General features: G+C 33.4%; 55 protein-coding genes and 3 tRNA genes (2 of these 58 only partly in view). 46 read left to right on the top strand and 12 right to left on the bottom strand.

What is annotated here, in order from left to right:
* The 6 genes from ABZC13_RS03190 to ABZC13_RS03165 all read left to right on the top strand — a co-directional run.
* A protein-coding gene (locus ABZC13_RS03190) for a DNA recombination protein RmuC (RefSeq protein ID WP_372999964.1) crosses the window boundary here: on the top strand, positions 1-259 show its final stretch. Its footprint begins 932 nt before the window's first position; 259 of the gene's 1191 nt are visible here — the last part of the coding sequence; its start codon lies beyond the left edge, outside the window; its stop codon occupies positions 257-259.
* On the top strand, positions 256-2115 hold the full coding sequence (locus ABZC13_RS03185) for a cache domain-containing protein (RefSeq protein ID WP_372999961.1): 1860 nt from the start codon (positions 256-258) through the stop codon (positions 2113-2115). Before ABZC13_RS03190 ends, ABZC13_RS03185 begins: the two co-directional genes overlap by 4 nt.
* 109 nt (positions 2116-2224) lie before the next feature.
* Positions 2225-2473, top strand: coding sequence for a hypothetical protein (locus ABZC13_RS03180; RefSeq protein ID WP_372999958.1), 249 nt, complete (start codon positions 2225-2227; stop codon positions 2471-2473).
* A gap of 41 nt (positions 2474-2514) precedes the next feature.
* On the top strand, positions 2515-3702 hold the full coding sequence (locus ABZC13_RS03175) for a TolC family protein (protein WP_372999955.1): 1188 nt from the start codon (positions 2515-2517) through the stop codon (positions 3700-3702).
* Positions 3699-4763 (top strand): efflux RND transporter periplasmic adaptor subunit, encoded by a 1065-nt coding sequence (locus ABZC13_RS03170; protein WP_372999951.1) that lies wholly within the window; start codon positions 3699-3701, stop codon positions 4761-4763. Before ABZC13_RS03175 ends, ABZC13_RS03170 begins: the two co-directional genes overlap by 4 nt.
* A complete protein-coding gene (locus ABZC13_RS03165) occupies positions 4756-7824 on the top strand; it encodes an efflux RND transporter permease subunit (RefSeq protein WP_372999948.1) in 3069 nt (1022 codons plus the stop codon). The genes ABZC13_RS03170 and ABZC13_RS03165 overlap by 8 nt, the downstream gene beginning before the upstream one ends.
* 54 nt (positions 7825-7878) lie before the next feature.
* Here ABZC13_RS03165 and ABZC13_RS03160 read toward each other — a convergent pair whose 3' ends face one another.
* Positions 7879-8265: a hypothetical protein gene (locus ABZC13_RS03160; protein ID WP_372999945.1), complete on the bottom strand. Its 387-nt coding sequence runs from the start codon at positions 8263-8265 to the stop codon at positions 7879-7881.
* 57 nt (positions 8266-8322) lie between these two features.
* A complete protein-coding gene (locus tag ABZC13_RS03155; RefSeq protein ID WP_372999942.1) occupies positions 8323-9009 on the bottom strand; it encodes a response regulator transcription factor in 687 nt (228 codons plus the stop codon).
* A gap of 32 nt (positions 9010-9041) precedes the next feature.
* Between ABZC13_RS03155 and ABZC13_RS03150 the strand changes: the two genes are divergently transcribed.
* The 7 genes from ABZC13_RS03150 to ABZC13_RS03120 all read left to right on the top strand — a co-directional run bounded on the left by ABZC13_RS03150 (position 9042) and on the right by ABZC13_RS03120 (position 18637).
* Positions 9042-9236 (top strand): hypothetical protein, encoded by a 195-nt coding sequence (locus tag ABZC13_RS03150; protein WP_372999939.1) that lies wholly within the window; start codon positions 9042-9044, stop codon positions 9234-9236.
* 3 nt (positions 9237-9239) lie between these two features.
* Entirely contained in the window at positions 9240-10076 is an 837-nt protein-coding gene (locus ABZC13_RS03145) for a mechanosensitive ion channel family protein (RefSeq protein WP_372999937.1), read from the top strand.
* A complete protein-coding gene (locus ABZC13_RS03140; protein ID WP_372999934.1) occupies positions 10063-10452 on the top strand; it encodes a DoxX family protein in 390 nt (129 codons plus the stop codon). The genes ABZC13_RS03145 and ABZC13_RS03140 overlap by 14 nt, the downstream gene beginning before the upstream one ends.
* Before the next feature lie 62 nt (positions 10453-10514).
* Complete coding sequence (locus ABZC13_RS03135) at positions 10515-14291, top strand: response regulator (protein WP_372999931.1); 3777 nt, start codon at positions 10515-10517, stop codon at positions 14289-14291.
* Entirely contained in the window at positions 14288-15457 is a 1170-nt protein-coding gene (locus ABZC13_RS03130; protein ID WP_372999928.1) for an ABC transporter substrate-binding protein, read from the top strand. The genes ABZC13_RS03135 and ABZC13_RS03130 overlap by 4 nt, the downstream gene beginning before the upstream one ends.
* Positions 15458-17662 carry a response regulator gene (locus ABZC13_RS03125; protein WP_372999925.1) on the top strand — a complete coding sequence of 735 codons (2205 nt, stop codon included), beginning with the start codon at positions 15458-15460 and terminating at the stop codon, positions 17660-17662.
* 96 nt (positions 17663-17758) lie between these two features.
* Positions 17759-18637 carry a diguanylate cyclase gene (locus ABZC13_RS03120; protein WP_372999922.1) on the top strand — a complete coding sequence of 293 codons (879 nt, stop codon included), beginning with the start codon at positions 17759-17761 and terminating at the stop codon, positions 18635-18637.
* A gap of 7 nt (positions 18638-18644) precedes the next feature.
* Here ABZC13_RS03120 and ABZC13_RS03115 read toward each other — a convergent pair whose 3' ends face one another.
* Positions 18645-19202, bottom strand: coding sequence for a phosphatidylcholine/phosphatidylserine synthase (locus ABZC13_RS03115; protein WP_372999919.1), 558 nt, complete (start codon positions 19200-19202; stop codon positions 18645-18647).
* A gap of 193 nt (positions 19203-19395) precedes the next feature.
* Between ABZC13_RS03115 and ABZC13_RS03110 the strand changes: the two genes are divergently transcribed.
* The 7 genes from ABZC13_RS03110 to ABZC13_RS03080 all read left to right on the top strand — a co-directional run bounded on the left by ABZC13_RS03110 (position 19396) and on the right by ABZC13_RS03080 (position 28129).
* A complete protein-coding gene (locus ABZC13_RS03110) occupies positions 19396-20736 on the top strand; it encodes an OprD family outer membrane porin (protein WP_372999916.1) in 1341 nt (446 codons plus the stop codon).
* 55 nt (positions 20737-20791) lie between these two features.
* Complete coding sequence (locus ABZC13_RS03105; RefSeq protein ID WP_372999913.1) at positions 20792-21019, top strand: ferrous iron transport protein A; 228 nt, start codon at positions 20792-20794, stop codon at positions 21017-21019.
* A complete protein-coding gene (gene feoB / locus ABZC13_RS03100; protein ID WP_372999910.1) occupies positions 21016-23154 on the top strand; it encodes a ferrous iron transport protein B in 2139 nt (712 codons plus the stop codon). Before ABZC13_RS03105 ends, feoB begins: the two co-directional genes overlap by 4 nt.
* A 34-nt stretch (positions 23155-23188) precedes the next feature.
* Positions 23189-23851 carry a response regulator transcription factor gene (locus ABZC13_RS03095; RefSeq protein WP_372999907.1) on the top strand — a complete coding sequence of 221 codons (663 nt, stop codon included), beginning with the start codon at positions 23189-23191 and terminating at the stop codon, positions 23849-23851.
* A gap of 2 nt (positions 23852-23853) precedes the next feature.
* Positions 23854-25128 (top strand): ArsS family sensor histidine kinase, encoded by a 1275-nt coding sequence (locus ABZC13_RS03090; protein WP_372999904.1) that lies wholly within the window; start codon positions 23854-23856, stop codon positions 25126-25128.
* Between the two features lie 23 nt (positions 25129-25151).
* On the top strand, positions 25152-26606 hold the full coding sequence (mltF, locus tag ABZC13_RS03085) for a membrane-bound lytic murein transglycosylase MltF (protein ID WP_372999901.1): 1455 nt from the start codon (positions 25152-25154) through the stop codon (positions 26604-26606).
* A 68-nt stretch (positions 26607-26674) separates the two neighbouring features.
* Entirely contained in the window at positions 26675-28129 is a 1455-nt protein-coding gene (locus ABZC13_RS03080) for an OprD family outer membrane porin (RefSeq protein ID WP_372999898.1), read from the top strand.
* Positions 28130-28172: 43 nt separating this feature from the next.
* Here ABZC13_RS03080 and rsfS read toward each other — a convergent pair whose 3' ends face one another.
* Together rsfS and nadD are read right to left on the bottom strand one after the other, a co-directional pair.
* A complete protein-coding gene (gene rsfS / locus ABZC13_RS03075; RefSeq protein WP_372999895.1) occupies positions 28173-28508 on the bottom strand; it encodes a ribosome silencing factor in 336 nt (111 codons plus the stop codon).
* Entirely contained in the window at positions 28489-29040 is a 552-nt protein-coding gene (nadD, locus tag ABZC13_RS03070; protein ID WP_372999892.1) for a nicotinate (nicotinamide) nucleotide adenylyltransferase, read from the bottom strand. Before nadD ends, rsfS begins: the two co-directional genes overlap by 20 nt.
* Before the next feature lie 76 nt (positions 29041-29116).
* Here nadD and gap point away from each other — a divergent pair, with 76 nt between their 5' ends.
* The 6 genes from gap (at position 29117) to ABZC13_RS03040 (ending at position 34726) form a co-directional block, all read left to right on the top strand.
* A complete protein-coding gene (gene gap, locus ABZC13_RS03065) occupies positions 29117-30118 on the top strand; it encodes a type I glyceraldehyde-3-phosphate dehydrogenase (protein ID WP_372999888.1) in 1002 nt (333 codons plus the stop codon).
* Positions 30119-30127: 9 nt separating this feature from the next.
* Positions 30128-31330: a phosphoglycerate kinase gene (pgk, locus tag ABZC13_RS03060; RefSeq protein WP_372999885.1), complete on the top strand. Its 1203-nt coding sequence runs from the start codon at positions 30128-30130 to the stop codon at positions 31328-31330.
* A gap of 3 nt (positions 31331-31333) precedes the next feature.
* Positions 31334-32047 (top strand): triose-phosphate isomerase, encoded by a 714-nt coding sequence (locus tag ABZC13_RS03055; RefSeq protein WP_372999882.1) that lies wholly within the window; start codon positions 31334-31336, stop codon positions 32045-32047.
* An 11-nt stretch (positions 32048-32058) separates the two neighbouring features.
* Complete coding sequence (gene fabI / locus ABZC13_RS03050; protein ID WP_372999879.1) at positions 32059-32877, top strand: enoyl-ACP reductase FabI; 819 nt, start codon at positions 32059-32061, stop codon at positions 32875-32877.
* A gap of 158 nt (positions 32878-33035) precedes the next feature.
* Positions 33036-33701, top strand: coding sequence for a TorF family putative porin (locus tag ABZC13_RS03045; protein WP_372999876.1), 666 nt, complete (start codon positions 33036-33038; stop codon positions 33699-33701).
* Between the two features lie 65 nt (positions 33702-33766).
* Positions 33767-34726, top strand: a complete 960-nt coding sequence (locus ABZC13_RS03040) for an ABC transporter permease (RefSeq protein WP_372999874.1) — start codon at positions 33767-33769, stop codon at positions 34724-34726.
* Between the two features lie 211 nt (positions 34727-34937).
* Here the strand turns inward: ABZC13_RS03040 and nusA are convergent, their stop codons facing one another.
* On the bottom strand, positions 34938-36071 hold the full coding sequence (gene nusA / locus ABZC13_RS03035) for a transcription termination factor NusA (RefSeq protein WP_372999871.1): 1134 nt from the start codon (positions 36069-36071) through the stop codon (positions 34938-34940).
* A 159-nt stretch (positions 36072-36230) separates the two neighbouring features.
* On the opposite strand from nusA, the gene ABZC13_RS03030 reads away from it, so the two are divergent.
* Genes ABZC13_RS03030 through ABZC13_RS02995 form a run of 8 tightly spaced genes read left to right on the top strand, consistent with a single transcriptional unit; the run spans position 36231 to position 41764 of the window.
* Positions 36231-36476 (top strand): HP0268 family nuclease, encoded by a 246-nt coding sequence (locus ABZC13_RS03030; RefSeq protein ID WP_372999868.1) that lies wholly within the window; start codon positions 36231-36233, stop codon positions 36474-36476.
* Positions 36477-36485: 9 nt separating this feature from the next.
* Positions 36486-37787: a tRNA (N6-isopentenyl adenosine(37)-C2)-methylthiotransferase MiaB gene (gene miaB, locus ABZC13_RS03025; RefSeq protein ID WP_372999865.1), complete on the top strand. Its 1302-nt coding sequence runs from the start codon at positions 36486-36488 to the stop codon at positions 37785-37787.
* Positions 37780-38403, top strand: coding sequence for a lysophospholipid acyltransferase family protein (locus ABZC13_RS03020; protein WP_372999862.1), 624 nt, complete (start codon positions 37780-37782; stop codon positions 38401-38403). Before miaB ends, ABZC13_RS03020 begins: the two co-directional genes overlap by 8 nt.
* Positions 38393-38848: a hypothetical protein gene (locus ABZC13_RS03015; protein WP_372999859.1), complete on the top strand. Its 456-nt coding sequence runs from the start codon at positions 38393-38395 to the stop codon at positions 38846-38848. Before ABZC13_RS03020 ends, ABZC13_RS03015 begins: the two co-directional genes overlap by 11 nt.
* Positions 38829-39668: a tyrosine-type recombinase/integrase gene (locus ABZC13_RS03010; protein WP_372999856.1), complete on the top strand. Its 840-nt coding sequence runs from the start codon at positions 38829-38831 to the stop codon at positions 39666-39668. The genes ABZC13_RS03015 and ABZC13_RS03010 overlap by 20 nt, the downstream gene beginning before the upstream one ends.
* Positions 39662-40678 (top strand): hypothetical protein, encoded by a 1017-nt coding sequence (locus ABZC13_RS03005; protein WP_372999853.1) that lies wholly within the window; start codon positions 39662-39664, stop codon positions 40676-40678. Before ABZC13_RS03010 ends, ABZC13_RS03005 begins: the two co-directional genes overlap by 7 nt.
* A complete protein-coding gene (locus ABZC13_RS03000; RefSeq protein ID WP_372999850.1) occupies positions 40675-41241 on the top strand; it encodes a hypothetical protein in 567 nt (188 codons plus the stop codon). Before ABZC13_RS03005 ends, ABZC13_RS03000 begins: the two co-directional genes overlap by 4 nt.
* Positions 41231-41764 carry a hypothetical protein gene (locus tag ABZC13_RS02995; protein WP_372999847.1) on the top strand — a complete coding sequence of 178 codons (534 nt, stop codon included), beginning with the start codon at positions 41231-41233 and terminating at the stop codon, positions 41762-41764. Before ABZC13_RS03000 ends, ABZC13_RS02995 begins: the two co-directional genes overlap by 11 nt.
* Here ABZC13_RS02995 and tilS read toward each other — a convergent pair.
* The gene (tilS, locus tag ABZC13_RS02990; RefSeq protein WP_372999843.1) at positions 41753-42754 is read right to left on the bottom strand and encodes a tRNA lysidine(34) synthetase TilS; all 1002 of its coding nucleotides are present in this window, start codon (positions 42752-42754) and stop codon (positions 41753-41755) included. The two genes, ABZC13_RS02995 and tilS, sit on opposite strands and share 12 nt — an antisense overlap.
* Entirely contained in the window at positions 42747-44060 is a 1314-nt protein-coding gene (rimO, locus tag ABZC13_RS02985) for a 30S ribosomal protein S12 methylthiotransferase RimO (protein WP_372999840.1), read from the bottom strand. The genes tilS and rimO overlap by 8 nt, the downstream gene beginning before the upstream one ends.
* A gap of 51 nt (positions 44061-44111) precedes the next feature.
* Here rimO and ABZC13_RS02980 point away from each other — a divergent pair, with 51 nt between their 5' ends.
* From ABZC13_RS02980 to ABZC13_RS02965, 4 genes are all read left to right on the top strand, one after another.
* Entirely contained in the window at positions 44112-45263 is a 1152-nt protein-coding gene (locus ABZC13_RS02980; RefSeq protein WP_372999838.1) for an NAD(P)/FAD-dependent oxidoreductase, read from the top strand.
* A gap of 54 nt (positions 45264-45317) precedes the next feature.
* A complete protein-coding gene (locus tag ABZC13_RS02975; protein WP_372999835.1) occupies positions 45318-45914 on the top strand; it encodes a hypothetical protein in 597 nt (198 codons plus the stop codon).
* A gap of 3 nt (positions 45915-45917) precedes the next feature.
* Positions 45918-46250, top strand: coding sequence for a hypothetical protein (locus ABZC13_RS02970; RefSeq protein ID WP_372999832.1), 333 nt, complete (start codon positions 45918-45920; stop codon positions 46248-46250).
* A 181-nt stretch (positions 46251-46431) separates the two neighbouring features.
* On the top strand, positions 46432-48339 hold the full coding sequence (locus ABZC13_RS02965) for a diguanylate cyclase (protein ID WP_372999830.1): 1908 nt from the start codon (positions 46432-46434) through the stop codon (positions 48337-48339).
* A 16-nt stretch (positions 48340-48355) separates the two neighbouring features.
* Here ABZC13_RS02965 and ABZC13_RS02960 read toward each other — a convergent pair.
* Positions 48356-48430 (bottom strand) — tRNA-Val (locus tag ABZC13_RS02960).
* A gap of 168 nt (positions 48431-48598) precedes the next feature.
* On the opposite strand from ABZC13_RS02960, the gene pckA reads away from it, so the two are divergent.
* Positions 48599-50182, top strand: a complete 1584-nt coding sequence (gene pckA, locus ABZC13_RS02955) for a phosphoenolpyruvate carboxykinase (ATP) (RefSeq protein ID WP_372999827.1) — start codon at positions 48599-48601, stop codon at positions 50180-50182.
* A gap of 97 nt (positions 50183-50279) precedes the next feature.
* On the opposite strand, the gene ABZC13_RS02950 is transcribed toward pckA, so the two are convergent.
* Together ABZC13_RS02950 and uvrB are read right to left on the bottom strand one after the other, a co-directional pair.
* Positions 50280-50843: a DedA family protein gene (locus ABZC13_RS02950; RefSeq protein ID WP_372999824.1), complete on the bottom strand. Its 564-nt coding sequence runs from the start codon at positions 50841-50843 to the stop codon at positions 50280-50282.
* A 153-nt stretch (positions 50844-50996) separates the two neighbouring features.
* Complete coding sequence (gene uvrB / locus ABZC13_RS02945) at positions 50997-52979, bottom strand: excinuclease ABC subunit UvrB (RefSeq protein WP_372999821.1); 1983 nt, start codon at positions 52977-52979, stop codon at positions 50997-50999.
* 303 nt (positions 52980-53282) lie between these two features.
* Between uvrB and ABZC13_RS02940 the strand changes: the two genes are divergently transcribed.
* The gene (locus tag ABZC13_RS02940; protein ID WP_372999818.1) at positions 53283-54092 is read left to right on the top strand and encodes a TerB family tellurite resistance protein; all 810 of its coding nucleotides are present in this window, start codon (positions 53283-53285) and stop codon (positions 54090-54092) included.
* Positions 54093-54242: 150 nt separating this feature from the next.
* Positions 54243-54746, top strand: coding sequence for a hypothetical protein (locus ABZC13_RS02935; protein ID WP_372999816.1), 504 nt, complete (start codon positions 54243-54245; stop codon positions 54744-54746).
* Here the strand turns inward: ABZC13_RS02935 and ABZC13_RS02930 are convergent.
* Positions 54739-56604: a putative bifunctional diguanylate cyclase/phosphodiesterase gene (locus ABZC13_RS02930; protein WP_372999813.1), complete on the bottom strand. Its 1866-nt coding sequence runs from the start codon at positions 56602-56604 to the stop codon at positions 54739-54741. The genes ABZC13_RS02935 and ABZC13_RS02930 overlap by 8 nt on opposite strands.
* A 172-nt stretch (positions 56605-56776) precedes the next feature.
* Here ABZC13_RS02930 and ABZC13_RS02925 point away from each other — a divergent pair, with 172 nt between their 5' ends.
* From ABZC13_RS02925 to ABZC13_RS02905, 5 genes are all read left to right on the top strand, one after another.
* Positions 56777-57004 (top strand): hypothetical protein, encoded by a 228-nt coding sequence (locus tag ABZC13_RS02925; RefSeq protein ID WP_372999810.1) that lies wholly within the window; start codon positions 56777-56779, stop codon positions 57002-57004.
* Positions 57005-57010: 6 nt separating this feature from the next.
* Complete coding sequence (locus ABZC13_RS02920; RefSeq protein ID WP_372999807.1) at positions 57011-57229, top strand: hypothetical protein; 219 nt, start codon at positions 57011-57013, stop codon at positions 57227-57229.
* Between the two features lie 66 nt (positions 57230-57295).
* Positions 57296-57372: transfer RNA gene (locus ABZC13_RS02915), tRNA-Arg, on the top strand.
* Positions 57373-57424: 52 nt separating this feature from the next.
* Positions 57425-57501, top strand: a tRNA-Met gene (locus ABZC13_RS02910).
* Positions 57502-57669: 168 nt separating this feature from the next.
* Positions 57670-57671, top strand: a 2-nt sliver of a protein-coding gene (locus ABZC13_RS02905; protein ID WP_372999804.1) for a hypothetical protein. 136 nt of this gene lie beyond the right edge of the window; a 2-nt sliver of its 138-nt coding sequence is all that appears in the window; the start codon is cut by the window's right edge — 2 of its three bases fall inside, at positions 57670-57671; its stop codon lies off the right edge, out of view.

Raw genomic sequence — 57671 nt, 5'->3', positions numbered from 1 at the left:
TTGGCGTACACAAAGACAAGAAGAACATGCTAAAAAAATTGCTAGTGAGGCAGAGGCTATGTACGAAAAACTTGTTTTATTTGTTGATGAGATGCATAAAGTCGGCGCTCACTTACAAAAAGCTCAAGATGCTTACGATACTTCGATAAAGAGACTTAAATCTGGAAAAGGTAATATTATAAAGCGTGCTGAGAATATGGTGGAACTTGGTATTAAACCAAGAAAAGTATTAAATATTTCAAGTGAAGATGAATCATGAAAATTAATGAAAAAAGAATCATACCCTATCTGATAGTTGTTGTTCCTTTGGCTCTTGTATTAACCGCAAGTTTTTTTATCACTACTTTTTATATTGAAAAAGTAAATGCATACTTTTATCATGTAAAAGAGCGTGCTATAAAAGAGCATGTTGAGTCTAAAAAAGCAAAGAGTGAGATATGGGTTCAGCAGCTGAACCTTCTTTTTGATTATAGAAGTAACAGGGTAGAAGAAGATATAAAAGAAGAGTTGCAGACAAGGGTAGATATGGCATATAAAAGTGCCAGATTTATTTATGAGAAGTACGAAGGAAAAAAAGGCAATCTGGAGATTAAAGAACGCATCATTGATGCTCTAAATCAAATGACATACAGTACAAAAAAAGACTACATCTTTATAGCTGATTTTACAGGAAACAGTATACTATCAAGAAGCTCTTTACTAAATCAAAAAAATATTAGTGCATATGAAGATGTCGATGGAAGGTCTATCATCCTAGAAGAGATACAAAAAGTGAGAAAAGAGGGTGAAGGTTTTTTAGAGAGTAATTTCTATACCGGTTCCGGAAAGCAAATAATCTTGGTAAAAAACTTGGATATGTATGACTGGTATATAGGATCATCTACAAATGTATTGCAAAAGTTAGATGCTTTAAAAGCATCACTTTTAGGTATGCTTCAAAGTATACCTATGGATAGTGCTGACTTTATGGGGCTTTATGATAATAAAAAAGCTATTTTTCTATCTAAAAAAATGAGAGAGTTTCTAGGAGACGAGTCTCTTGAAGTTATAAGTGAAAATCTCTCTAAAGAGCCAACTTGGTATAAAGATAAGGTAGATGGTATTTACTATTACAGTAGATATTATGAACCGCTTGATTGGTACTTGGTCTATGGGTTTGAAATATCTAAAATGAGTAAAAAAGAGTTGAAAAAACAGACTGAGCTAGAAGAGATGCTCGACAATGAGTTAGAGTTTATAATAAAAGCTTCAGCATCTATTGTTGTGTTTGTTGTTATCTTGTCTCTTTTATTATCCAGAAAAATAAACCAGATATTTTCTCAGTACCAGATTGAGGTTCAAAAAAGAACTGATGAGCTAGAGAAGTTAAATGAGTCTTTAGAACAAAGAGTTTCAGACGGCTTAAAAGCTCATAGACAAAAAGATAAGATGCTTATTCAACAGTCAAAAATGGCTGAGATGGGGGATATGCTTAGTATGATCGCTCATCAGTGGAGACAACCGCTAAATCAAATGTCATATCTCTTTATGAACATCGACTCCGCTTATGAGTATAAAGAGTTAACAAAAGAGTATCTTGACGATAAGCTAAAAGAGGGGAATACTCTTTTAGAATTTATGTCAGTAACTATAGATGATTTTAGGAACTACTTTAGACCGGATAAAGATAAAGAGTTTGTTTTAGTAAGCGATGTTGTGACTACAAGTGTTTCACTTATGCAAAAGTCACTCGAAGTCAGTGGTGTCGAAGTGGAATTGGAATCATATGGACGGGACTTGACTCATATATATAAAAATGAGTTCATCCAAGTTATGCTGAACCTGATTAAAAATGCAAAAGATATCTTAGTCGATAAAAAGATAAAAAATCCAAAAATAGTAATTAGATCCAGATGCGAAAGAGAAAAGCTTATTGTTGAGGTATGTGATAACGGTGGTGGAGTAGATGAAAAAATAATAGATAAAATTTTTGACCCATACTTCTCTACAAAAGATAATCAAAGTGGAACAGGATTAGGACTTTATATGTCTAAGATGATTATAGAAGAGCATCTAGGTGGAAAACTGAGTGTTAGTAATTCTGAAGATGGTGCTTGTTTTAAAATTGAGATTTAATTTTACTTTTTAATTATTTATTGTTTATCTTAGTATAGAATACGCGCATATGAAATCAATTAAAAATAAAATACTATCGGTTTTGCTTTTCACATTCTCTTTTTTTGTGATGCATGATTATATAGTTGTAGTAGATCATCATTCAGACTTTAAATCTGAAGTCTATCATATGGAACAATATGATACTTCTAAAGATGTACAGGCTCATATTCATGAAGCTATTCATACTATTTTGGCTTTTAATTGTGAGTCAGAATTGTCAGTACAAGAAAAACTTCTAGATGCTAAACCATTTGTTTCTCCTTTTATTTTAATCTCCCATGTAAATCTCGTTCCACAAAGACCTCCTTTAGCTTAATCTTTTTTTCAATCTATATATTATTTTAAAAAAGGTCAACAATGAAACTAAAACTATTTTTAGTGTTTTTCATTGCTCTTAATGCTTATGCTCAAAATTTATCAGAGATTTTAGAAGCACTGCAAAAAAGTAATAAAACACTCTCTATTACACAAAGAACTTATTCAGAAATAGCTCAAAACGAGTTAGCTGATACACAGGAAGCACCAGAACTTGGACTTAGCTTATCGCATGCCGATGAGAGTACTCAAGATGGTTTAGAATATGCGGTAGGTATATCTCAAAACTTGGCTCATCCATTTTCACTTTCAAGTAAAACGGATGCAACAGACGCCTTAACAAAAGCAATAAGACAAAAGGCAAAGCATGAACTTCACATTCTTAATTTAGAAGTATCATCAAGATATCACTCAGCATGTATTTCAAAAGAGATGCGTGATGGAGCAGATCTTCTTTATAAAGAACAAAGCAGTAGATTTAATCAACTAAAACGTGCTTATGATCTAGGGGAGATCTCTAAAAAGAGTCTTCTTTTTAATAAGCTTGATTTGGCAAAGCTACAGCAAAAAGTAGCTTCTTATAAAAGAAGTTACTTAACAGAGTTATCATATCTTCAAGAATCTATAGATAATTTGACTATAGATGAACTTGTCTGTACTGATTTAGTAGAAATATCTAGAGATATTAAACTAAACTCCATCGAAGAACATGGTGAGATAAAAGAGATAACATATCAGCAAAATTCAGCTAAATCTTTTTATGATGTTTATAATTCATCATTCAAATCACTTGGGTATGAACTCTTGTATGAAAAAGAGCTGGATAAAACGCGTTATACCTTTGGACTGAGCATCCCGCTTGGCGGAGCAACTACTCAAACTCAAAAACAACAGGCTGAGTATTTGCATAAAAACTCATCACTGCTCGCTTCCAAAGAAGCTCTCAGTTGTGAAATAAAAAACGCTTCAAAATCTCTTCAACTAAAGGTAGAGACTCTCTATGATGAATACATTCTGCTCAACCAAGAGATTCTGCCTATGAGTTTAGAACTCAGACAGCTTTCAAAATCTGCTCTTAGTGAGGGTGAAGGTACTGTTATGGAGTACCTGGATGCTACAAGGTCGTATTCAGAAAACCTACTAGAGATGCTACGAATCAAAAAAAATTACTACTATGAGCTTTTTGAGCTATATAAAAAAGCTGACTTAGATTTAGGAAAAGAATCATGAAAAAAATATTTACTTTATTAGTTGTTAGTCTGAGTCTATTTGCATCTCAAACTATAGAGATATCAAAAAAACAACAAGATGACTTGGGTGTGAAAACTCAAGAAGTTACAATCATTGACTCTATTTCTGTTGGACCATATAATGGAATTGTTACGCTAGATAAGAGAGATATTATCTCTATAGGCTCAACTGTAGATGCTGTTGTTAAGAATATATATGTTAGAAAATTAGAACATGTAAAAAAGGGAGAAAAACTTATTTCTCTTAGAAGTAATGAACTTTTAAATCTGCAAGAAAAATATATTAAGGCTCTTATAGAGAGTGAAAATATAGATAAAAACTATGAGAGAAATAAAAAACTTCAAAATGAAGGCATCGTCTCACACAAAAAACTTTTAGAATCACTGCAAGAAAAGCAAAGCAGTGACTTAAGAGTTAAACTGAGTGCAAATGAACTTCTTGCGAGTGGTTTTAGTAGTGAGATGTTAGTCAGAGTTCAAAACAACCATCAACCGATCATGCAGATAAATATCCTTGCTCCAAGAGATGGAATAATCAATAAAATAGATGTAAATATAGGGGAAAAAGTAGAGTCAAACCGTGGTATGATGAGCATATATGCTGATGGAAAAAGATTTCTAGAACTCAGTGTTCCTGTTAAAGCAATAGCAAATATATCTATTGGTGATGAGTGTGTTTTTGAAGCATATAGTGCAAAGATTACGGCTATAGGAAATGTAGTAAACAGCGAGTCACAATCAGTTCAAGTACTAGCCAAAATCGATAATGCCAAAAATATTATGATAAATAGAATCTACTCAGTTCTTATCACTAAAAAGATAAGCGGTGCTGTAAAAATCAAAAAGAGTGCCTTAGTTTTTGATGGAAACAACTCTTATGTTTTTAAAAGAGTAGCTAATGGTTTTGAGGTTGTAAGTGTCACTATTATTAAAGAGGGTTCAGTTTGTTATGTCGTAAATGCTGATTTAAAAGCTGGAGATACTTTAGCTGTGAGCTCTACATCAGCACTATTGGGTGCGATGGAAACTCCAGATGAGTGAAAAGTTAATTAGTTTTGCGCTTGGGCAAAAGGTATTAGTTCTTGTAATCGCGACTGTAGTTCTTTTTTTTGGAGCATATTCAATGCTTAAGTTACCTGTAGATGCTTACCCTGATGTAGCGCCTACTCAAGTGAAAATAATTCTAAAGTCTTCAGGTATGACTCCGGCTGAGATGGAAGCTCGTGTAATGATTCCGGTCGAGCAAAACATGCAAAGTATACCAGATCAGAAAATCGTAAGATCACTGGCTAAGTATGGGCTTTGTGATATTACTATTGATTTTGCTGATGGAGTTGATATTTACTGGGCAAGACAACAGGTTGCTCAAAGATTGAGTGAGGTTCAAGATTTATTGCCTGCAAATGTTACAGGCGGGTTAGCTCCTATTACTACACCTCTTGGTGAAGTTTTGATGTTTACAATAGAGTCAGACACACTTGATCTGATGCAAAAAAGAACTCTTCTTGACTGGGTCATAAATAAAAAAATCCGTTCTATTGATGGTGTAGCAGATACAAATGCACTCGGAGGATATGTAAAGACATATGAGATAGTCCCAGATTTTGCAAAGATGAAACTCTATAAAATAAATATGAAATCACTACAGGAAGTCTTGAGTGAAAATAATAAAAATGATGGAGTTGGTAGACTTTCCATCGGTGAGCAAAGTCTTTTTATACGTTCAGAGGGAAGGCTGAAAGATATACCGGATATTTCAAACCTCATTGTAAAGTATGAAAACGGCAGAAATATCAGGATATCGGATATTGCAGAGGTCAGAATTGGTTCGCTGACAAGAGGCGGTTTTGTAACAAAAGATGGTAAAAAAGAGGCTGTTCAGGGTTTGATTCTCTCAAGAAAAGGTGTTGATACATCAGGAGTTTTAAAAAGAGTAAAAGCAGAACTTCAGATGATAGAAAAAGATCTGCCAAAAGGGACAACTATAAATATTTTTTATGATCGTTCAGACTTAGTTTCAAAAGCGATAGAGACTGTTTCAATGGCACTCTTAGAAGCACTTGTTTTGATAGTGATAGTTCTATTTTTATTTTTGGGTAACTTTGCATCCGCATTTAGTGTAGCCATCATCTTGCCTTTTGCAGGGATGATGACTTTTGTCGCTATGGGTTATTTTGGTATCACTGCAAACTTAATGAGCCTTGGTGGTTTAGCTATTGCCATTGGTATGCTTGTAGATGCTGGTGTTGTTATGGTTGAAAATATAAGTGAGCATCTATATGATGAGAAGTATAAAGATGAGCCTAAATTAAGACTGGTTATGAAGTCGGCAAAAGAAGTTGCTACACCTGTTTTTACAGGTATTTTAATCATTATTATAGTTTTCTTACCACTATTGACGCTCGAAGGCTTAGAAGGAAAACTTTTTGTCCCCGTCGCTCTTAGTATTGTTTTTGCACTTACTTCATCGCTTATACTTGCACTTACTTTTATCCCGGTAGTCAGTTATTATGTTTTAAAACAGGTTCCGCATAAAAAAGTTCCTATGATGGTCTTTTTGGAAAACAGATATGAAAAAATCCTAAAATGGTCTTTAGCGCATCAAAAAATAGTTTTCTTGGTTGCGGCAATTTTATGGATAGTCGCGGTTGGTGCTTACACTCAGGTTGGTAAGACTTTCATGCCGACTCTTGATGAGGGTAATGTAATCATCGGGATAGAGAAAAATCCATCTATCTCGCTTGAAGCCAGTAAAGAGATAGATCTGAAGATTCAACAATCTCTTATGAGAGAGGTTCCTGAGATTATATCCATAGTTGCCCGTGGCGGCAGCGATGAGATTGGTCTTGATCCAATGGGTCTTAACGATACAGATACATTTTTAGTTCTTAAACCAAAAGATGAATGGAGAGTTCCTTCAAATGAGTGGTTACTTGATGAGTTTAGAAAAGTTCTAGATGAGTTTGTCGGTATTGAGTATGGATTCACACAACCTATTGCTATGAGAATATCTGAGATGCTAAGTGGTTCACGTGGTGATATTGTTGTAAATATTTATGGTGGAGATACTGCCAAGTTAGAAAGCATAGCAAAGGATATTGCAAAAATCACAGAGTCTATAAAGGGCAGTAGTGATGTCTATAAAAAGGCAAATGAGGGTGTTGCATACTGGGAAGTAGAGTTTAAAAATGAAGCAATGGCTAGGTATGGGGTTAGTAGAGATGAACTTTCATCATACCTTCAAGCAAGTGTAAACGGTGTAGAAGTAGGTATCATCCAAGAAGACCTTAGAAGAATACCACTAATGATAAAAGGCTCAGAGAACCTGCAAACAAGTATGAGCACAAATGTTGATTTACAGTATGTTTTAAAAGATGGAAACAGTGTTGAGATAAATGAGTTAGTAAACTTTAAGATGACACAAGGACCTGTTCAGATAGACCATGAAAACGGGATGAGAAAAAGTCTTGTTCAGACAAATGTTGTCGGTCGTGATTTAGTTGGTTTTGTTGATGAGTTAAGTGGTAAGATAGAAACCTCTATAGAGTTGCCACAAGGATATTTTGTTGAATATGCCGGAGAGTATAAAAATCAGCAAAGAGCTGCTGCGAGACTCTCTTTTATAGTTCCTCTAAGTATAGGGCTTGTTTTTATTTTGCTGCTTATGACATTCAAGTCTAGTCTGCAGGCATTTTTAGTTCTGCTGAATATTCCTTTTGCTCTAATTGGTGGTGTATTCGGACTTTATTTCACAGGTGAGTACATGAGTGTACCCGCAACAGTAGGATTTATTGCTCTTATGGGTATAGCCGTGCTAAACGGAGTAGTAATGCTTAACTATTTTAATTATTTAAAGTATAGTGTAAAAGATTCTTTAGAGCTTGTTACAATAGGCTCCATTAGAAGATTAAGACCGGTTCTAATGACTGCATCTATCGCGGCTCTTGGTCTTATTCCTATGCTTTTTGCAACAGGGCCAGGTTCAGAGATACAGAAGCCTTTAGCTATTGTTATTATAAACGGTTTAGTATCATCTACATTTTTAACTTTGGTATTGTTACCTATTTTATATCATAGGTTTGTTTTGAAGAAAGAAGATTAAATATGGGATATTCGCTTGTCAGATTTACTGATAAGCGAATAAAAAAGTTTGTTATTAAATTAGTTCTAATGCTCTTGTACTAACATATCTTTTAGCTATCTCATCGATTCTGCTAGTCGCTAACATCGCAACAATAAATGTAAATACAAAGGCGTAACTATAAGCATAGTCTAGAATATATGTAAGTGCTAAAAATCCAAAAAGCGGGATAGCTACAAAAAATATACCAAGCATTAACTTTACTTGAATTTTGATATTTGTCTCAAACTTTGTATCGCATCCAACTACACAAGTAAGAGGATTCGCTTCGAAGTTTTTTAGCTCTTGAGATATATTTACAGAAATTCTTTTAGCTCTATGTTTACCTTCGACTTTTTCAAATATTTCTCTCACACTGTCGCATAAAAATCTATCAGTTCTATTTAGAAATTTTTTAATCATAGAACCTCCCCGTATTATTTATAAGTGTATTATAACATACCTCTATGTTCATAATAATTAGTCACTATATGTATGGAGCTTGTATCCGCTTCCAGATACATTTTCAATACAATTCTCAGGAACTTTTTTTCTTATTCCGCGAACTAGAGAACGAATGGCATCTTGACTCATACCGTCATACGCCCAGATAGCACTTTCAATCTCCTCATACTTGACTACTCTAGTATGATGATGAGCTAAAAGATCAAGAAAAAGAGTCTCGTTTTTTGTAAGTTTTATCTCTTTACCGTTATCATAGATGACCTTTTCATAAGCGTTATATTGTGCTGTTGGAGATAGTGAAAGATTGAATTTGCTCTTATCTTCAATAAGCTCCATAGATTTTTCTAAAGCACCGATCAGTTTTTCTTTTGTTATAGGCTTTATAATGTACTTAACAAGTTGCAGCTCAACTGCTTTTAGAAGATACTCAGTATCTGAGTGAGCTGTCGCTATGATGATTTGAACATCTTTGTCATGAGCTCTTATGTAACTCGCCATGTCGATGCCATTAAGGCGAGGCATACTTATATCTGTGATGATTATATCGGGCTTATGTTCCCTCCAGACTTTAATGGCTTCTTTTCCATCTTTTGCTTGGAGAACTTCTTTAGCAACACGTTCTAAGTACTCGACAGCACTTTTTCGCACCATCTCCTCGTCTTCGACATAAAGAATAGTGAAATTTTTTAGCATATTTTTCATAATTTATTCCTCATTTTAGGTATTATACTCTTATGAAAATACAAACACAATATAACTACGAAAAAACATGGACAACAACAAGTGAGACTGATCTTCTTAGGATGATAGAAGAAGAGATCGGAGATGCAGATCCAAAGGGAACTCTGGCTTATGTAAAAGAAGCCATAAAGGGTGGTAAGGTCATTACGGTTGGAAGTTGCAGGTTTAGACTCGAAAAACAGGAGTAAATTATGGATAAAGAACTAGAAGAAGTCAATAAGTTTTACAATATAGTAGTAGAATTTATAGCTAACTACTCTTTTCAAATTCTTGGTGCCTTAATAATAATTATTATAGGTGTTTTTGTCTCTAGATATGTTCAAAAACTTGTTTTAAGGGTTATGATAAACAATAAAATAGATGAGACTCTAAGTGCATTTGTTGCTAATTTTGTAAGATTTTTAGTTGTTGCAATTATGGTGATACTCGCACTTGGAAAACTTGGCATCTCTATAGCCCCTTTTATAGCTGCTCTTGGTGCAATTTCTCTTACAGCTGGACTAGCTCTTCAAGGAAGTGTTTCAAACTTTGCTGCGGGTATTGTGCTTGTTCTTACTAAACCATTTAAGATAGGTGATACAATAACTGTAAATGATGTTTATGGAGAAGTGGAAGATATAAAACTTTCTTACACTATCTTGAGAAATGAAGATGGTGAGCAGATAACTATACCAAACAAGTATATGATAGGTGATGTTTTAGTAAACTCATTTTCTTATCGTGTTGTTGAAGGGAGTGTTGGTGTAGCTTATGACAGTGATGTTGAAAAAGCAATAAGTACGATAAAAGATGTTGTACTCTCTCAAAAAGATGTAAATAGTGAAAATGAACCGATTGTCGGAGTTGAGAAATTTAATGAGAGCTCAGTTGATATCGCTTACAGATACTGGGTTCCTACAAAGAGTTTTTTTAAAACACAATACGATGTCAATATAAAAGTTCTAAAAGCATTAAACAGTGCAGATATAACAATACCATTCCCTCAAAGAGAGATTAGAGTTTTAGGAGAAGATAGTGTTTCAAAATAGCGATATAGCAAAGTTAATTATTAGACTTAGTCTTGGTATCATGATGTTGTTTCATGGTATTGACAAAATCATAAATGGCATAGGTGGAGTAAAGTATCTTACAACTAATTCAGGACTTCCCGAGTTCTTAGCTTATGGAGTTTATGTAGGTGAAGTAGTAGTACCTATCTTTATAATCCTTGGACTATATGCTAGAGTTGCTTCAGTAGTCTTAGCTCTAAATATGCTTATGGCTATCTTTTTAGCTCACGGAGGGTCACTATTTGAATTAGGCAAACATGGGGCACCTGTTATTGAACTTCCACTGTTTTATTTGATACTCTCAATATCTCTATTTTTACTTGGTTCAGGAAGGTATAGCGTTAACTCCAAGTAATAATTTATGCTTTTTACTGTAGGGTTAATATAGAATTTATTTATATAAGGGCTAAAAAATAAATGTTAAGTACATCAAAAGAAAGCGGAGTTGTCTGGTATAAATCACTCGGCTTTTCAATCCTTTTTTGGTTTTTACTTTTATCATTGGTTCCTCTACTTATTATCTCATATGAGAGTAATGCGATAAGTGTAAAAGGCTTCAAAGAAGCTGCTTTTGAAGATTTGAAATATTCAGCAGAATTAGAAAAGAAGTTTATAGATAATTGGTTCTACTATAGAAAAATTGATGTATCTAGCTGGTCGCAAACAAAAGCAAATATAGAGTTTTTGAATCTTATTACAGCTAAATATAAAAACAGCTCTAAAAGTTTGAAAGAGTTTATAAATAGTTCCCAATACGCGGAGACAAGAAGTAACCACGAAGCTGATTTACGTAATCTAGTAAAAGAGTATGATTATATTTATGATCTGTTTTTGATTGATAGTAATGGAAATATCTTATACACGATAACTCAAGAGGATGATTTAGGTACAAATCTACTTAATGGTGATTATTCTTCAACAAAATTTGCTTCTTCTTTTACAACAACACTTAAAGATGGAAAGATTCATTTCTCTGATTTAGAACTTTACAAACCCTCAAATAATGTAGTAACCGGTTTTTTAACTGCGCCTATGCTTGATAATAGCGGTAAACAAATTGGTGTATTAGCGGTTCAGATAAAAGCAGAACGTATTTCTTCATTATTTAATGATGGAAGAGATAAAACAATAAATTATCTACTTAGTAAAGATGGTCTTTTAATAAGTGACACGTTTACTAAAACCTTTAAGTCTCAAGTAGAACGTTCCGTATTGAGTAAATGGTATGAGACACATGAAAACTATAAACATAAAACAAATCAAGAAGAACTTGTTAGTTATAAAAATCCATTCTCTAACACTGTTATCGGGATTCCTAATGATATAGATGTCTTAGGAGTCAAATGGATACTTTTTAGTGAAATAAGTGAAGATAGTGTCTATACAATTGCAAAAAAAGTTTCATATAAAGCTTTCATTCTTTTCCTTATCACTACACTCGTTGTTGTGATAGTTTCATTTCTTATATCTCGACGTATAGTAAAGCCTATTAAGTCTCTCTCAGATGCCAGCATTAAGCTTTCTAGAGGTGAGAGGAATGTAAATCTAAATATAAATTCTAGTAGTGAAATCGGACAGTTGAAGTCCGCATTTCATATAATGATAGATTCGCTTAAAAAAAATGAAGAGCAACTAACTAAGCAGACATTAGAAGCTAAAAAAGCATTGCAAGAGCTTGATGAACAGAAGTTTGCACTAGATGCGCACTCTATTGTTGCTATTACAGATGTAAAAGGCACCATAACATTTGTAAATGAAAAGTTTATAGAAATCAGCGGGTATCCCAGAGAAGAATTAATAGGAAAAAATCACCGTCTACTTAACTCAGGACTTCATGGTATGGAGTTTTGGAATAATATGTATAAAACAGTTTCAAGCGGTAAAATTTGGCATGATGAAGTTTGCAATATTGCAAAAGATGGACATTTTTACTGGGTTGATACGACTATAGTTCCATTTATGAATGAAAATAATAAACCAAAAAGTTATATAGCAATACGAACTGATATAACAGATAAAAAATCAGCAGAGTTAGAACTTATAGAAGCAAATGAGATTGCAGAGGAAAGCGTAAAAGCAAAATCAGAGTTTTTAGCAACAATGTCTCATGAAATCAGAACTCCAATGAACGGTGTTATCGGTATGCTTGGTTTACTTATGAATACAAAACTTGATGATATTCAAAAGCATCAAGCTTCTTTAGCTCAAAAAAGCGCAAAATCACTTTTATCTTTGATTAATGATATCTTGGATTTTTCTAAAGCTGAAGCCGGAAAGATGGAGTTAGAGTATATTGATTTTAATCTTCGTGAGGAACTTGGAGATTTTTCAGAGTATATCGCTGTAAGAGCGCAGGAAAAAGGGGTTGAATTAATCTTAGACACTACAAATATTGAAGTAGACATCATTAATTCTGATCCTGGGCGTATACATCAAATATTATCCAATATTGTAGGAAATTCAATCAAGTTCACCTCTGATGGCTACATCCTGATAAAAGCTAGTTTAAACACAGAAAATGATGAAAATATCAGACTCGTTTTAGAAATGTCTGATAGCGGTATCGGGATACCAGAAGATAAGTTAGATAACTTATTTGACTCTTTTTCACAAGTAGATGCATCTACTACAAGAAAGTATGGTGGAACGGGTCTTGGTCTTGCTATAGTTAAAAAACTGTGTGATCTGATGGATGGATCTGTGCATGTAAAAAGTAAATATGGGCATGGCAGTACATTTACTGTCGATATTTCTGTAAAACTTAGTGAACATACAAGTTCTGTTAAACCTCCTCAATACGCAGAAGCTAAAAAAGTTTTGATTGTAGATCTTTGTAAATTAAATATTGATGTACTTGAGAATCAATTGCATCACTGGGGCATGGAAGTATTTAGAGCAAGAGATGAAAAGGAAGCACTTGAAATAGTTGAAAATGAAAGTTTAGACATTGTATTTATAGATATGAGCATGGATAAACTTGGTGAGTTGATACGTAATAACCCTGAAAATAAAAATGTGAAGTTGATTATGATGACACTCTTTGAGCATAGAGAGGATATTCAAAAGCCTACTCACGCTTGTTTTGATGCATTTTTTCCAAAACCTATGACTACCAAAAATATGTTTGAAGCACTCAGTCTATTATCTGGAAACAAACTTATACATAGTTCTAAAAGTGAAAATGTAGAAAAAGAGGTTTCCTTTTTTGATAAAAATACAAACCTTTTACTCGTAGAAGACAATCAGACAAATCAAATAGTGGCAAAAGGTATTTTGAATATTCTTGGACTTAAAGCAGATGTGGCTAATAATGGTCTAGAAGCTCTGGAAATTTTAAATAATGCTAGCAAAAAATATGAGATTATCTTGATGGACTGCCAGATGCCAGAGTTGGATGGTTATGATACAACAAGGGCTATAAGGGAATCAAAAGCTGGGGAAGAATATCTTGATATACCAATCATAGCAATGACAGCAAATGCAATGCATGGTGATAGAGAGAAGTGTGAAATCGCAGGAATGGATGATTATATCACTAAACCTTTAGACCCTGAGTTATTGAGCAGTATACTTCAAAAGTGGCTGATAAAAGTGGAAAAAAATACTGAGTCAGAAGTAATAATATGGGACGAAAATAGTGCTTTAAAACGTTTGGGAGGCTCAAGTGAGCTTCTAAAAAAAGTTTTAACAATATTTGTGCAAGACATACAAAACTCTATTACTTCTCTAAAAGAAGCAATAGATGCTAAAGATGCGGATAAGATAAAACTTCATGCTCATTCCATAAAAGGTTCAAGTGGAAATATTAATGCAAAAAGTTTAGAAGAAAAAGCTAGAGAATTAGAGGATGGTTCATCTACATTAAAAAATCAAGAGCTAAGAGATAAGTTTGAAGATATGAATGATATAGTAACTGAGTTACTTGTTATCTTAGATAAATATATCAAAGATAATAATTCAGAAGTAATTGAATATAAAGTCAGTAAACTAGAAATAATAGATATTATGAAAAATCTTAAAGAGGAGTTAGAAAAAGGTTCATACATAGAGACTACTGACATGAATATTTTTAACGCTGCTATAGATGAATCCATAGACTTTAAGTTAAAAAAGTTAAAAAAAGAGATAGATAGTTTTTTAATGCACGAGGCTTTGATAACCATAGAGGATATTTGCAAGGAGTATAGCTTATGAAGTTAATATTTAAAAGTACTGTTTTTTTACTCTTTGCTATATTGATAATTTTGCTATACAACACATATTTTAAGTCTGATAATGGTGTCACAAAAACCAAAATAATACTTGGGCAATCTACTGCCATGACAGGGGGAGCTTCAAGTTTAGGTAAGCCTTTTCATGATGCTGCACAATCTTACTTTGACCATGTTAACTCACAAGGCGGGGTTCATGGAAGAAAAATAGAATTAGTTACTTATGATGATAAGTATGAGCCATCGATAGCCGTGGATAACAGTCTTAGACTTATAAAAGAAGATAAAGTATTTGCTCTCTTTGGAGAGATGGGTACACCTACATCAAAAGCTGTCTTAGAAGTGGTCAATAAATACAAAGTGCCTTATTTGACTCCATATACGGGAGCAGAACTTTTAAGAGAGCCTTTTAATCCTCTAGTTATAAATTTTAGAGAGAGTTATTATGCAGAGACAGAAGCACTTGTTAAGTATGTAGTAGATGATCTTAAAATGGAAAATATTGCTATTTTTTACCAAAATGACAGTTATGGAAAAGCTGGGCTCAAAGGTGTTGAGATTGCACTAAAAAAGAGAAAGATGACTCTTAGTGCAAAAGGAACTTATGTAAGAAATACTCTATCTATCACAACAGCTCTGAACTTTATAAAAAAAGCAAAACCGCAGGCTGTGATTATGATAGGAGTGAACAAACCTAGTGTAGAATTTATAAAGCGCCTTAAAAAGGATGGTTTTAAAGATACAGTTCTTGCATCTATATCTGCTATTTGGAGTGAGTCTTTGCTTAAAAACTTAGGAGAAGATGCTGAAGGATTAATAATATCACAGATAGTTCCACTTCCTTGTTGTGATTCGAATTTAGCTGTAGCAGAGTATAAAAAAATATTTCTAAAGAGTGATGTTGAAAATGTTTGCGGATTTGTGTCTTTAGAAGGATTTTTAAGTGCAAAACTTGTAGTAGAAGCTCTGAAGTTAAGTGGAGAGTCTCTTAATAGGAAAAGCTTTATCAAAAGTTTTGAAGAACTACCTAGCAACTCATTAGATGGACTTGAAATAAGCTTGTCTGAAAATGATCATCAAGCTATGGGTAGTGTATATCTTACTACTTTTAAAAATGGTGAACTAATAGATATAAAGGAAAACAGATAGATGAGTTTCCTAGACAGATTAACACTGAATGCAAAACTAAACTTACTTATTCTAATGACTACATTATCTATATTAATCATCACAGCAGTCTCTTTTTATATCCGTTTGGAAGATAGAGATACAGTAGACCATATATATAAAAATCATGTTACACCTTTAGTAACTCTAGAAGAGATAAAAGATATATATAACATTAACATACTTGATACTATCAATGAAGAGAGGCTTGGTAATATATCTAAAGAAGACGCATTTGAAGTACTAAAACTAGCTAAAGAGATATTAGGGAAAAAATGGAATCAATTTGGACTTAAAGAGATGGATGATGATGAGAAAGAACTTTTTGCATATTCAAAAAGAGAGTATGTAAAAATCATCAACATATTAAGAGCTGATGAACATGCTTCAGAGAAGAAATATGCTCAAAATATTTTGGAGCTTAAAGATATAATTAGCCATGCAAATATTGAACTAAATGAGTATATCAAGTTCCAGCTAGAGCTTGCATATAAGGAAAAATTGCGATCTGATCATAAATATATGAAGTTTATAGTTTACGCATCATTTTTTATACTTTTAATGGCTGCGCTTTTTTACCTTTTTTCATTAAAAATTAAAAACAATATAAAGACATTGAGTAATGAGTTGATAGAGGCTAAAGAGATAGCAGAAGATAGTGTAAAGTCTAAATCAAAATTTTTAGCAAGCATGTCTCATGATATTCGAACACCTATGAATGGTGTCATCGGGATGCTAGGTCTTTTAATGAATTCTAAACTTGATGATACTCAAAGGCATCAGGCGACTTTAGCCCAAAGTAGTGCAAAAGCACTTTTAAGTCTGATAAATGATATTTTAGATTTTTCTAAAGTTGAAGCCGGAAAGATGGACTTGGAATATATAGATTTTAATATTCGCGATGAACTTGGTGACTTTGCTGAGAGTATTGCTTTTAGAGCACAAGAAAAGGGTGTGGAGCTCGTCTTGGATGTAACTGATATAGATCGAAGTATAATCAATGCAGACCCAGGGCGAATACGTCAAATACTATCTAATATAGTCGGTAACTCTATAAAGTTTACTTCCCAAGGGTTTATATCAATAAAAGCAACTCTTAATCCAATTAACTATACAGATGCAAGGTTGATTATTGAGATGTCTGATAGTGGAATTGGAATTCCTGAAGATAAAATAGCTACACTATTTGACTCTTTTTCACAAGTTGATGCATCAACAACAAGAAAATATGGTGGAACTGGTCTTGGACTTGCGATAGTACAAAAGCTTATCGATCTTATGGATGGTAAGATAGACGTGAAAAGTGATTTTGGAAAAGGAAGCATCTTTAGTATAGATATAGCTGTTAATCTTAGTCAAAACACATCGTTAGCTGTGCCTAAAACTTTTGTAAAAGATAAAAAAGTTTTAATTATAGACTCTAGTAAGTTGAGTATTGGTGTTATACAAAAACAATTAGAACACTGGGGTATGAAAATTGATAGTGCTACAAATTCTAAAGAAGCACTTTTAAAATTGGAAGAGGGTAATTTTGACATAACGTTTATAGATATGGTCATGCCAACTATGAAGGGTGAAGAGCTGGCAGAAATCATTCGCAATAATCCTAAATATGACAAAATAAAAATAATAATTATGACCTCTCTTATAGATAGAGGAGACGCCCCTCACTATGCTGATATCGGGATTGATAGATTCTTTCCAAAACCTGCTACGACAAAAGATCTTTTTTCCGCTCTTGCTACTCTGTCTGCTACTCAAGAAACTATAGATGTTGCCTCGGCTGAAAAAGACGAGAATGAACCAACTTTTGAAAAGAATATACTTCTTGTTGAAGATAATCTTACAAATCAATTAGTGGCAAACGGGATGTTAGAAGATTTTGGACTTGAGGCAGATATCGCAAATAATGGGATTGAAGCTTTAGATATTTTAAATAAATCTAACAAAAAGTATGATCTCATCTTTATGGATTGTCAGATGCCGGAACTTGACGGCTATGATACGACAAAAGCCATAAGAGCTGAAGAAGCAGGAGATATCTATACTAAAATACCGATAGTAGCGATGACGGCAAATGCAATGCATGGTGATCAAGAAAAGTGTAAATCAGCAGGAATGAGTGATTACCTTGCTAAACCAATTGATCGTGAATTATTGAAAAATATACTTATTAAATGGCTTTAAATAGAGTTTGACTATTAGTTTTTAAAATATATGATTAAGATACTATTAAGAGTTAGACTTGTAAGCTTGACGTAATAAAAATTAAAAAGGGTAGTGATGGAAGAAAAAGCTGTTATATTAATTGTAGATGATGTAGCTTCAAATGTACAAGCACTTGCAGGAGTATTAAAAGATGACTACAATATAAAAGTAGCAGTAAACGGTACTCGCGCGCTTGAACTCATAAAACAAAAGCCTCATCCTGATTTGATTTTGCTTGATGTTAATATGCCTGAAATGGATGGTTATGAAGTTTTAAGAGAGATTAAGAGATGTGTTGGTTGTGAAAGTCTTCCTGTTATGTTTGTAACCGGTAAAGATACAGAAGAAGATGAAGAAAAAGGTCTTTTATTAGGGGCTGTAGATTATATTAAAAAACCAATACACCCAGCCATAGTAAAAGCAAGGGTTAATACACAGATAACACTAAAAAGACAAAGAGATGAATTAGTCTATAACGCTTTACATGATCAACTGACAGGTCTTTACAATCGTAATCATTTGGTGGCTGAGGGAAATAGAAAATTCTCAAGAGCTCTTAGACAAAACGATAAACTTAGTATTATGATGATAGATATAGATCATTTTAAAGCTGTAAATGATACACATGGACATTTAACAGGAGACTTAGTTTTAAAAGAAGTAGCATCTGTTCTTGTTCAAGATAAAAGAACAGAAGATTTTAGTGCAAGATTTGGTGGTGAAGAGTTTATAATAGTACTCGAAGGGTGTTCCAAAGAAGATGCACAAGAAAAAGCAGAAGCTTTAAGAAAAAAGATAGAAAATTTAAATCCTGCAGATATCGAAGTGACTGCGAGTTTTGGAGTAAGTGAATTAAGTAAAGAGCACAGTAGTTTTGAGTCTCTACTCAGAGCTGCAGATTCTGCACTTTATGCTGCAAAAAATAGTGGACGCAACTGCGTGGTAGTTGCGTAAATAACTGCTATGGATGTCGAACTTTTATTGTAGAGTTTAGACTCCACCCAATAATAGTCATAAGGGCTATAACGGCTATTGCCGGTAAGATTTCATAGGCATGAGTAAGATAGACTAACCATAGTAAAATAGCTCCCAGTGGAGTCGGTACACCGGTAAAGTACTTATCAACTTCTCCTGCATCTGTATTAATATTAAAATGAATAAGCCTTCTTAGCCCTGAAATAACGTAGTAGATGCTTACAACTGCCGCAACTAGCATTAAGATGCCAGATAGTGATGTAGAGTAAACGGCTTGAAAGATTAAAAATACCGGTACAAGTACAAAACTTAAAAAGTCTGCAAAACTGTCAAGCTGAACACCAAACTCATTTGATAAATTATATTTTCTAGCAATCTTACCGTCAAATATATCAAAAGCACCACCTATCCATGCAAGAATAATCGCTAAAACAAAGTTGTTTTGAGTGATGAAATAAGTAGCAAGAAGACCGGCTGTAATATTTACAAAAGTAAAAAGGTTTGCCAGATTAAAGTGAGAAGTGGCTTGGTATAAAAATTTCATAAATTACCTTAATTGAAGTTTTGGCGTAATTATATCTCTTATCATGCTATTAATCAATTTTTTATATCTTTATTTGTAGTAGAATATTAGATATATGTTAATTATTAATAATGATAACTTTTATCATTATTAAGATGCTTCTAAGTTGATATCTATTATCATTTGAATAAGACAATATAAAGACGGACTGAAAATGATAGATATGATTTATTTGCCACATGCTGATGAAACTGCTGCTAAAGCAAAAACTCCTGTAGTTACAGAGAAAATGACTACGGCTATAGAGCAAAGCGGTATGATTCACTCTAAAGTAGCTGGAAGATATGATGTTGTAAAAATACTTCCAAAAGAAGCAGATAGTTTTGACACTATGTTTGACTATGCTGATGCTTTTGGTAAGTTTAGACTCTCTTATATAGATAGTGCGCACAAAATCAGTGCTTTACCTAATAAAACAGAAAAACATGCTACTGCTATTGGTGGTGAGTTTGGATTTAACACCGCAGAACTTAATGGATTTCAAGCTCATATTGCGGCTTATGTATCTCAAAGTGTAGACTTTATTAATCCAGAGAAAAAAAATCTAAATGAAGACTTCTTCGCTAAAGATTTAAACTCTTTCGCATATATTGCAGAAGCTAGCATCAACTACTTCAATGATTTTTTTCAAACAAAAATCGGACGTGTAAGAGTTGAGACACCTTTTGCAAACAGCGATGACATTAGAATGGCTCCAAATACCTTTGAAGGGGCATGGGCAAATATTGATTACAGTGACAAGCTAAAGACTCAACTACTATACTTTAATAGATGGGCCGGTTATGATTCTCAAGATGAGTCAGCAGAAGCGTTTCAAAATGAGTTTAAAGATTTAGTATCTTCAGAGAGTTTTGGTATGGTTGGAGCTTCTATAACATATGAGTATGCTAAAAACAGTGAAGCCTCTTTTTGGTATAACTATATAGACAAGCAGAGTGCAATTGCTTATGCTGAGGTTATAGGTATATACTTTATTGATGGGGAAGATGTTCACTTAGATTATGGTCTTCAAGCTACCAATATACAAGAGTTAGAAAACTCGAATGTAGATGGGAATGTTTTTGGTGCTATGTCTATCCTTCACTATAATGGTGCATTTATCGGAGGTGCATACAATATTGCTTTCTCAGACAACGGAAACTATGTGACAAATGGTTTTGGTGGTGGACCTTACTATACTTCACTTGATGAAGCTTCAATCTCATCAATATCAGAAGCAGGTTCTGCATATACTGGTGGTTCAAATAACAATGCAGAATCATTTAGAATCGGGGCAGGGTATGAATTTGATGGAATCTCTATAGATGGCTTGGTCCTAGAGCTTGTTTATGGTGAGCTTTACAGTGATAATGGTAGAATCACAGAAAAAGATGCAATACTTACTTATGACATAACAGATCGATGGTATTTAGAAGGAATATTTACAAACTATAAATCAACAAGTAACAAAAATACTTTTGATAGAGCACTTATGAGACTTGAGTATAAGTTTTAATCAGTAATTAACATGATATTTATTATCATTATAAAAATCTAATAAGAATTAAAATATGAAAACATTAAAAGACTGCAACAAAGCTTGCAAAGTAAAAGTTATAAAGTTACATGCACCAACTGATTTAAAACAGAGATTGATCTCTTTTGGAATTATGAAAGAAGCACTTATAGAAGTACTTGAACATTCTCCAGCAAAGAGTACTGTAGAAGTAAAAGTTGGTAAAATGCGTATAGCACTTAGAGCACAAGAAGCAGAACTTATAGAGGTTGAAAAGATATGAAGCAGATGCAAGAAAAAGCTTGTCCAATAATAGCTAACCATATAAAAATAGCTCTTGTTGGACAACCGAATGTTGGTAAGAGTATGCTTATCAATTCTGTGTCAAACGCGCATCTGCATGTTGGAAACTTTTCAGGTGTGACAGTTGATAAAACAGAAGTACTTTTTGATTATAAAGATTACCATTTTACAGTTGTAGATCTTCCTGGAACTTACGCTTTTACAGATTATACTATTGAAGAGAGAGTTACACATGATTACTTGTGTGCTGAGAGCTATGATATGATAATCAATGTAGTAGACTCTACAAATTTGGAAAAAAATCTCCAACTTACATCTGAACTTATGAGCATGAGTAAGAGTATAGTAATTGCCCTAAATATGAGTGATGAGGCTGATAAAGAGGGCATAGAGATTAATGCTTCTTATATGTCAGAACTTCTTGGAATCCCTTGTGTAAAAGTATCGGCAGTTACAAAAGTAGGAATAGAAGAACTTTTAGATGCAGTTATATCCGTAAGAGAAAAAGAGTCACAAGAATCAAAACTGATCTTTAGTGAACCGGTTGAAGAAGAGATAGCTCAAATAGTTTGGTATCTGGATAAACACAGATATGAAGCAGTAAATTCATATAGAAATATTGCGATTAATCTTCTAAAGAACAATAAAAAAACTTATGCAAAACTTCACGATGACCCTGTATGGACAGAACTTCAGCCAATTTTGATAGAGGCTGCAAAACACGTAGAACTGCATCATGACAGTGATGATATAAAAGAGTCATTTGCTGAGGAATATGCATCTTTTAACAGAGGTATAGTTGCTGAGGTTTTAAAACAAGAAACTGTTGACGAAGAAAAAACTCTAACTGAGAAAATAGATAATATTTTGATTCATCCATTTTTTGGTATTCCAATATTTTTATTTTTTATGTGGTCTTTGTTTCAACTGACTTTTGAAATCGGCTCAATTCCAATGGATTGGATAGATGCGTTCTTCGGCTGGTTTGGTGATACTATCGGAGCAACGATACCAAACGATGATGTCCGCTCACTTGTAGTAGACGGTATTATCGCCGGTGTTGGTGCAGTTATTCTTTTCGTTCCAAATATTATTATACTCTTTATAGGTATTGCACTTTTAGAGAGTACCGGATATATGTCTAGAGTTGCATTTTTACTTGATGGTTTTTTCCATAAGTTTGGAATGCACGGACAATCTTTTATTCCTCTAGTTACTGGTTTTGGGTGTTCTATTCCTGCTTATATGAGTGCTAGAATACTAAAAAATGATCGTGATAGATTACTGACTCTTTTTATCATAGGTTTTATGAGTTGTGGGGCTAGGCTTCCTGTTTATGTACTTTTTGCAGGTGCTTTTTTCTCTCCTGAGATGGCCGGAAATATCCTTTTTATTATCTATATAAGTGGGGCAATGATCGGTCTTATTGCTGCAAAGATTTTAAAACTTACAGCATTTAAAGGCGCTGATGAGCCATTCGTTATGGAGATGCCAAAGTACAGATTGCCATCTGCTAAACTTATCTGGCATACAGTTTTAACTAAGACAATGATGTACTTGAAAAAAGCAGGTACTTTTATCGCAGCTGCGTCTATGCTGATCTGGTTTTTAAGTAACTATCCGCATAATTTACTGATAGAAGAAGAATATGCAGCTAAGATTGAAATGGCTATAAGCCAAGAAGCAAAAACTACTTTAGCAAATGAGCAGGCTGTTGCTCATTTGGAACAGAGTTATTTGGGAAAAATCGGAAAATTTTCTGAGCCTATTTTTGAGCCATTAGGCTTTGACTGGAAGATGAGTGTTGCTCTTCAAACAGGTCTTGCTGCAAAAGAGGTTGTTGTATCAACTCTTGGTGTTCTTTACGCTTTGGGTGATGATGTAGATGAAGAAAATAGTTCTCTAGTAAATGCTATAAGTAAGAACATTCCTTTTGCATCTGCAATAGCATTTATAGTGGTTATCATGATTTATCTTCCTTGTTTAGCAGCATCTATAGTTTTTACTCGTGAAGCGGGCGGAATAAAATATTTCTTTTACCTATTCGCCTTTACATCAATTGTCGCATATTCTCTTGCTTTTATTGCATATAATATTGCTTTGGTTCTAACTTAACCGACTATTAGTTTATCTCTGTTAAAATTCGACTATGAAAAAAATATTAATGATTGAAGATGACTTAGAATTAGCCGAGATATTAACAGAGTATCTTGAGCAGTTTGAGTTTGAGGTTATTACAGAAGATGACCCTTTTAAAGCAGTAAGTATATTAAAATTGGAACCGTTTGATTTAGTAATATTGGATTTGACTCTTCCAGGAATGGATGGATTAGAAGTATGTGAAGCCATACGTGAACGCCAAGATATCCCTATTATAATCTCTTCAGCAAGAAGTGATGTTACTGACAAAGTAAGAGCGCTTGAACTTGGTGCTGATGACTACTTGCCAAAGCCATACGATCCAAGAGAACTAGAAGCTAGAATTCACTCAGTTCTAAGACGATATGCTGCAAAATCAGAAGCAAAAGAAGAGTCTAAAAGTGATTTTAAATGCGATACTTCATCTATGATTATTACATATAAAAGTAGAAATATCGACTTGACAAATGCAGAATTTGGCATACTTGCTTACATGATTGCAAAACAGGGACTTGTTGTATCAAGAGAAGACCTGATTCATAATGTAAATGCTATAAATGAAGACTCATCCAACAAAAGTATCGATGTTATGGTTGGAAGAATTAGAAATAAACTAGGTGATAAAACTCTCATAGAGTCAGTTCGCGGTGTTGGCTATAAGTTACTTAAGTAATAATGAAAAAACACGCTGTTTTAATAACTGTACTATTTGCACTAGCTGTTACTTTAGTTAGTGTTAGTGCAGTTTTCTGGGAGTTTTATAAATTAAATAAACATCAATATATAGACCATATCTTCTCAAAACACGAGACTATTACTCAAATATACCGCGAACACCTTCAGAAAAAAACTTCACAAATCATGCTTGAAGCAAACTTGGCTGTATATAAGTTTGTCATAGAAAAAGATGAACATGAAAAAAAAATAATTTTGGAAAAATCAAAACTCTTAAAACAAAAGAATTTTAAAAGAGTCGATGAATCTATTATGTTAAATAATCAGGGTCTTTATACTCAAAAAGTTGTCCGTGATCTTAGAATATCAATGGTGGAATTAAGAAAAGTTATATATTTTTATATTGAATCACCAATTGGCTCAGTTTTAATTCAAGATGAAGAGTTGAAACCATACACATATTATTCTATCGCATACTCTTATTTAACAATTATACTTATTATATCTATATCATTTGTACTTATTTTACAGAGACTTAGACCTCTTATTCGTTTAAGAAGGAAGATCGCTCTTTTTGGAAATGGAGATATGGGCATATCATTTAAAACTTCAGGTAGTGATGAAATAGCGCTTGTGTCAAATGAGCTTGAATCTACAAGAGAGAAGATTAACTCACTGCTGGATTCAAGAACACTGTTTTTAAGAAATATAATGCATGAGCTAAAGACACCTATTGCAAAAGGGACTATAGCTACTCAGATGCTTCCTACTGCTAAGCAAAGAGATAGATTTAGTTCTATATTCGGCCGCTTGGAATCACTTATAGAAGAGTTCGCTCTTATTGAAGAAGTTACAAGCATAAACGATAAAAGTGATTTTAAAGAGTATAGACTCATTGACATAATTGATGGAGCTATTGATATGGCCATGGTTGAGCGCAATAGTGTGACTATAGATGTGGATGCGGCAGTAAAATTAATGGCTAACTATAGACTCTATACTACTGCTATTAAAAATATGATTGATAATGGGATTAAATATTCTCCAGATTCTCATGTGAAAATTTTGATTATGAATGATGAATTGTGTTTTGAGAGTAAGGGTGAATGTATAGCACATCCCCTGCAATACTATATAGAGCCATTTACAAAAGAGAATCCTTCAAAAAACAGTTTTGGTTTAGGTCTCTATCTTGTTGATTCTATCCTTAAGGTGCATGAGCAAGTTTTAGCACATGAGTATGATAATGGTGTAAATCGTTTTATTTTTGCATAAGTTTTTGTCAGTAAACTAGTGTAATGAATACGATAGATAAAAATATTAAAGTTTTACTTGTTGTTTTTTTTGCATTCTCATTTTTTGCTTTTGGCTGGCTGAGTCATTCTGCCTATAAGCCTGGAAAAAGAATAGAAAAGCCATCTGTTTTAGATGAGATTAAAAAGACAAAAATTCTTAATGTTGTTTTACTAAATGCACCTTCTACTTATTATATAGGTACAGACGGAGCTCAGGGCTTTGAGTATGATCTGCTTCATGCTTATGCCGAGCATCTTGGTGTTACTCTAAATATTACTACCGCAAACACAATCAAAGAAGCTATAAAGTTTTCAAAACTGCCACATATTCACATTACATCTGCATCTCTTGCTAAGACAAAAGCTCGAGAAGAAACCTTTAACTTTGGACCGTCATATTTTGAAGTTCAAGAGCAGGTTATCTGTTATCGCGGGATGCTTGGAAGCGGTAAGTTTCCACGAGATATAGAAAATCTTGCTGGACTTAGTATTACGGTAGGAGAGGGGACAAGCTACAGTGAGACAATCAAATCTCTTCAAGAAGATGGTTATGATATAAATGCAACGTTTGATTCAGAACTATCAACTGAAGAATTACTCGAACAGGTTGCATCTCACAAAATAGACTGTACCATTGCAGACTCAAATATATATGCACTTAATCAAAGATATTTCCCTAGTATAGCACTAGCTTTTGTTATAAGTGGGAGAGAACAGTTAGCCTGGGTTTTAGCCAAAGATTCAAAAAAATTAGAAGCTGATATGTACTCATGGTTTAACAGCTTTAACCAGAGCGGAAAACTGGCACAGCTAAAAGATCACTACTATAGTTATGTCCTCTTTTTTGATTATTACAATAACAAGATGTTTTATAAACGTGTAAAATCAAGACTTCCAAAATACAAAGAATATTTTGAAAAGTACGGTACGCAGTATGGTATTCCTTGGACTCTTTTAGCCGCTCAGTCATATCAGGAGTCACACTGGAATCCAAAAGCAAAAAGTTTTACAGGAGTTAGAGGTCTTATGATGTTAACTCGCAGAACAGCAAAACTTCTGGGTGTTAAAAACCGTCTAAATCCAGACCAGAGTATAAAAGGTGGAACAAGGCATCTAAATCAGATGCTAAAAAATGTACCCCAAGGTGTAGAAGGTGAAAACCGTCTTAAATTTGCACTGGCAGCTTATAATATTGGAATGGGGCATATTCAAGATGCACAAACTCTCGCGGATAAAATGGGGCTTGATCAAAACATATGGAGTGATTTGAAAAAAGCTCTTCCTCTACTTTCTCAAAAAAGATATTACCAATCACTTAAACATGGTTATGCTAGAGGAAGCGAGCCGGTTAGGTATGTTGACTCCATATATGACTATAGAGATATCTTACAAAATATAAATGAAGTAGATAAAGAAGAAAAAGGTAAACAAAAGGAAGAAAAGCAAAAGAAAAAATAGTTTTTTCACTGACCATTAAGAGACATAAGGATAACATATACAAACTATAATTTATTCAAAGGTTTAGTATGAAAAAAGCTATATCAAGTTTAGCAGCTATCAGTACTTTGTTACTCTCTACATCAGCATATGCTACATTAAAAACAGACAAAGTAACTTTAAAACCAAATATGGTTCTACAATATAACAAACTTCCATCTTCAGCAGAGAATATTTCGGAAGCTTTCTCAGAAGGAGTATTTTACGGTCGTCTTAGGTTAAACACATTTTACTTGGACTGGCAAAATGAAGATAAAGCAGGTGCTGTAAAAGACAATAGAGCTATGGGGCTTGGTGGTAGTATTATATATAAATCTGCACCACTTAAAGGTATAAGCGGTACAGTCGGATTGTATACATCACAAAACCCTTCTTTTTATCGGATGCAAGCGAGTGATATAAGTTATTTAAAAGCCGGTAAAGATACTTTTAGTCGTTATGATACAGATAAAACTGGCAACTTTGGAATGACAGTTCTGGCACAGGCCTATCTTCAATATGATATAGCTAATACATCACTATATGCTGGTCGCCAAATGTTTGAGTCTGTCTTTACAAAGTCAAATGATACAAAAATGATTCCAAATACATTTGATGGTATAACTGCGACTATTAATGATGTTCCAAAAACAAAGATTAAGCTGGCATATTTGGCTTCGCAGAAGCTTCGCGATCATACTGTTTCTCACGATGTTATCGCATATAATGGCTGGGAAGAGAATGATGACTCTGGTGTAAATAAAAATTTAACTGTAGCTAGAATCGGAAATGATAACTCTTTATCAATAGTTTCTGTTACTAATAAATCTATCAAAAATTTAAAAGTTGATGTAAGTTATGCAATTGTTCCTGATGTAGTTAGTAATCTAGCTTTTGAAGCTCACTATACTATCCCTGTTGGCGCTGATTGGAAGGTTTTACCGGGAGTTAGATATATGCAACAGTTTGATAATCTTGGAGCTTCTTATGATGTTGCCAACTTATCAGGTAATCATATTGGTTATGATAATGCAAAGAGTCTTGACTCAAATCTTTTAGCTCTAAGATTAGATATTAAAAACCAAGCATTTTTAGCTCGTATTGGTTATTCTCAGATTGCTGATGAAGCAGATATCATAGCTCCATGGAGAGGATTTCCTACTGGTGGATTCACTCGTGCGATGGCTCAGTTAAACTGGTGTGCAAACACGAAAACGTATATGATAAGAGCAGGATATGATTTTTCAAAAGCTAAGTTGATTCCTGGTTTTAGTATTATGGCTCGTTATGCTATACAAGATTTTGATGATAAAAAAGATGGAGTGCAGGCTGATAGCAATATTATTCATATAGATGCTCGTCAAAACATCGGTAAAAATTTAGAAGCTAAATTAAGACTTGGTTTTGTAAATGTGGAGGGTGATATTTTAAAATCAAATGGAATAAATTATAAAAGTGACAGTTCGTATAATGAGTATCGTTTTGAGTTAAACTACTTCTTTTAAAAGAAATAGTTTAGAATAGTCTGAGCTTTTAAGGCTCAGCAAATTATAGTGCCTCACCCTCTTTACCGCTAGCAAGACCAGCTAAAAAAGTTTCCATGTCATATTTTACTCTATATTCAGGTGTCATAATATGTATAAGGATATCACCTAAATCAACTACGATCCAATCTCCACTCTCATCAATATTGTTAAATGTCTCACCTGGTTTTAGGTCATCTTTAAGATGGTTAAGCAAAGCACCTGTATGTTTAATACCCAGTGATGAAGCTATTATCGCGTACTCTACGAAGTAGTTTTTATTTCTTAAGTCAAAAACCTCGATACCTTCAGCTTTGTTTTTGTCTAAAGAATTCGTGATATTATCTATTCTGTTTTGCATTTTGTTCCTTGTAATATTTTTCTATTTCAACTGCACACTTTTGCGGCAGTTTAGTTTTATCTATAGTATGTCTCAAAGTAGTTGATGATATATCTACATCTATACTTAGTTTCACAAAGTTTTCTGGTATCTCTACTGACTCTCTAGTTGCAACTACAAAAGTTACTAATTCCTGCAGTTCTTGATAGTTCTTCCACTTATGAAGAGTCTCAAGATTGTCAGCCCCTATAGTTAGATATATCTTTTTATATTTTTTCAAAAGATACTTCACACTTTCTATTGTAGGTACTTTTTTAGCCTGTGATACTTCAAAGTCTGATATTTCAACATTTTTATAATCATAGAAAATCTCTTTTAACCACTTAAGTCTTAACTCAGAGGGGGCAAAAAATTGTGATTTAAAAGGATTTAAAAATGTTGGCATGACGATGACTTTGTCAATCTCTTCTATATTTAGTAAAGCCTTGACAATTGCCTCATGAGCGATGTGAGGTGGATCAAAAGATCCGCCAAATAGTGCAATAGTTTCCATAGGGTTCCCAAATTTAAAGCGAATTATAGCTAGTTTTAGATAAAATAATACAATTTTTTTAATTTTAGGAAATATAATGGCACTTAAGATAGCAATTAACGGATTTGGTAGAATTGGTCGTTGTGTGGCTCGTATAGCAGCTACAAGAAATGATGTTGAAATTGTAGCTATAAATGATATGGCAAGTATGGACATGATGCTTTATTTACTAAAGAATGATTCTGTTCACGGAACATTTGCAAGTGATATAGTTCAAGTTGATGAAAATAACATTAGTATTGATGGGCAAACTATTAGAATTTTCAGTGATCGTGATCCTAAAAATTTAAGTTTTGCAGATTGTGGTGCTGACATGGTTTTAGAGTGTACAGGTGTTTTCTTGACTCAAGAGTCAGCTCAGATTCATATTGACAATGGTGTTGAAAAAGTTCTTTTCTCTGCACCTTCAAAAGATACTCAAACAGATACATTCGTAATGGGTGTAAATGAAGAAAAATACGATGGTCAAAAAATTGTTTCTAATGCTTCATGTACTACAAACTGTTTAGGTCCTATTGCTCGTGTTTTAGATGATGCTTTTGGAATTGAAAAAGGTCTAATGACAACTATTCACTCATATACTAATGATCAAAATATTTTAGATGTAAAGCACTCAAAAGACAAGCGACGTGCAAGAGCAGGGGCTATAAATATGATTCCCACAACTACTGGTGCTGCTAAGGCTATCAGTCTTGTTATGCCTCAACTTTTAGGTAAGCTTCATGGTCAGAGTGTTCGTGTACCTACACCGGATGTTTCTATGGTCGACTTGAATGTTGTAGTTAGAAAAGGCACTACAAAAGAGGAAGTTACGGCAGTGTTTAATGAAGCAGCCGATAATAGACTTAAAGGTCTTTTACTGATGGATAAAGAGATGAGAGTTTCCCAAGACTTCGTTGGATGTGAATACAGCTCAATCGTTGCTGAAGACTTAACTCAAGTTATTGGCGGTGATATGGTTAAGATTATGGCTTGGTATGACAACGAGTGGGGTTATTCAATGAGACTTATTGATATGGCTCTTCACATTAGTAAATAGGACAAAAATTTGGAACTATTAAACATAAAAAACCTAGATTTAGCGGGTAAAAAAGTTTTTATCAGATGTGACTTTAATGTACCGATGGATGAGTTTGGAAATATCTCTGATGATAGAAGAATTCGTTCAGCAATTGCAACTGTAAACTATTGTTTAGATCAGAATTGTGCAGTTATTTTAGCATCTCACTTTGGTCGCCCAAAGGGTGAAGTAAATGAAAAATACTCTTTAGTTCCTGTCGCTAGAAGAATTCAGCATCTGCTAAAAAGAGAAGTTGTTATGGCTAAAGATGTTGTTGGCGAAGATGCTATGTCTAAGGCTAGAACACTTAAAGACGGAGAAGTTTTACTTTTAGAAAATCTTCGTTTTGAAGCTGGTGAGACACAAAATGATGTAGAGCTTTCTAAAAAACTTGCTTCAATGGCAGATGTCTATATCAATGATGCTTTTGGTGTAAGTCACCGCGCACACGCTTCTGTTGAAGGAATTACTCATTTATTTGACAACAAACACAAAGCAGCCGGTTTTTTACTAGAAAGAGAGATAAAGTTCTTTGGTAAACTTATAAATGCACCTGTACGCCCGTTTGCAGCTATTGTAGGTGGTTCAAAAGTCTCAGGTAAACTTGAAGCACTTATAAACTTACTTCCTAAAGTAGATAAAATTTTCATCGGTGGCGGTATGGCATTTACGTTTCTAAAGCAGATGGGTTATAACATTGGGGCATCTTTGGTAGAAGATGACCTTTTAGATGATGCACAACACATCATGGATGAAGCAAAAAAACTTGGTGTTAAGTTCTACCTGCCTGTAGACGTAATAGCAGCTGAGAAATTTTCTGAAGATTCAGTAAGTAAGATAGTTACAGCACAAGAGATTCCTGACAACTGGATGGGACTTGATATTGGACCTGCGACTGTAAGACTCTATCGTGAAGGTTTAAATGATGTTCAAACAGTTCTTTGGAACGGACCTATGGGTGTTTATGAGATGGAAAAATTTGCAAGAGGTTCTAGTAAAATAGCTCACTTTGTTGCAGATAGCTATGCAACGACGGTAGTTGGTGGTGGAGATACTGCTGACCTTGTTCAACGTGTAGGGGTTGATGATGAGATGAGTTTTATCTCTACTGGCGGTGGAGCTTCTTTAGAGCTTCTAGAAGGTAAAATACTTCCTGGTGTTGCACCGTTAGTTATTGAAGAAGAGGCATAAAATATGATAATAGCTGCAAATTTAAAAACAAATTTAACTCGTAAACAGACTACGGAGTATGTAGATGAATTAGAAAGTTTTTTGAATAAAAACAAAATTTCTCAAGAAGTTTTAGTTTTCCCTGCGGCATCTTCACTTAATGCTCATAATGGAAAAGTTACTATTGGTGCCCAAAACGCTTATGCAGCTGCCAATGGTGCTTTCACTGGTGAAATAGGACAAGATCATTTAGATGAATTTGGCATTAAAACTATTTTAATAGGTCATAGTGAGCGTCGCCATGTACTAGGTGAATCTCAAGAAGAACTTGTAAAAAAGTTCAACTTCTATAAAGAGCTTGGTTTTAGAATAGTTTACTGTATCGGTGAGCCTTTAGAGGTAAGAGAAGCCGGTAATGAGACGATGATGAAATATATTTCAGCTCAGTATGAAGGAATAGACACAGATTATGAAAATCTGATTATTGCTTATGAACCGGTTTGGGCTATTGGAACAGGTTTAACACCAACACTTGAAGAGATAGAATCTATTCATAAAGAGCTAAAGAAAAAATCACCGGCACCACTTTTGTATGGCGGTAGTGTTAAAGTTACAAACGCTAGTGATGTTTTAGCATTACAGAGCGTAGATGGGATATTAGTTGGAAGTGCTGCACTGTATGTAGAACACTTTTGTTCAATGTGTGAATATGCACAAAATATAGAAAATAAAAATTAAGGAAATAATGTATGATAATGAAGGGTAAAAAAGGTCTAATCGTAGGTCTTGCAAATAATAAATCAATAGCTTATGGAATCGCAAAATCTTGTGCTGACCAAGGTGCAGAGATGGCATTTACATATTTAAATGATGCACTTAAAAAGAGAGTTGAACCAATTGCTAAAGAGTTTGGAAGTGATAAAGTATATGAACTTGATGTATCAAACGAAGAACATATGGCAGGAATCGCAGAGTTGATTGAGAAAGACTTTGGTAAGATTGACTTTTTAGTTCACTCAGTTGCATTTGCACCAAAAGAAGCACTTAGCGAGCCTTTTATTAAAACTACAAAATCAGCTTTTCAAATTGCTATGGATATCTCGGTATATTCACTTATTGATTTAACTAATCGTTTAGAATCAGTTTTAGCTGATGATGCTTCTATCTTAACTCTTTCATACCTTGGCGGACCAAAATATATCGTTAACTATAATGTAATGGGTGTTGCAAAAGCGGCGTTAGAATCAACTGTTAGATATATGGCTGTTGATCTTGGTAAAAAAGGTCAAAGAGTAAATGCTATTTCAGCAGGACCAATCAGAACTTTAGCTGCTGCTGGTATTGGTGATTTCAAACAAATTCTTAACTGGAATGAAATTAATGCACCACTAAAGAAAAATGTTACAACTGAGCAAGTAGGTAACTCTGCAATGTATCTTTTAAGTGACTTAGCATCTGGTGTTACTGGTGAAATTCACTATGTTGACAGTGGGTACAATGTTATGGGTATGGCAGCAGCCGAGACAAGTGAAGATGGTAAAACAGTTCTTTCTTGGGACATAAAATAACAATTTAATCTACCTAATAAGCAGTAGGACTAACCAAATTCTACTGCAACTCTCTCCTGCTAAACAAATTGTGATTAAAAAATAATCAATTATCTGTACTTTATATGTATAATATATGTAATAATTATTCCATCAAAACAAGAAAAGAAGGAAATGAAATGAAATTTATTAAACTTAGTCTAGCGGCAGCTCTAGTTGCATCTGTAGCATTTGCAGAAGAAGCAAAATCAGATTTAGAGATCAGTGCTAATGTAGCAATGACTAGTAATTATGTATGGAGAGGTATGACTCAAAGTAATGACTCACCGGCAATTCAAGGTGGACTTGATGTGGAGTATAAGGGATTATACGTAGGTGCATGGGGTTCGAATATTAATTTTTCATCTAATCCGGATGCTTCTATGGAACTTGATGCGTATGGTGGTTATAAAAACGAAATAGCTGGAATAGGTTACGACATAGGTTACATTCAGTACGCTTACCCGAATGATTCTAAAGCTTTAAACTTTGGTGAGGCATATGTTGGTTTGAGTTATGACTTTAAAGTTGTAGAAGTTAGTGCAAAATACAGCCTAGGCGTTAATACTGATACTATTGATCCTGAAAATGCTTATGAGGGTGCTGTTAGTATACCTTTACCGATGGATATTAGTATAGACGCAACTGTAGGTAATTATGAGAATACCGGAGTATATTATATTGCAGGCATCACTAAAACTATTGGAAAATTCGATTTCAGTGTAGCTTACAGCGGTATGGACTTTGAAGCTGCCGGAACGGATACCGAAGAAAATGTTATAGCAACTATATCTGCAAGCTTCTAATATAAATTCATATTTAACTCTCTTTTCCTGTTTTTAGAGAGTTAAATTTTGATATAATCTCTCACATGTTACTACTATCAAAAAAACTTTTTTATCTTCTGTTTATGCTATTGCTTATCTCAGTAATATCTTTTTTGGCAATTCATGCTGCACCAAATAGTTTTTTTGCAGCGGGTGAGTTAAATCCGAACATGACTAAAGAAGCTATAGAACAATTAAAAGCTGTTTACGGACTGGATAAATCACTTTTAGGTCAATATGTAGACTGGGTTAAAAATATAGCTACACTCAATTTTGGTATCTCTTTTGTGAGCGGACAGGATGTTACCACTGAGATATTTAAACGTATCCCTATTACACTTATCATGAATATAACAGCTCTAATCGCAGTTTTTGTGCTCTCACTTTATTTGGGGGTAAAAGCAGCTTTAGAGTATGAAAAAAAAACAGATTACATAATTCGTCAAATATCTCTTGTATCTTTTTCTATGCCGTCTTTTTATCTTGCACTTTTGTTTATAATCTTTTTATCTCTAAATTTAGATCTTTTTCCAATAGCAGGACTTCATTCTATAGAAGAAAAGACAGGTTTTGCGTACTATAGTGATATGGCTTGGCATCTAGTCTTACCCGTTGGAGTTATGATATTTGTAGGGTTGGGAAGTATGATAATCTATATTCGATCTTTAACACTTGAAATATTAAAGAGTGATTACTACTATTTTGCACTTTCTCGTGGACTTAATAAAAAGAAGCTTCTTCGTTACTACATACTTCCAAATCTATTGCCTCCAATTATCACACTTCTAGGATTATCTCTTCCCGGACTAATTGGCGGAAGTGTTATTTTAGAATCTATTTTTGGGATTGAGGGAATGGGACAACTCTTTTTTATGAGTGCTTTAAGTAGGGACTATCCCATAATAATGGGTACTTTGATGATAACGGCTTTTTTAACTTTACTTGGAAATATGATTGCGGATTTGATACTATTAAAGCTAAATCCATATATGAAAAGAGGGTAGAAAACTTAAAATAGTAACGCATTTGCTGTGTTTCCTCGCTCGTCATCTACTAAAGTACACTTCCTTACTCAGACCTTGCAACTACATTACTCTTTTAATTTTTAGTTTTAATGAAAATTTAATTGGAGGTTGGATTCTCTGCCTCGAAAGAGGCAAAGCTTTAGTGGCCATAGCGACCTAAGCGAAGCAAAGGGGCTTGCTCCTTTGCGGACTAATTAAACAGTGCCTCTAGTGCATCAACACCATCTTTAGCTTCTTCAATTTCACCGTCTTCTGTAGTAACGGTGTCATTTTCAACTAGTTCAATGTTTAAACCTGTAAGCATAGATGCAAGACGGATGTTAATTCCACTTTTACCGATAGCTTTTGATTTTTGATCAGCCGGAAGAGTAATGATAGCTTTTTCAGCATCTCCGTCTTCATTTCTAACAATTTCAACATGAGAGATAATAGCAGGACTCATAACACGAGAGATAAAAAGTTCTGGAATAGATGTATACTCTACACAGTCAATATTTTCACCTATTAACTCTTGGCTTACTGCATTTATACGAACACCCTTAACACCTACTGTTGCACCGACCGCATCTACTTGCGGGTGAGTACTAAGAAGTGCAATTTTTGCTCTCTCACCAGGAATACGAGCACTTCTTTCTATGATAACAGCACCGTCAGCAATCTCAGGAACTTCAAGAGCTAGAAGTTCTTCTAAAAATTTAGGGCTTGTACGGGAGAGTTCGATTTGGATACCGTTTTCTTTGTCCATGTTTACACGACGGACAACAGCTTTTAAATGGTCGCCTTTTCTAAATATTTCACCTTTAATACGGCTTTTCATCGGTAATACAGCACGAACTTCATCTACTTCTATATACGTAGCATTATGAGAGTCAACACTAGTAACACGACCTGTTACAAGTGTACCAATTTTAGATTTATATTTGTTAAAAAGTTCATCTTCTACAAGTCTTTGAATATGATATTCAATTTCTCTGTGAAGCTGAGAAGCACCAGTTCTTCCATACTCTTCTAAATCGTGTGGAATCTGTAGTTGATCATCAAGCTCTACTTGATCATCATATTCTCTAGCATCTGTAATAGATATGTATGCAGGAGCAACTTCTTCATCTTGAAGTCTTTCATCATCATCTGCTACTACGGTAATAGTTTGAACAATTTCTATGCTCTTTGTAGCTTGATCGATATTTGCTTCAAAAGCAAAATTTCTATCAATAACTCTTTTTGCAGTTTGAATAAAAGCAGTTTTTAAAGCCTCTATAACTTTCTCTGGTTGAAGACCTTTTTCGTGTGCAATTGCGTCAACAATATCTAAAATTTTTTCCATTAATATATCCTTGTCAAGGTAATCTCATAAAAAACAATTGTAATAAATTTGGGATTTCTTATGAAGTGGTGAAATTATAGCGAAAATAACTTTAATATGACTTTTAGTAGAGTTTGTATATAATGCAAGACTTTTATAATAGTAGAACAAGGATAAATAATGGATTTAAAATTTGCTAGAACAGATATTGATACAAAACCAAAAAAAGCTGATTTAGAAAAAATCGAAGCAAGTGTTGAAAAAGAAGGAAGTATGATTTTTTACTTCGACAGAGAAAACTCTCATAAAGATTTATTAGAACTTCAAGATTATTTTGAAGAAAAAGGTAAGAGTTTTTACATGAGTGAAGTTAAATTTGGACTTTCAGACAATGAGTATATGTACCAAGTACACATTATTAGCTAAAGAGAATTAATGAGTAAAAAGTTATTTATTGAGACATTAGGTTGTGCCATGAACTCTCGTGATAGTGAGCATATGATTGCTCAGCTAACCGAGAAAGAGGGTTATGAAGCAATTGATGACTTTAGAGAAGCTGACCTTATTCTGATAAATACATGCTCAGTTAGAGAAAAACCAGTCTCTAAACTTTTCTCAGAACTTGGTGTTTTTAACAAAAAGAAAAAACCGGATGCCAAGATAGGTGTTTGCGGTTGTACCGCATCTCACTTAGGCGAAGAAATAATAAAAAGAGCACCATATGTAAACTTCGTTTTAGGTGCTAGAAATGTATCTAAGATTACTGAAGTTTTACATAAAGACAAAGCGGTAGAGATAGATATAAATTATGATGAGAGTGAATTTGCTTTTGATGACTTTAGAACATCTCCATATAAAGCTTTCATAAATATATCTATAGGTTGTGACAAGGCATGTACTTACTGTATAGTTCCTAAAACTCGTGGTGATGAGATATCTATCCCGGATAACCTTATAGTTAACGAGGCCCAGAGAGCAGTAGAAAATGGCGCAAAAGAGATTTTTCTTTTAGGACAAAATGTAAATAACTATGGCCGCCGTTTCTCTGGTAATCATGAAAAAGTAAACTTCTCAGAACTACTTAGAAGGCTTTCTAAGATAGAAGGACTAGAGCGTATTCGTTTTACATCTCCTCACCCTTTTCACATGGATGATGAGTTTATAGAAGAGTTCGCAAATAATCCTAAAATATGTAAATCAATGCATATGCCGCTTCAAAGTGGTTCTACAAAAGTTTTAAAAGACATGAAAAGAGGTTACTCGAAAGAGTGGTTCTTAAATCGTGTTGAAAAACTTCGTGCTGAGTGCCCTGAAGTTAGCATCTCTACTGATATTATCGTTGCTTTTCCAGGTGAGAGTGACGAAGAATTTGAAGATACTTTGGATGTTATGCGCAAAGTTAGATTTAATCAGATTTTTTCTTTTAAATATTCGGCTCGTCCTGAGACAGAAGCTGAACACTTCACTAACACAGTTGATGAAGAAGTAGCATCTGATAGACTAACAACACTTCAAAGTCTTCATACTGAGATTTTAGATGAGATAAATGCTACATCTCTTGGTAAGACTTATAGAGTATATTTTGAAGATCTTATTCAAGACTATTATGTAAGTGGTAGAAGTGATGACAACATCGTTATAAAAGTAAAAGGTTCTGATGAGCTTTTGGGAGAATTTAGAGATGTTAAGATAACTTCTATAGGAAGAACAATTTTAACAGGGGAAGTAGTTGCGTAAAAAGATTTCTCGTTCTCTTGCTCTATTTTTTATCCCATATATAGCGTCTTTATTAATAAGACTTATCTACTTAACGAACAAAAAACAGTTTCATGCTTCAGAGACAATAAATGATGAGCCGATCATATTTGCTTGTTGGCATGGTGAGCTTTTAATGTTCTCACATTTTTATATGAACTACAGAAAAACGCCACATGCAAATGTTCTAATTTCTTCTCACTTTGATGGTGCATTGATATCTAAAACAATTAAATATTTTGGATTAGATACAATTTCTGGTTCTTCAAATAGAAATGCAGCTAGAGTCCTTATGCAAGGGATAAAGAGTCTAAAAACAGGTTATGATATAGGTATAACTCCAGATGGACCAAAAGGGCCGCGACATCAAGTTGCAGATGGTATAATGGTAATGGCACGAAAAACTAAGGCAAAAGTAATTCTTGTTAGAATTATGCCTACAAAGTTTTGGCAGTTCAAAAGTTGGGATAAATTTATAGTTCCAAAACCTTTTGGTACGCTACATTTTCATGCAAGCGAGCCTTTAGATGTAAGTGACATGAAGCTCGAAGATGCAAGAATCTTTATTAAAGAGAGGTTAGACAATTATGAAATCTAGAGTATTGATTCCAAGTGTAGCTTTTTTAATGATAGTGACCATGGGTGGATATTTCCTTATGAATCCATCTTATGAAAAATCACTAAAAGCAAAGTATTATTATGAAGTAGGCGACTATAAAGAAGCTTTGACTCTTGCCAAAGAGGCTTTTAGTATGGATGTTTACAACCGTATGGCTTCAACAGTAATGGCGCAGTCTATTACATCATTGAAGTATGTTTCTTACATAGAAGACGCTAAAAAATATACGTATGATATAAATAAAATTGCCACTCATGATGTTATCTCAGATGCTGATAAAGCAAAAATAAGAACGATATGTAATATTATGATAAGTGCCTATATAAAACTTGCTCCAAGTGTTGTAACTGATACAGACTTAGTTGATGCTGCTGCAAGATATCACGACAGTTTTGAGAAACTACTTGAAAAAGTTAATAAGTAGCAAAAGAGTAGAATTTTTACAATCTTTAGAAGATTTTAGAGGTTACTCTGACCTAACAATAAAAAGCTATGATGAAGCAATAAAAGAAGCGTTGGAATACGTAGAGATTATTGAAGAAAATAACCACACTACGATAAACCTTATGCCTTATCGCATAAAAATTTCACAGTTAAACCCAAAAACCATAAGTAAAAAACTCAGTGCAATAAGAACTTTTGTAAAATTTTTAAATGATAATAATATGCAAATATCTTTAAAAGCAGATGAAAGTATTAAAGTCGCAAAAACTCTTCCTAAGCCTATCTCACATAAACATATCATTGAAGCACTCGAACATGCAGAGTTCTATGAGAAGTTAGTTGTAACAATGCTTTACACTTTAGGTCTAAGGATTTCTGAACTTTCATCTATAAAGTTAAGCGATATATCTAATGAATGGGTTAGAGTTTTAGGTAAGGGAAATAAACACAGAGATGTGCCACTTTTACACACAACAAGAGTATTAATAGATGAATATTTATCCAATAATTGTCCAAAAATATTTCTTTTTGAAGCAAATGATGAAAGATTAAGCGAAAACAGTCTAAGATATACAGTTAATAAAGTCTTTAAAAGAGTCGGACTTAAGGTCACGCCTCATCAGCTTCGTCACTCTTATGCGACAGCACTTCTTAACAGTAGTGCACCAATAGCTGATGTGAGTGAATTGCTCGGTCACTCTAGTATGGCAACAACACAAATATATACAAAATTAGGTAGTGCATTGAAACAACAAAACTATAACAAAGCACATCCACTTTGCGGAGATGAGCAGTGTTAGGTAAGCTTTTTGAAGCTTTATATCATAAAGTATTTATCAATATTGTTGTTCAGCGTTCACAAAGTATTGTATATGTAGAAGAGTGCAATAACAAAGGCCTAATTAATAGCGACTCAGAGAGTTTCGATACTACAGAACTCAGTAATAAAATGCGTGAGTATATTGACTCCTTTATCTCAGAATCTCCATTTCATTATATTTCTGTTTTAGACACTTCAGATGCGCAAGGTGCAATTCCTACTTGTGTAAATAGGGATATGTCAATCTTTCACGACCTTGAGTCATCAAAATATATTTGTCATCCAAATCAATGGGCATACTACACATCAAAACCTAATCTAGACATAATCAAATATAACTATTCTAAGGTTGGTGTTGACTTTATATTCTCTCCATTTATGATTTTGTCAAACTTTTTTAAAGACAAGATAGATAGCCATCTTGCTCTTTATATACTTTTAGAAGATAACTACATTACTATCTGTGTTTTTGACAAATCCAAGCTTCTTTATGGCGATCATATAGATATGGATCACGGTGATGATAATGAAGAACTGCTTATGGATGAAAATAGTGAAGAAGATATAGACTTAGATCTTGAAGGCAGTATAAATCTAGATGATATAGATGCTATGAGTGACATAGAAGGGCTTGATGATTTTGGAGATATTGAAGACTTGGATTCTATAGATGAGATTGATGAGTTTGCTGAGTCAGAAGACGATGAAGAAAAATTCACAGATGAATATGATGAGCCTTCTGTTGATGATGGAAGTGGGTTCAATGAAGACTATCAACGATTTTCACTTATTCAAAGTTCTATAAATAGATTTTACAAAGATTACAGATATGAGAGCAAATTTGTAGAGAGTGTTTATATCGCAGATTCTATAGGTGTTAGCGGTGACTTAAAAAGGTACTTGGAAGAGGAAATGTTTTTAAGTGTTTTTGTTAGACATTTAGATTTAGGTGCCGAAGTTTGTGAGATGGCAAAGGCAGACTTAAAATGAAATACAGCTATATAAAACCAAGAAAAAAACATATCTTTTCATCAGAACTGCAACTACTTTTTAGTTTTTTTAGCATCACACTTTTTATGCTTTTTATAACATATCTATTTCTAGTTTTTAAAGATTATAGATTTGAACAAAATACACAAGATATTATTGAAAAAAGAGCTGAGTTAGAGTCTGGTATTAGTAGCATGAAAGCTCAGATAACTTTTATAGAAAAAGAAGCATTACTTTACGAAAGAATCAATACTAAAAATACAGTTCTTAAAGATTCAATCGCAAATTTATTTGACTTAGTACCTCAAAGAATCACACTCTCAGAAGCTTCTTTACTTAAAAATGGACTTATTTTATATGGGGTAACACCAAATAAAGATGTATATAACTTTATGCTTCAAGCCCCTCTGCGTTCTATATTTCACAGAACATATAGCAGCTTTTATCCAGCTCCAAATGGCTGGCTGAAGTTTGTATCTACGAACTACATAGATGAAGATGAATTAGCACTTGAATCTACTGATAATAAAAAAGAAGAAGAGGAAGCAGATAATGAAAATTAATATCTCAAGACAGAGCATTTATCTGCTCTCTGTATCTATATTTTTACTTATATTTGTTCTCTTATTTTCATTTCTTGTATTGATTCCAAAAGGAAAAGAGTATAGAGAGCAAAGAAGTATATTAAATAAAGACCGTATGGAACTTAGAAGATATGAAGAGTTTAGTAACTCTACTCTAAACAAGTTAAAGCAACTTCAATCTGATAATGCTCATATTATCACAGCATTTGATAACTCGTTTAACAGTGAGAGGTTTGAGAAGCAACACAGTCCTTATTTTACTACACTGAAGCTATCTAAAAAAGTGCTTCTTGATAACGAAGATGAATTTACGGTATATGAAGTAAATACAACATCATCGATTAATTCTCCACAGAGTTTTTATGAGTTTTTAGATGCTGTAAATAAAGGTGATTGGATTATTGGGATTAATTTTCCGATAAACTTTAAAAGGGACCACGAACTAATTGCTTCATCCTTTACGATGAAGGTTTATAATAGTCAAAAAATATTAGCTAAGTAACTCTTTTACTTTTTCAAATACTTCTTCATTTTGAAAAAGAAATGGACGTAGTTTAGGCTCCACCTTTAAAATTCTACACTCCTCTTTAAACTCATGAGACATATTTATTTTAGAGTCATCTTTAGAGTATGGAGCTATGAAAATAAAGCCTCCATTATTTGAAACTATAAATTTTCTTCCAACAACTAGAGCTTTTTCATCCTTTAACAGTTCTCTCTCACCGGCACTTAACATATAGAGTTTTGATTTTAAAATTTTATCTATTATAAATATATCTGCTCTTTGCTTTTGCAGACTTTTAAAGTATGTTAAATCATTAATATGTTTGATCTCTACCTCGGGGATTAGGGTTTGTCTATCGTCATCTATGTAGTCAAAACTTTTTTTGATACCACTTAGATATTTATCTAAAAGAGGTGCTGAATAGTTGTGCCTAAATGAGTTTCTTTTTATCTCTTCGTTTTGATTAGTCTCATCTTCAAAGTACTTAATCTTATCTTTGTCTAAATATTTATATAGTTCTTGTTTGTCTAAATGAAGCAGGGGACGAACTAAAGTGTAAAAATCTCTTTCTTGGACTTTTTGCATTCCCGCTATCTCTGCACAACCGGCACCTTTGCAAAATTGCATCAGCATCCACTCAAATCTATCTCCTAGATGATGGGCAGTTAGAAGATTCTCATAGCCATATTTACTGATAAGCTCTTCAAAAAAATCGTATCTTATTTCTCGTGCTTTTGATTCAAAGTTTTTAGTGATTTTAGGAGCGACTAGCGTATGGCACTTTAGATTATGTGTAGATGCAAGCTTTTGTGCATATGCAACTTCTTCGATGCTTTGTACTCTTTCATTGTAGTTGACAATGGCAATGTCAAATTTTATATTTTGATTTAAAAGAAGAAAGAAGAGGGCAGTTGAGTCTGCACCTCCGGAGAAGGCTAGAAGATTTTTTTTATTTTTGAGTACTTCTAGCGATGAAATTTCAAGCATTGTCAACTGTTGCAGTTAAGATGTTTCCAACAAGCTCAGTGACTTTGGCTTTATAGATTTTACCAAACTCTAGATCTTCATCTTTAGCTCTGTCATTAACATATATCTCCCCGTCAATCTCAGGTGCCCAGATAGTCTTTCTAGCACTTAAAAGATACTCATGTTCGTCACTCTCACTATCAATGATAAGCTCTATCTCTTTGCCTACTTCACTCTCTAATGATTTTTGAGTACACTCAGATGCAATATCGCCCAGAGTTTGAGCACGAGATGCTATAAGCTCTGCAGAAATCTTATTAGCCATGTCATAAGCTGGTGTCGTCTCCTCGTCTGAATATGAGAAAACATTGATTCTGTCAAATCCAAAAGATGCAGCAAATTCGCACATCTCCTCAAACATCTCTTCAGTCTCATCTGGATGCCCAACAATAAAACTAGTTCTTACAAAAGAGTTTGGAAGAGAGCGCATAAAGTCTAAAAGCTCAGTAGTTTTTTCTTTTCCAAAACCACGCTTCATCATACGAAGCATATCATCATTAATATGTTGAATCGGCATATCAAAGTAGTTATGAAAGATTTTACTTTTTGCTATATTTTTAAGAAGTGATATGGTTGTTGTAGATGGGTAAAGATAGAGGATCCTAGCACTTTTAACACCTTCTATAAGCTCGATTCTCTGAATCAGGAGGCTAAGTCCATCTTTGATGTTTTGGTCTCTAAGATAAGAAGAACTGTCTTGGGATACAAAACTAAAGTCGTAGTAACCTTTAGCAACTAATCTTTCAACTTCTGCAGCAATAGAGTCTAAATTACGAGAGTTTAGTTTTCCTTTAAAAGATGGAATAGCACAGAAGCTGCATGTTTGGTTGCAGCCCTCGGAAAGTTTTATATAAGCATGGTAAGTTGAACCAGTTACAACTCTTTCACTTCCATCAATAAGAAAAACTTCATCAGAAAAACGGCTCTTTTTTTCTTTTAAAAGTTCATCAATATGATCATAATCACCAACCCCTGTAAAAATGTCTACTTCTGGCATCTGGGTAGCAAGTTCTTCCTTGTATCTTTCACTAAGACAACCCGCCATCACTAAAACGGAGTCCTCTTTTCTTGCATCATGAAGACTAAGTACAGTATTTACTGATTCTTCTTTTGCTGCATCTATGAAACCACAAGTGTTTACTATGATTACATCTGCCTCATCTTGAGCATCCGTAAGTTCAAAGTTTTGAAGTTTACCCATCATTACTTCCGTATCGACAAGATTTTTTGTACAGCCAAGAGAGACTATGTGAAGTTTATTGCTCATTATTACCACTTTTAAATATTTTTCGTATTATATCTAAAGTATAATGCCAACATGAAAATATATGATGTTTTAATATTAGGTGCAGGTGCAAGTGGCTTGATGTGTGCCTCCCAGTTAAGTAAAAAAATGAGTGTCGGAATTATTGATGTAAATGCTAAAGTTGCTCAAAAACTCAAGATTTCAGGTGGCGGAAAGTGTAACATTACAAATGTGAGTGTCTCTAAAAATAATTTTGATGGAGATATGAATCTAGTATCTAGTGTATTAGAACGTTTTTCTAAAGATGATTTGTTGGATTTTTTACAAATAAACTCTCTAACTCCGGTTATAAGAAAAAATCGTTACTACTTTTGTAAAGACTCTTCGGATGAAATTATAAATATTTTAAAAAGATTGACTAAACACCAAGATCTTATATTGAGCAGAGAGATCTTAGGTGTTACAAAAAAAGATGATATATTTTATGTTCAGGCACTTCAAGGAACGACAAAAGCTAAAAGAGTCATAGTAGCAACTGGTGGAAAGAGCTTTAAAACATTGGGAGCAAGTGATATAGGACTTGAGATAGCAAAAAGTTTTGATATTACTACTAAAGAATTCACTCCCGCACTTGTAGGACTTACTGTTCAAAAAGATCAGTTTTGGATGAAAGAGTTAAGTGGTCTAAGCTGTTATGTCCATATTAAAGTAGATGATAAAGTCTTGGATGAAGATCTTCTTTTTGCACATAAGGGTATAAGTGGACCGGCAGTTCTCTCGGCATCTCTATATTGGAAAAAAGGAAATATATCAATAGATTTTTTGCCAAATAAAAATATACTAGATCTTGTCAACGGAAGTAAAAAGCTTGTCTCTTCAGTAATCCCTTTGCCAAAAAGACTCTCACAAGCAATACTAAAAGCAATAGGTGTTGATGATACAGAGTGTAAAAAATTAAGTAAAGAAATAAAAGAAAAACTTTTAACTATCCATAAATATGAGTTTGCACCGGCCGGTAATTTTGGTTTTACGAAAGCTGAAGTTAGCAGAGGAGGAGTTTGTGCAAAAGAGTTACATATAGACTCTTTAGAATCAAAAGCTGTACAAAACCTACATTTTATAGGCGAGGTTGTCGATGTAACAGGAGAACTTGGAGGTTATAACTTCCAGTGGGCATTTAGCAGCGGTGTTATTTGTGCCAAAGAGATTAATAGGTCGCTTTAAAGTTTGCTTCAAAAGCTACAAGGTATAATTGTTTTAAATATAAAGGGGTGAAGAATGTTAAAAAAAATAAGTAAGGTAATTGTTGCTACAGCATTGGTAGCATCGTCTCTTTCAGCTGGTTCATTAGATGACTCAAAATATAAGTTTAATATAAACTCGTTGATCGGTTTTGAAGCTGGATATAGTGCTTTTGATTATGAGCGTATTGCAGGTGCTATAACTACAGATAGAGCAACCGTTAACTTAAATCACGGTGGTATTAAGATAGGGGCAGAGTCAAGTAACTACAGACTGTTTTTAAGTGCTAGAGCTTTTGACGGGGGTGATTTTGATTATGCTCGCGCTTATGGCGTAGAAGTTCAATATCTTCTAAACTTTTCTAAAATGGCTAATGTTTACTTTGGTGTAAATGCAGGTAAAGTAGATATGAGATTTGAAGATAAAAAGAATTCTAACACAGTTAAACTAGGTGATGGTTATATGGGTGGAGATGTAGGCGTAAATGTACACCTAGGAAAAAGTGCAGACTTCGAAGTAGGTGCAAGATTTATGAGTCTAAATGCAAGTGCAACAGATGGTGCTGTTAAATATGACTTTGATAATATTGTAACTGGTTATGCAAGTATTATCTTTAAATACCAAATGGACTAATAAGTGAGATATATTTTAACAATTCTTCTTCTTGCAGGTTTTGCACATGCAGACATAATAAAGAAAAAAACCTTAGCGTGCCCGACGATTGAACAGCTTGAAAAAGCACCGGTAGATAAAGCTGATAACTTAACTGACCTAAGTATGTATGCTATTGCAAATGACTGTGTTATGATAGACAGGAGAGATAATATTGAGGCCGTAGGTTATGATCCTACAAACTCAAAAGAAATTTATCAAAAAATATTTTACAAAAAAACAGCTGTTTATCTTTATGTGCTTCGTTCATCCATTCAAGTTGAACAAGATGGAAAAAAAAGTTCATATAGATTTTAAAACTATTAACAAAATCATCTTCTTTTATAATCAAGATTTATGGTGGATAACCCATAAATCTTACGATTCCTTCCCTGTTTAAACTTATAAAACTTAAATAATTTATTTATATAATCAATTGGAGTAAAAAATTATATATAAAGGATTATAATATTTGATAAGCTTAAAAAAGGATTTCATGATGAATGACAGTAATAAGTTAAATCTTAATAAACTACTTTTTAATCATCATAAAAACACCGTTTTGATACCAACGGTTGTTATCGCAGTTTTACTCTTTATCTTATATTTTGTTGCAAATGCGTATGTTTACAATCTTATTAAATCTACTTTCATAAAAGAGGCTAAAAGACATGGACATGAGATACTTTTAAATGAATCAAAATATATTGGAACTACCTTATCTGAAATATCAAGATTGAGTCAGATACTGCAAAAAGAACATGAATCTTTCTTTTCAAATGCTTCTATTAGCTATTTACCTGCAGGAACGCCAAGGTTTGAAGTCGCCAAAAATGGTGTGTTCTATAAATCAAATAAAGTAGGTTCGGCTCTTTATTATTCGTCTAGCACTAAAATCACAGAGAAAGAAAGAGCAAAAGCACTACGATCAGAGATAATGGACATTAACTTCAAAAATATCGTGGATTCCAATCCAAATATTACGGCTGTCTATTTTAATAGTTGGGATAATATGAATAGAATCTATCCATATATTGATTCTATCTATGATGTGTTTGGTCCAAGTATTAATATAAGTGAATATAACTTCTACTATTTAGCAGATGCAAAGCACAACCCTAAAAGAGAGTCTGTGTGGACTGGTGCATATTTAGATCCTGCAGGAAATGGTTGGATGATATCTTGCATAGCTCCAATCTATAATAAAGATTTTTTAGAAGGTGTAACCGGTATTGATATAACTATTGATAGTTTTGTAAAAAGTATGTTACAGCATGAATTACCTTGGAATGCCAGTATCTTTATGCTTGATGAGCAAGGAAGTATTTTAGCAATGCCAAAAAAGATTGAAGAAATAGTGAAAATTAAAGAGTTGTTGAATCATAACTATACGGGGACAATAGAAAAGACAATTGTAAAGCCATTAGAGTTTAATTTATTAATGAATAAAGACAAACCTTTTACTCAAGAATTTATAAGACATTTTAAAAATAAAACAGATATGTTTGAGTTAAATGTAAACTCTGTAGATTACCTGTTATTGCAAACGACAGTTGGAGATACGGGGTGGAGATTAGTGTTATTAATTGAAAAAAATACAATATTTCACTCTATAAATCAACTTAAAAAATATGCAGATATCATCGGATATAGCGCGATAGTATTTGCAATAGTTTTTTACTTTGGATTTTTGTTATACACAATAAAAAGGTCAAGGTCATTTTCACTAAAGATCACAAAACCAATACAAGAACTATCTAGACAAACAACATTTGTAGGTAGTGATAATATTAATACACCGTTAATCCAAAGTGATATAGAAGAGATAGATCAGTTAAACCATAATTTTTCAAAGATGGTTCAAGAGCTTAATATAGGTAAAAAAAATCTAATCAAAACCGAAAAAAAAGCAAATATATATCATGAAAAATCATTGACCGATCCGCTAACAGGTTTATATAATCGTACGAAAGCAGAAAATGTTATGGATAATGAGATGAAATTGGCACAATTATGCGGTCAACCTTTGTCTATAGTTATGCTAGATATTGATTATTTTAAAAATATAAATGATACACATGGACATTCTATAGGAGATAGTGTTTTAATAGAGTTTACAAAAGTAATAAATGATAATTCCAGAGACACTGATATCGTAGTTAGACAAGGTGGAGATGAATTTATGATTATATGTCCAAATACTAAAGCTGAATCAGTTGAGTTATTTGCAAAAAACTTATGTGGATTTATTGAAAAGAGTAGCTACAATCAAAAACATAAGGTAACATCGAGCATAGGAGTAACATCATATAAAATTGGAGATACAAAAGATGATTTATTTGACAGAGCTGATAAAGCACTTTATATGGCAAAAGAAAAAGGTAGAAACTGTGTTGTTAGTTTATAAGAAAAGAAATATTTGATGGTGCTCGATACTGGGCTTGAACCAGTGACTTCTTCCATGTCATGGAAGCACTCTACCACTGAGTTAATCGAGCACAATTTTTCTTAGTATACAGATTGAGTTATACAAGTAAATTGAGGGCATAATTTTACCCAAGAAATCTTAAAACAATTTTTCTTTAGTTAGCCGCAATATTTATATTTAATTTATGTTTAGTGAGTGTATAATTTCACTATTAAAAAAAGTACCCAAAAGGTAAGTTATGAGTTTAACTGAGTTACAAGAGTTAGGATTAAAAAATATTGGTAAGGTTCATCATAATCTAAGTTATGATGAGTTAATTCAACATGAGCTTGAAAATAGCGAATGTGCACAAACAAAAAAAGGTGCGACAGCTGTTGATACAGGTATTTTTACTGGTCGTAGCCCTAAAGATAAGTACTTCGTGGATTGTGATCCATCAAACAAGTACATTGCGTGGGGTGATGTAAATAAAAAAGTTTCTGCTGATATTTTTGCAGAACTTTTAAAAGTTGCTCAAGAACAACTTTCAGGTAAAGATTTATATATTACAGATGTTTTTTGTGGCTCAAGTGCAGCTTCAAAAAGGTCAGTTCGTTTTGTATCTGAAATAGCTTGGCAGTCACATTTTGTAAAAAATATGTTTATTCGTCCAACTGCTCCAGAGTTAGAAGTTTTTAAATCAGACTTTACAGTTTTAAATGCATGTAAAGCTGTAAATGATAAATGGAAAGAACACGGATTAAACTCTGAGGTATTTGTAATGTTTGATGTTGAAAACAACATTGCAATTATTGGTGGTACTTGGTACGGTGGTGAGATGAAAAAAGGAATTTTTTCAATGATGAACTACTGGTTACCACTGGAAGGTAAACTTCCTATGCATTGTTCTGCAAATGTTGGTAAAAATGGAGATACTGCACTTTTCTTTGGACTAAGCGGGACAGGTAAAACTACTCTTTCAACTGATCCTAATCGTGCTTTAATCGGAGATGATGAACATGGTTGGGATAATCACGGTGTATTTAACTTCGAAGGTGGATGTTACGCTAAAGTAATTAACCTAGATGGAAAAAGTGAACCTGAAATCTATAATGCTATTAAAACAAATGCATTGCTTGAAAATGTTGTAATGTATGGTGAAGGTGAAGTAGATTATGAAGATGGAAGTAAAACAGAGAATACTCGTGTTTCTTACCCAATCGAACATATTGAAAACCATAAACATGACTTAATGGCTGGTCATCCTGAAAACATTATCTTTTTAACAGCAGATGCTTTTGGTGTTTTACCGCCAGTATCTAAGCTTACAAAAGAGCAGGCAATGTACTACTTTTTAAGTGGTTATACTGCTAAAGTTGCTGGAACAGAACGTGGTATTACTGAGCCTGTTGCAACATTCTCTGCATGTTTTGGCGAGGCTTTCTTACCTCTTCATCCAACAGTTTATGCAGATCTTCTTGGTAAAAAAATAGATGAGCACGGCGTAAATGTTTATTTAGTTAACACTGGTTGGACAGGTGGCGGTTATGGTGTTGGCAAGAGAATGAGTATAAAAGATACTCGCGCTTGCATCAATGCTATTTTAAATGGAACCATTAAAGAGAGTGAATTTGATACTACTAAAACATTTAGACTTAATGTTCCTAAAACTCTAGGTGAGATTAATCCAGATATTTTAAATCCTCGTAATGCTTGGGAAGATAAAGAACTTTTTGATAAGACTAGAGATAAGTTAGCTGAGATGTTTGTAGCTAACTATAAAAAATACCAAGATGGAGAGCATACAGACTATGCGCCATTTGGTCCAATAGTAGGAAGCTAGCTTTTAGCTTTACTGCATCTTACACAAATATCCAACACGGCAGGCTAGTAGAGCCTAGACTTAGTTGGATATTTTGCATAATCTACAACAATGGTACTTACGATTTCTTTTTAGTTGCTTTTTCCATATAGAGCCATAAAGCTCCTCCGAAAAATACCAAAATAATAGGTGCTATCCAAGGTTTGTCACCAATAGTCTCAGCAAGTTTAACTAAAACACTTCCCGAATAATAACTTCCCAGTCCAAATACTAATGCCCAAACAGCGGCACTCAGTACGTTCAAGATAGCAAACTTTTTAAAGTCATATTTTGTAAGTCCTATAGCAATAGGAATTAGAGTTTTGATTCCATAAACGAATTTTTGAATTAGTATTATCCATGAACCATTTTTTTTCATCATTACATGAGCAAGTGCTAATTTACGTCTATGTTTACGTAGACCTTCCATCATCATCGTTTTTTGGTATCGTGCCATATAAAAAAGTAGTACATCACCTATTGCATTAGCTGTAAAAGCAATAGCTATTGACATAGTTAAGTCCATTTTTCCCATAAAAGATAATACACCTGCCCCGATAAGTGCTACGAAACCACCACCAAGTGAGTAAAGGAAAAGTCCTATATATCCATAAGTTGCTAAATTAGTAAAAGTATCTTCCAAAAATTAATCCTTAATTTTATTTCATAAAATGAAGGAAACCTTCATCTATTTCTGACAATGTCGGAAGTATACCCTCAAGGGGCGCAATGTTTCCGACATTTACGTTAACACTAGGTTCTCTTTGACGGATAGCCCATTGCACTAGTGCGATTATTATAGTTGTTTTATTTTCATTATTTCATCACGAAGTCTAGCAGCCTCTTCAAAGTTTAACTCTTTTGCTGCTTGCTTCATTTTTAAAGACAGCTCTTTCGTTATAGCTTTCTTCTCTGATGCTGGCATTTTATCCATTTTTTTGTGCTTTTGGTAAATACCACCATAATCTTCTACTTTTAGGTTTGTGTCGAGCTTACGAATAGTAGTCGTTGGTGTTATACCATGCTCTTTATTATGAGCTTCTTGAATAGCTCTTCTTGAAGTAGTCGTATCTATAGCTTTTTGCATCGATTTTGTTATTTTATTTGCATAAAGTATAACTCTGCCGTTTGAATTTCTAGCACCACGACCGATTGTCTGGATAAGTGCAGTCTCACTTCTTAAAAAGCCTTCTTTGTCAGCATCTAAGATTGCGACAAGAGATACTTCTGGAAGGTCTAAACCTTCACGAAGCAAGTTTATTCCTATAAGAACATCAAACTCACCAAGCCTAAGCGCACGTATGATTTGATTGCGTTCAATTGTATCTATATCAGAGTGCATATACTGAACTTTTATGCCTAAGTCAGCCAAATATTTTGTAAGTGCTTCAGCCATTTTTTTAGTAAGAACAGTTATAAGAACTCTTTCATTCTTAGGCGTGATTTTTTTAATCTCATCATGTATATCTTCAACTTGATTGTCTGATGTTTTTATCTCTAAAATTGGGTCAAGAAGTCCAGTTGGTCTGATAATCTGATGTGCGGTTACACTAGACATTTCAAGCTCATACTCAGCAGGAGTGGCTGATACAAAAAGATAATGCGGAGCTTTATTTATATATTCATCAGCCTTTAACGGTCGGTTGTCCAAAGCACTGGGAAGTCTAAAACCATAATCAACCAACACCTCTTTTCTAGCTCTGTCTCCTGCATACATACCACGATATTGAGGAAGTGAAACATGAGACTCATCTACTATTACTAGATAGTCTTTATGATTAAGAGCGAAGTAGTCAAGCAGAGTAAATGGAGCATCTCCCGGCTTTTTATTTGTAAGAAGTCTTGAGTAGTTCTCAACTCCTTTGCACATACCGGTAGTTTGTAGCATCTCCAAATCAAACTCAACTCTCTGTTTAAGTCTTTGATACTCTAAAAGTTTTCCAGCAGATTGAAAGTACTCAAGTCTATCATCTAGCTCTTCTTCGATGCGCTTGATTGCTACTGCCATTTTTTCTTGAGAAACACTAAATTGTGAAGTAGCATAGATAGTAAAACTTTTATGATCTTCTAATCTTTTATTATCAATAACTTCAAAAGTATAAATAGCCTCTATTTCATCGCCAAAAAATTCTATACGAATTGCTTCTTGTTCAAAGTAAGGTGGATAGATATCTAAACTTTCTCCATTAACACGTATATGACCACTGTCAAAATAAGTGTCATTGCGACTGTAGCCCATCTCAACTAAACGAAGTAGAAGTTTTTTCTGAGATATCTCATCTCCAACTTCTAAGGCTTGAACCATATTGAGATATTCTTCAGGATCACCAAGACCGTAGTTTGCCGATACAGATGCTATAACAATAACATCATCGTAAGAAAGAAGGTTGGCAGTTGATGATAGTCTCATACGCTCTAGCTCATCATTTATAGCACTATCTTTTTCTATAAAAAGGTCTTGTCTAGGTATGTAAGCCTCAGGCTGATAATAATCATAGTAAGAAACAAAGTACTCAATATGATTATTTGGAAAGAATTCTCTAAACTCACTGTATAGTTGAGCAGCAAGAGTTTTGTTATGAGTCATAATAATAGTAGGCATCTTAACGTTCTCTATAACCTTGGCCATAGTGTATGTTTTACCGCTACCCGTAACACCTTCAAGTGTTTGATAGCGATTACCTTTTAGTATTGATTCACTTAACTCTTTGATAGCTGTAGGCTGATCACCAGCTGCTTCGTATGGAGTATTTGCTATAAAATTCGGTTCTTTTTTCATTGATGAAATTATAGCTAAATTGCTGTTTTTCTATGGATTTATGAGTGTATTGTTGTCTTGAAGTTTATATTTAAAATAAAATCTATTACTTTTTCTTTTGGCATTTCACAAGGTTTTAAAAGTCCATTACCTATGTTTGTATAATAAATGTGTACTACATTATATAGTTTGATTAACTTGCCTTTTAGATGAGTTTGTTCAGACTCACTATTATCGCTCTTTAATATTGTTTATACAATAGTATAATAAAAATAGTTATAAGAAATTTAGGTAAATTTGTAAGTATAAATAACAAGGTTAAAAATGATTAAATTAAAAAAATGGATATATTTAGCAATAGTTTTACTGCTATTTTATTATATATTTATCGTAAATATATGGGTAACACTTTGGATTGTAGCTTCTTTATATGTAGCATTTAAACTATATAAAGTCTACGCTAAAAGTAAATTAAGAAAGATATCAAGCTCTAAAGAGTTATTTAGAGAGAGTGAGTTGGGACTTTTTATTGCACTTGTTGCAAAAGTTGCTAAAGCAGATGGAAGAGTACAAGAACTTGAAGCACAGCTTATTGGTATTATGTTTGATGACATTTCTGCTATATTTGAAGATAAAGATAAAACAAGAGCTATCTTAAAAGAAATTTTCAATGAAGAAAAAGAGAGAGATGACGACACAAAAGTGATAGCACAATCTTTAAATATACTACTTGGTCGCAGTAGATTAAAACGCAAACAATTTATAGAATTTTTAATACAACTTGCATTTGTAGATAATGGGATTAGTTCTGATGAAGACAGAGTTTTACGTGAAATAGTTTCAGAGCTAAATGTCACTCCATCTGAATATGATGCTATGGTGAGCAAGTTTGAAAATATGCTCAAAAATAAGCACCAATCAATGAATCTTGAAGAAGCTTGTAAGATCTTAGGTGTAAATGAAGGCGATGATATGAGTCTAGTTAAAAAGACGTATAGAAAACTTGTGCGTCAATACCATCCAGATATTATAAAATCACAAGATAATGATGAAGCCTACATAGAAGAAGCTACAGCTAAAACTCAAGAGATAAATCAAGCGTATGAGATTTTTAAAGAGATAAAAAAACAGTAGATTGCAAGTTGAGAAATGCTCCTTTCGAAATAGAATTATATTTAAGTAGTAGCTACTTTGAAAATTATTAATAATTATAACTAAGTTTTATTAGTATCATAATTTCAACTTTGTATATTGTAGTATGTCAAAAATAAAGTTGGAGATAATATGAAAAAAATCATTGTTGGATTAATGGCTGCGTTGCTATTTTTAGGATGTAGTTCAAAAGATGTTGAAGAACTAGCTGTAGAACCAAAGTTAGTTGTAGGTAAGAGTCTATCAGATATGGCATTAAATGATCAGTTTGAAAAAGCACAAGTACTAGATGCAGGAACTAAAAAAGTTATTTTTGCATTTTCAAAAGATATAGCACATACATGTAATGACTACTTTGTTACTCAATCACCTACATATTTAAGTGATAACAATACTCAGTTTGTTGCAGATGTTAGTGCTGCACCTTCTCTGATCAGAAGTATGTTTATTCTTCCAGGATTAAAAGATTTTAAACATACTGTTTTGCTTTTAGATGATAAAAAAGTTGCAGCTCCATATAGAGCTGATATGAATGTAGAAAAAATTGTAGTTGCATATATTGATAATAAATCAATTACAGAAATCGTAACAATCAGTTCAGAAGATGAGCTGAAAAAAGTTATAGAAGCTAAGTAGCTTCTATAACTAAGACATACTTTTCAAACTCGTTTTTATTAACTGGTTTTGAAAAGTGGTAGCCTTGTAAAATATCACACTTTTCCTCTATTAAAAACTCTTTTTGCAACTGAGTTTCAACACCTTCAGCAACAATACTTAAGTTCAAGTTTTTAGCAATATTTAGAATAGTTTTTACCATGTTTGTATCTTTACTTACATCATTTAATTCTGATATAAAAGATTTATCTATTTTCAGCTCATCGATTGGTATTTGCCTTAAGTAACTAAGAGATGAATATCCTGTTCCAAAATCATCCATAGAGAAGCGAATACCACACTGTTTGATTTTATTCATGGTGCTTATCAGTTTAGTTATATCTTCGGCAACACTAGTTTCAGTCATCTCAAACATTAGCTTTGAACTTAGTTCCGAGTTCAGATATTTTTTACATAACTGGGCTACATCATCAGTAAAAGTATTGTGAAACATCTGACGCATACTGATGTTAATAGAAAGCTGCTTGAGGTCTATTCCTTTTTTATCCCAATCGCTAAAAGTTTTAAAAGCTTCTTCTAGTATGAAGTATCCTAGTTCTACTATAAATCCTGTCTGTTCAGCAATAGGAATAAACTCATCAGGACCAACCTGACCTAAATCCTTGTTATACCATCTAACAAGTACTTCACAACCAATAACTTCCGAGTCGGAATTAAGTTGAGGTTGATACTGTAGAGTAATTTCATTGTTTTCAATAGCAAAATGCAAAAATCTTTCTATCTCAAGTTTTCTCTCAACTCTTACTGAAAGTTCGTCATTAAAGATCATTACTCCATCTCTTCCTTGAGATTTCGCTTCATACATAGCAATATCTGCTTCTTTTATAAAAGTTCCGGCTTTCATTTTTGGATTGTCTATAATGCTTACACCTATGCTTGCACTAATGTACATATGATGTTCTTGGATTACATATGTCTGTTTAATAGAGTCTAATAGTTCATTTGCAAAGGCTATAGCATTGTTTAAACATACATCCTTATCTTTGCATGTAGAGCTTAATATGCAAAACTCATCTCCGCCAAGTCTAGATACATGGGCTCCATGCTTTTTGGAAATCATAGACATTCTATTAGCAACTTCACATAATAAGAGGTCTCCAACATCATGGCCTAAAGTATCATTAATAGTTTTGAAATGGTCTAAATCAATTAGCAAAAGATATACATACTTATGGTCATTTTTTTGAAGTTTTATTGCATTTTCAAGCAGTTCTATGAAGTAGCGTCTGTTTCCAAGTTTAGTCAAGTAATCATGATAGGCTTGAAACTTACTTTTTTGTAAGTAGTTATAAGTGTTTCTAGAAGCATACAGAAGTACCCATCCTAAGACTATTGTTAAAGTTGCAAGAAGATAACTGTAAGGCTCACCGACAAGAATAAGATAGATTGTAATTGGTAGCATAGAAGAAGATAGTATAAATAGAGCTAGCTTTTTTTCTGATACTAAGATTGTGGTAGAAACTACTGAAACCCCAAGTTGTGTTGCTATCGCTATGTAGTGCAGCTCCACAGCATCTCTAGAAACATATACAAAAAAGATGATAGTCCATATTGAGAAATAGGTAAAAAGGAAATATCTGGTCTGTGCCAACCACTTCTCTTTTTCTTCTATAGAATAGTTATTAGGTGAATATGACTTATATAGTCTAAAACCCCAAAAAGAAACTAAAACAATAAGCAAATACCATAATATTTCAGGAAGGTAAGAATTGTATAGACTACCTATAAAGACATAAGAGAGTCCTGTACTGGCAAAGAGTCCTATTAAGATAAGAATCTGTTTGTGCATAAAGTTGTAAAAGTTCATATTGTCTAGCATACTATGTTACATCTCCATGTAAATATAAAAAATTATTATAACCAAAGTTCTTCTAATCAATTACTGTTTAGAGAAAATAGGTCCAAAAACTAAGGAATTACTTAGACGAGTAAAGTTAAGGTTAGAATATTTGTGATAGAATTATACCCATATAAAACAGATAGGAATTTTAATGCAAAATCAAACAAATTTAGATAAATTAAACGATAAAGTATCACAAATACTACAAAACTATAACACTTTAAAAGAAGAGAATAAAAATTTTCGCATAGAAGTTGTTACACTCAAAGCTGAAAATGAAGCAAAAGACTTTGAGATAGAAAAACTTACAGAAGCAAATGTTATGAAAGATCTAGAAATAGAAGAGATAGTTGAAAAAATAGAAAGTATTTTAGGCTAAGAATTCATGAGTAAAAAAATAGGTTTACATATAGGAGGTCGTCGTTTTGATGTCGATGTTGAAGATGATTTTGCACCATTTTTAGAACAGCATATGGCAAAAGACTTCAACGTAGATGGAAATAATGACTTGAAAAAAATGCTTCACGCTTATGTAAGAAGAACTCATGAACTATTCCTTCAAGATAAGGAAATAGAGAAAATATTGAGAAAAACAGAACTTTAGTTCTGGATTTAGGATACTATAAGCTAAAAGTGCTATAATTTCATCCTCTCAAAATAGAGATGGTGTGCGCTCGTAGCTCAGCTGGATAGAGCACTGGTTTGCGGTACCAGCGGTCACACGTTCGAATCGTGTCGGGCGCACCATACTTACTTAATGATTATTTCCCACAAATCTAATTCTTAATTTACTAAACGTCGCGGAATAGAGCAGTTCGGTAGCTCGTCGGGCTCATAACCCGAAGGTCACAGGTTCAAATCCTGTTTCCGCAACCAAAACTAAATCCTTTATGTATAGGTTTTATAACAACATTTTTTAAACAATTTTAACTAGACTTACGTATCGTATCACTAAGCCACATTAAACACTTTTTAGAACCCGTCAACTTGTTATCTCCCTATTGTTAAATGATTTAATGAAAATTTAAAACAAAAGGAATATAAAT

This window comes from Sulfurimonas sp. (genome assembly GCF_041563035.1).
Taxonomy (GTDB): Bacteria; Campylobacterota; Campylobacteria; order Campylobacterales; family Sulfurimonadaceae; genus Sulfurimonas.
The sequence above is the reverse complement of the archived record's forward strand: the minus strand, read 5'-3'. Positions and strand labels throughout refer to the sequence as shown.

Bases quoted from the DNA above. Each gene is read 5' to 3' on its own strand.
- ABZC13_RS03185 (WP_372999961.1), top strand. From the start codon at position 256: ATGAAAATTAATGAAAAAAGAATCATACCCTATCTGATAGTTGTTGTT.
- ABZC13_RS03180 (WP_372999958.1), top strand. From the start codon at position 2,225: ATGCATGATTATATAGTTGTAGTAGATCATCATTCAGACTTTAAATCT.
- ABZC13_RS03175 (WP_372999955.1), top strand. From the start codon at position 2,515: ATGAAACTAAAACTATTTTTAGTGTTTTTCATTGCTCTTAATGCTTAT.
- ABZC13_RS03170 (WP_372999951.1), top strand. From the start codon at position 3,699: ATGAAAAAAATATTTACTTTATTAGTTGTTAGTCTGAGTCTATTTGCA.
- ABZC13_RS03165 (WP_372999948.1), top strand. From the start codon at position 4,756: ATGAGTGAAAAGTTAATTAGTTTTGCGCTTGGGCAAAAGGTATTAGTT.
- ABZC13_RS03160 (WP_372999945.1), bottom strand. From the start codon at position 8,265: ATGATTAAAAAATTTCTAAATAGAACTGATAGATTTTTATGCGACAGT.
- ABZC13_RS03155 (WP_372999942.1), bottom strand. From the start codon at position 9,009: ATGAAAAATATGCTAAAAAATTTCACTATTCTTTATGTCGAAGACGAG.
- ABZC13_RS03150 (WP_372999939.1), top strand. From the start codon at position 9,042: ATGAAAATACAAACACAATATAACTACGAAAAAACATGGACAACAACA.
- ABZC13_RS03145 (WP_372999937.1), top strand. From the start codon at position 9,240: ATGGATAAAGAACTAGAAGAAGTCAATAAGTTTTACAATATAGTAGTA.
- ABZC13_RS03135 (WP_372999931.1), top strand. From the start codon at position 10,515: ATGTTAAGTACATCAAAAGAAAGCGGAGTTGTCTGGTATAAATCACTC.
- ABZC13_RS03130 (WP_372999928.1), top strand. From the start codon at position 14,288: ATGAAGTTAATATTTAAAAGTACTGTTTTTTTACTCTTTGCTATATTG.
- ABZC13_RS03125 (WP_372999925.1), top strand. From the start codon at position 15,458: ATGAGTTTCCTAGACAGATTAACACTGAATGCAAAACTAAACTTACTT.
- ABZC13_RS03120 (WP_372999922.1), top strand. From the start codon at position 17,759: ATGGAAGAAAAAGCTGTTATATTAATTGTAGATGATGTAGCTTCAAAT.
- ABZC13_RS03115 (WP_372999919.1), bottom strand. From the start codon at position 19,202: ATGAAATTTTTATACCAAGCCACTTCTCACTTTAATCTGGCAAACCTT.
- ABZC13_RS03110 (WP_372999916.1), top strand. From the start codon at position 19,396: ATGATAGATATGATTTATTTGCCACATGCTGATGAAACTGCTGCTAAA.
- ABZC13_RS03105 (WP_372999913.1), top strand. From the start codon at position 20,792: ATGAAAACATTAAAAGACTGCAACAAAGCTTGCAAAGTAAAAGTTATA.
- feoB (WP_372999910.1), top strand. From the start codon at position 21,016: ATGAAGCAGATGCAAGAAAAAGCTTGTCCAATAATAGCTAACCATATA.
- ABZC13_RS03095 (WP_372999907.1), top strand. From the start codon at position 23,189: ATGAAAAAAATATTAATGATTGAAGATGACTTAGAATTAGCCGAGATA.
- ABZC13_RS03090 (WP_372999904.1), top strand. From the start codon at position 23,854: ATGAAAAAACACGCTGTTTTAATAACTGTACTATTTGCACTAGCTGTT.
- mltF (WP_372999901.1), top strand. From the start codon at position 25,152: ATGAATACGATAGATAAAAATATTAAAGTTTTACTTGTTGTTTTTTTT.
- ABZC13_RS03080 (WP_372999898.1), top strand. From the start codon at position 26,675: ATGAAAAAAGCTATATCAAGTTTAGCAGCTATCAGTACTTTGTTACTC.
- rsfS (WP_372999895.1), bottom strand. From the start codon at position 28,508: ATGCAAAACAGAATAGATAATATCACGAATTCTTTAGACAAAAACAAA.
- nadD (WP_372999892.1), bottom strand. From the start codon at position 29,040: ATGGAAACTATTGCACTATTTGGCGGATCTTTTGATCCACCTCACATC.
- gap (WP_372999888.1), top strand. From the start codon at position 29,117: ATGGCACTTAAGATAGCAATTAACGGATTTGGTAGAATTGGTCGTTGT.
- ABZC13_RS03055 (WP_372999882.1), top strand. From the start codon at position 31,334: ATGATAATAGCTGCAAATTTAAAAACAAATTTAACTCGTAAACAGACT.
- fabI (WP_372999879.1), top strand. From the start codon at position 32,059: ATGATAATGAAGGGTAAAAAAGGTCTAATCGTAGGTCTTGCAAATAAT.
- ABZC13_RS03045 (WP_372999876.1), top strand. From the start codon at position 33,036: ATGAAATTTATTAAACTTAGTCTAGCGGCAGCTCTAGTTGCATCTGTA.
- ABZC13_RS03040 (WP_372999874.1), top strand. From the start codon at position 33,767: ATGTTACTACTATCAAAAAAACTTTTTTATCTTCTGTTTATGCTATTG.
- nusA (WP_372999871.1), bottom strand. From the start codon at position 36,071: ATGGAAAAAATTTTAGATATTGTTGACGCAATTGCACACGAAAAAGGT.
- ABZC13_RS03030 (WP_372999868.1), top strand. From the start codon at position 36,231: ATGGATTTAAAATTTGCTAGAACAGATATTGATACAAAACCAAAAAAA.
- miaB (WP_372999865.1), top strand. From the start codon at position 36,486: ATGAGTAAAAAGTTATTTATTGAGACATTAGGTTGTGCCATGAACTCT.
- ABZC13_RS03015 (WP_372999859.1), top strand. From the start codon at position 38,393: ATGAAATCTAGAGTATTGATTCCAAGTGTAGCTTTTTTAATGATAGTG.
- ABZC13_RS03000 (WP_372999850.1), top strand. From the start codon at position 40,675: ATGAAATACAGCTATATAAAACCAAGAAAAAAACATATCTTTTCATCA.
- ABZC13_RS02995 (WP_372999847.1), top strand. From the start codon at position 41,231: ATGAAAATTAATATCTCAAGACAGAGCATTTATCTGCTCTCTGTATCT.
- tilS (WP_372999843.1), bottom strand. From the start codon at position 42,754: ATGCTTGAAATTTCATCGCTAGAAGTACTCAAAAATAAAAAAAATCTT.
- rimO (WP_372999840.1), bottom strand. From the start codon at position 44,060: ATGAGCAATAAACTTCACATAGTCTCTCTTGGCTGTACAAAAAATCTT.
- ABZC13_RS02980 (WP_372999838.1), top strand. From the start codon at position 44,112: ATGAAAATATATGATGTTTTAATATTAGGTGCAGGTGCAAGTGGCTTG.
- ABZC13_RS02975 (WP_372999835.1), top strand. From the start codon at position 45,318: ATGTTAAAAAAAATAAGTAAGGTAATTGTTGCTACAGCATTGGTAGCA.
- ABZC13_RS02965 (WP_372999830.1), top strand. From the start codon at position 46,432: ATGAATGACAGTAATAAGTTAAATCTTAATAAACTACTTTTTAATCAT.
- pckA (WP_372999827.1), top strand. From the start codon at position 48,599: ATGAGTTTAACTGAGTTACAAGAGTTAGGATTAAAAAATATTGGTAAG.
- uvrB (WP_372999821.1), bottom strand. From the start codon at position 52,979: ATGAAAAAAGAACCGAATTTTATAGCAAATACTCCATACGAAGCAGCT.
- ABZC13_RS02940 (WP_372999818.1), top strand. From the start codon at position 53,283: ATGATTAAATTAAAAAAATGGATATATTTAGCAATAGTTTTACTGCTA.
- ABZC13_RS02935 (WP_372999816.1), top strand. From the start codon at position 54,243: ATGAAAAAAATCATTGTTGGATTAATGGCTGCGTTGCTATTTTTAGGA.
- ABZC13_RS02930 (WP_372999813.1), bottom strand. From the start codon at position 56,604: ATGCTAGACAATATGAACTTTTACAACTTTATGCACAAACAGATTCTT.
- ABZC13_RS02925 (WP_372999810.1), top strand. From the start codon at position 56,777: ATGCAAAATCAAACAAATTTAGATAAATTAAACGATAAAGTATCACAA.
- ABZC13_RS02920 (WP_372999807.1), top strand. From the start codon at position 57,011: ATGAGTAAAAAAATAGGTTTACATATAGGAGGTCGTCGTTTTGATGTC.